The sequence below is a fragment of the Gordonia aichiensis NBRC 108223 genome (assembly GCF_000332975.1).
Lineage (GTDB): Bacteria > Actinomycetota > Actinomycetes > Mycobacteriales > Mycobacteriaceae > Gordonia > Gordonia aichiensis.
Genome location: NZ_BANR01000003.1, coordinates 631,529 through 685,173, shown reverse-complemented (window position 1 = coordinate 685,173; position 53,645 = coordinate 631,529). Strand labels below are relative to the sequence as shown.

52 protein-coding genes (1 of these 52 cut by a window edge) are annotated in these 53,645 nt (G+C 66.8%); 18 read left to right on the top strand and 34 right to left on the bottom strand.

Annotated features, from left to right (window positions below; genetic code table 11):
* Positions 1-829: DUF6924 domain-containing protein (locus GOACH_RS24200; RefSeq protein ID WP_005171291.1), on the bottom strand; the 829-nt coding region annotated here is incomplete at its 3' end.
* 27 nt (positions 830-856) lie between these two features.
* Positions 857-1,594 (bottom strand): early set domain-containing protein, encoded by a 738-nt coding sequence (locus GOACH_RS24195; protein ID WP_245551804.1) that lies wholly within the window; start codon positions 1,592-1,594, stop codon positions 857-859.
* 234 nt (positions 1,595-1,828) lie between these two features.
* Between GOACH_RS24195 and hpxO the strand changes: the two genes are divergently transcribed.
* On the top strand, positions 1,829-2,986 hold the full coding sequence (gene hpxO, locus GOACH_RS04625; RefSeq protein ID WP_005171284.1) for an FAD-dependent urate hydroxylase HpxO: 1,158 nt from the start codon (positions 1,829-1,831) through the stop codon (positions 2,984-2,986).
* Positions 2,987-3,000: 14 nt separating this feature from the next.
* Here hpxO and eccB read toward each other — a convergent pair whose 3' ends face one another.
* On the bottom strand, positions 3,001-4,536 hold the full coding sequence (gene eccB, locus GOACH_RS04620; RefSeq protein ID WP_005171283.1) for a type VII secretion protein EccB: 1,536 nt from the start codon (positions 4,534-4,536) through the stop codon (positions 3,001-3,003).
* 276 nt (positions 4,537-4,812) lie between these two features.
* On the opposite strand from eccB, the gene eccE reads away from it, so the two are divergent.
* The gene (eccE, locus tag GOACH_RS04615; protein WP_005171282.1) at positions 4,813-6,546 is read left to right on the top strand and encodes a type VII secretion protein EccE; all 1,734 of its coding nucleotides are present in this window, start codon (positions 4,813-4,815) and stop codon (positions 6,544-6,546) included.
* A 3-nt stretch (positions 6,547-6,549) separates the two neighbouring features.
* Here eccE and manA read toward each other — a convergent pair whose 3' ends face one another.
* The 3 genes from manA to GOACH_RS04600 all read right to left on the bottom strand — a co-directional run bounded on the left by manA (position 6,550) and on the right by GOACH_RS04600 (position 9,507).
* A complete protein-coding gene (gene manA, locus GOACH_RS04610) occupies positions 6,550-7,830 on the bottom strand; it encodes a mannose-6-phosphate isomerase, class I (protein ID WP_005171281.1) in 1,281 nt (426 codons plus the stop codon).
* Positions 7,827-8,951: a hypothetical protein gene (locus tag GOACH_RS04605; protein ID WP_005171280.1), complete on the bottom strand. Its 1,125-nt coding sequence runs from the start codon at positions 8,949-8,951 to the stop codon at positions 7,827-7,829. Before GOACH_RS04605 ends, manA begins: the two co-directional genes overlap by 4 nt.
* Positions 8,952-9,036: 85 nt before the next feature.
* Complete coding sequence (locus GOACH_RS04600) at positions 9,037-9,507, bottom strand: DUF3499 domain-containing protein (RefSeq protein WP_052003887.1); 471 nt, start codon at positions 9,505-9,507, stop codon at positions 9,037-9,039.
* A gap of 179 nt (positions 9,508-9,686) precedes the next feature.
* Here GOACH_RS04600 and GOACH_RS04595 point away from each other — a divergent pair, with 179 nt between their 5' ends.
* Positions 9,687-10,163, top strand: coding sequence for a metallopeptidase family protein (locus GOACH_RS04595; RefSeq protein ID WP_083859024.1), 477 nt, complete (start codon positions 9,687-9,689; stop codon positions 10,161-10,163).
* A gap of 32 nt (positions 10,164-10,195) precedes the next feature.
* On the opposite strand, the gene GOACH_RS23935 is transcribed toward GOACH_RS04595, so the two are convergent.
* Positions 10,196-10,453: a WhiB family transcriptional regulator gene (locus GOACH_RS23935; RefSeq protein ID WP_169330850.1), complete on the bottom strand. Its 258-nt coding sequence runs from the start codon at positions 10,451-10,453 to the stop codon at positions 10,196-10,198.
* Positions 10,454-11,047: 594 nt separating this feature from the next.
* Here GOACH_RS23935 and cofD point away from each other — a divergent pair.
* From cofD to GOACH_RS04575, 3 genes are read left to right on the top strand one after another with little or no spacing between them, the layout of a single operon-like run.
* Positions 11,048-12,091: a 2-phospho-L-lactate transferase gene (gene cofD, locus GOACH_RS04585; RefSeq protein ID WP_005171262.1), complete on the top strand. Its 1,044-nt coding sequence runs from the start codon at positions 11,048-11,050 to the stop codon at positions 12,089-12,091.
* Entirely contained in the window at positions 12,091-13,470 is a 1,380-nt protein-coding gene (locus tag GOACH_RS04580; RefSeq protein WP_005171253.1) for a coenzyme F420-0:L-glutamate ligase, read from the top strand. Before cofD ends, GOACH_RS04580 begins: the two co-directional genes overlap by 1 nt.
* The gene (locus GOACH_RS04575; RefSeq protein ID WP_005171246.1) at positions 13,467-14,045 is read left to right on the top strand and encodes an NUDIX hydrolase; all 579 of its coding nucleotides are present in this window, start codon (positions 13,467-13,469) and stop codon (positions 14,043-14,045) included. The genes GOACH_RS04580 and GOACH_RS04575 overlap by 4 nt, the downstream gene beginning before the upstream one ends.
* Before the next feature lie 61 nt (positions 14,046-14,106).
* Here the strand turns inward: GOACH_RS04575 and glgC are convergent, their stop codons facing one another.
* The gene (glgC, locus tag GOACH_RS04570) at positions 14,107-15,321 is read right to left on the bottom strand and encodes a glucose-1-phosphate adenylyltransferase (protein WP_005171240.1); all 1,215 of its coding nucleotides are present in this window, start codon (positions 15,319-15,321) and stop codon (positions 14,107-14,109) included.
* Between the two features lie 123 nt (positions 15,322-15,444).
* Here glgC and glgA point away from each other — a divergent pair, with 123 nt between their 5' ends.
* A complete protein-coding gene (gene glgA / locus GOACH_RS04565; RefSeq protein WP_217999510.1) occupies positions 15,445-16,611 on the top strand; it encodes a glycogen synthase in 1,167 nt (388 codons plus the stop codon).
* On the opposite strand, the gene GOACH_RS04560 is transcribed toward glgA, so the two are convergent.
* The 9 genes from GOACH_RS04560 to dapE form a co-directional block, all read right to left on the bottom strand.
* A complete protein-coding gene (locus tag GOACH_RS04560; protein ID WP_373279071.1) occupies positions 16,590-17,453 on the bottom strand; it encodes a putative RNA methyltransferase in 864 nt (287 codons plus the stop codon). The two genes, glgA and GOACH_RS04560, sit on opposite strands and share 22 nt — an antisense overlap.
* A gap of 41 nt (positions 17,454-17,494) precedes the next feature.
* A complete protein-coding gene (locus GOACH_RS23265) occupies positions 17,495-17,662 on the bottom strand; it encodes a DUF3117 domain-containing protein (protein ID WP_005171222.1) in 168 nt (55 codons plus the stop codon).
* A gap of 115 nt (positions 17,663-17,777) precedes the next feature.
* A complete protein-coding gene (locus tag GOACH_RS04550) occupies positions 17,778-18,149 on the bottom strand; it encodes a DivIVA domain-containing protein (protein WP_005171221.1) in 372 nt (123 codons plus the stop codon).
* Positions 18,150-18,185: 36 nt separating this feature from the next.
* A complete protein-coding gene (locus tag GOACH_RS04545; protein ID WP_005171219.1) occupies positions 18,186-19,229 on the bottom strand; it encodes a glucosyl-3-phosphoglycerate synthase in 1,044 nt (347 codons plus the stop codon).
* On the bottom strand, positions 19,226-20,101 hold the full coding sequence (folP, locus tag GOACH_RS04540) for a dihydropteroate synthase (RefSeq protein ID WP_005171217.1): 876 nt from the start codon (positions 20,099-20,101) through the stop codon (positions 19,226-19,228). The genes GOACH_RS04545 and folP overlap by 4 nt, the downstream gene beginning before the upstream one ends.
* Positions 20,102-20,177: 76 nt before the next feature.
* Positions 20,178-21,950 (bottom strand): long-chain-acyl-CoA synthetase, encoded by a 1,773-nt coding sequence (locus GOACH_RS04535; RefSeq protein ID WP_005171214.1) that lies wholly within the window; start codon positions 21,948-21,950, stop codon positions 20,178-20,180.
* 55 nt (positions 21,951-22,005) lie between these two features.
* The gene (locus GOACH_RS04530) at positions 22,006-22,542 is read right to left on the bottom strand and encodes an LOG family protein (RefSeq protein WP_005171212.1); all 537 of its coding nucleotides are present in this window, start codon (positions 22,540-22,542) and stop codon (positions 22,006-22,008) included.
* Positions 22,539-23,357, bottom strand: coding sequence for an LOG family protein (locus GOACH_RS04525; RefSeq protein WP_005171209.1), 819 nt, complete (start codon positions 23,355-23,357; stop codon positions 22,539-22,541). Before GOACH_RS04525 ends, GOACH_RS04530 begins: the two co-directional genes overlap by 4 nt.
* 78 nt (positions 23,358-23,435) lie before the next feature.
* Complete coding sequence (dapE, locus tag GOACH_RS04520; RefSeq protein WP_174320794.1) at positions 23,436-24,557, bottom strand: succinyl-diaminopimelate desuccinylase; 1,122 nt, start codon at positions 24,555-24,557, stop codon at positions 23,436-23,438.
* A gap of 62 nt (positions 24,558-24,619) precedes the next feature.
* Here dapE and GOACH_RS04515 point away from each other — a divergent pair, with 62 nt between their 5' ends.
* The 4 genes from GOACH_RS04515 to dapD all read left to right on the top strand — a co-directional run bounded on the left by GOACH_RS04515 (position 24,620) and on the right by dapD (position 27,634).
* Positions 24,620-25,636: a zinc-dependent alcohol dehydrogenase family protein gene (locus GOACH_RS04515; protein WP_005171190.1), complete on the top strand. Its 1,017-nt coding sequence runs from the start codon at positions 24,620-24,622 to the stop codon at positions 25,634-25,636.
* Between the two features lie 220 nt (positions 25,637-25,856).
* The gene (locus GOACH_RS04510; protein WP_005171189.1) at positions 25,857-26,147 is read left to right on the top strand and encodes a hypothetical protein; all 291 of its coding nucleotides are present in this window, start codon (positions 25,857-25,859) and stop codon (positions 26,145-26,147) included.
* A 170-nt stretch (positions 26,148-26,317) separates the two neighbouring features.
* Positions 26,318-26,605, top strand: a complete 288-nt coding sequence (locus GOACH_RS04505) for a hypothetical protein (RefSeq protein ID WP_005171188.1) — start codon at positions 26,318-26,320, stop codon at positions 26,603-26,605.
* A gap of 60 nt (positions 26,606-26,665) precedes the next feature.
* Complete coding sequence (dapD, locus tag GOACH_RS04500; RefSeq protein ID WP_083859015.1) at positions 26,666-27,634, top strand: 2,3,4,5-tetrahydropyridine-2,6-dicarboxylate N-succinyltransferase; 969 nt, start codon at positions 26,666-26,668, stop codon at positions 27,632-27,634.
* 81 nt (positions 27,635-27,715) lie between these two features.
* Here dapD and dapC read toward each other — a convergent pair whose 3' ends face one another.
* Positions 27,716-28,843 (bottom strand): succinyldiaminopimelate transaminase, encoded by a 1,128-nt coding sequence (gene dapC / locus GOACH_RS04495; RefSeq protein WP_005171184.1) that lies wholly within the window; start codon positions 28,841-28,843, stop codon positions 27,716-27,718.
* A gap of 1 nt (position 28,844) precedes the next feature.
* Positions 28,845-29,177 carry a ferredoxin gene (gene fdxA, locus GOACH_RS04490; RefSeq protein WP_040517748.1) on the bottom strand — a complete coding sequence of 111 codons (333 nt, stop codon included), beginning with the start codon at positions 29,175-29,177 and terminating at the stop codon, positions 28,845-28,847.
* Positions 29,178-29,640: 463 nt separating this feature from the next.
* Between fdxA and GOACH_RS04485 the strand changes: the two genes are divergently transcribed.
* Together GOACH_RS04485 and GOACH_RS04480 are read left to right on the top strand one after the other, a co-directional pair.
* On the top strand, positions 29,641-30,240 hold the full coding sequence (locus GOACH_RS04485) for a cupin domain-containing protein (RefSeq protein ID WP_005171179.1): 600 nt from the start codon (positions 29,641-29,643) through the stop codon (positions 30,238-30,240).
* A gap of 24 nt (positions 30,241-30,264) precedes the next feature.
* Complete coding sequence (locus GOACH_RS04480; RefSeq protein WP_005171177.1) at positions 30,265-30,633, top strand: rhodanese-like domain-containing protein; 369 nt, start codon at positions 30,265-30,267, stop codon at positions 30,631-30,633.
* 23 nt (positions 30,634-30,656) lie between these two features.
* Here GOACH_RS04480 and cofG read toward each other — a convergent pair whose 3' ends face one another.
* The 13 genes from cofG to GOACH_RS04415 all read right to left on the bottom strand — a co-directional run bounded on the left by cofG (position 30,657) and on the right by GOACH_RS04415 (position 46,759).
* Positions 30,657-31,889 carry a 7,8-didemethyl-8-hydroxy-5-deazariboflavin synthase CofG gene (gene cofG, locus GOACH_RS04475; protein ID WP_085950582.1) on the bottom strand — a complete coding sequence of 411 codons (1,233 nt, stop codon included), beginning with the start codon at positions 31,887-31,889 and terminating at the stop codon, positions 30,657-30,659.
* 8 nt (positions 31,890-31,897) lie between these two features.
* Positions 31,898-33,418, bottom strand: a complete 1,521-nt coding sequence (locus GOACH_RS04470; protein ID WP_005171174.1) for a flavin-containing monooxygenase — start codon at positions 33,416-33,418, stop codon at positions 31,898-31,900.
* Positions 33,415-34,599, bottom strand: a complete 1,185-nt coding sequence (locus tag GOACH_RS04465) for a hypothetical protein (RefSeq protein WP_005171170.1) — start codon at positions 34,597-34,599, stop codon at positions 33,415-33,417. Before GOACH_RS04465 ends, GOACH_RS04470 begins: the two co-directional genes overlap by 4 nt.
* A gap of 77 nt (positions 34,600-34,676) precedes the next feature.
* The gene (locus GOACH_RS04460; RefSeq protein ID WP_005171168.1) at positions 34,677-35,048 is read right to left on the bottom strand and encodes a hypothetical protein; all 372 of its coding nucleotides are present in this window, start codon (positions 35,046-35,048) and stop codon (positions 34,677-34,679) included.
* Complete coding sequence (gene mshB / locus GOACH_RS04455) at positions 35,048-35,908, bottom strand: N-acetyl-1-D-myo-inositol-2-amino-2-deoxy-alpha-D-glucopyranoside deacetylase (protein WP_005171165.1); 861 nt, start codon at positions 35,906-35,908, stop codon at positions 35,048-35,050. The genes GOACH_RS04460 and mshB overlap by 1 nt, the downstream gene beginning before the upstream one ends.
* A gap of 23 nt (positions 35,909-35,931) precedes the next feature.
* Positions 35,932-37,857, bottom strand: a complete 1,926-nt coding sequence (locus tag GOACH_RS04450) for an ABC transporter family substrate-binding protein (protein ID WP_052003886.1) — start codon at positions 37,855-37,857, stop codon at positions 35,932-35,934.
* 84 nt (positions 37,858-37,941) lie between these two features.
* Positions 37,942-39,852, bottom strand: coding sequence for a translational GTPase TypA (gene typA / locus GOACH_RS04445; RefSeq protein WP_040517599.1), 1,911 nt, complete (start codon positions 39,850-39,852; stop codon positions 37,942-37,944).
* Between the two features lie 180 nt (positions 39,853-40,032).
* Positions 40,033-40,824: an EamA family transporter gene (locus GOACH_RS04440; RefSeq protein WP_083859022.1), complete on the bottom strand. Its 792-nt coding sequence runs from the start codon at positions 40,822-40,824 to the stop codon at positions 40,033-40,035.
* Positions 40,825-40,996: 172 nt separating this feature from the next.
* Positions 40,997-42,334 carry a lipase family protein gene (locus tag GOACH_RS04435; protein WP_245551803.1) on the bottom strand — a complete coding sequence of 446 codons (1,338 nt, stop codon included), beginning with the start codon at positions 42,332-42,334 and terminating at the stop codon, positions 40,997-40,999.
* Positions 42,335-42,598: 264 nt separating this feature from the next.
* Positions 42,599-43,012 (bottom strand): (deoxy)nucleoside triphosphate pyrophosphohydrolase, encoded by a 414-nt coding sequence (locus GOACH_RS04430; protein ID WP_005171144.1) that lies wholly within the window; start codon positions 43,010-43,012, stop codon positions 42,599-42,601.
* Entirely contained in the window at positions 43,009-44,058 is a 1,050-nt protein-coding gene (locus GOACH_RS04425; protein WP_005171141.1) for an ABC transporter ATP-binding protein, read from the bottom strand. The genes GOACH_RS04430 and GOACH_RS04425 overlap by 4 nt, the downstream gene beginning before the upstream one ends.
* On the bottom strand, positions 44,058-45,701 hold the full coding sequence (locus GOACH_RS04420; RefSeq protein WP_005171138.1) for an ABC transporter permease: 1,644 nt from the start codon (positions 45,699-45,701) through the stop codon (positions 44,058-44,060). Before GOACH_RS04420 ends, GOACH_RS04425 begins: the two co-directional genes overlap by 1 nt.
* The gene (locus GOACH_RS04415; protein ID WP_005171135.1) at positions 45,677-46,759 is read right to left on the bottom strand and encodes a thiamine ABC transporter substrate-binding protein; all 1,083 of its coding nucleotides are present in this window, start codon (positions 46,757-46,759) and stop codon (positions 45,677-45,679) included. Before GOACH_RS04415 ends, GOACH_RS04420 begins: the two co-directional genes overlap by 25 nt.
* Positions 46,760-47,055: 296 nt before the next feature.
* Here GOACH_RS04415 and GOACH_RS04410 point away from each other — a divergent pair, with 296 nt between their 5' ends.
* From GOACH_RS04410 to GOACH_RS04395, 4 genes are all read left to right on the top strand, one after another.
* Positions 47,056-47,886, top strand: a complete 831-nt coding sequence (locus tag GOACH_RS04410) for an Rv1157c family protein (RefSeq protein WP_005171132.1) — start codon at positions 47,056-47,058, stop codon at positions 47,884-47,886.
* A 288-nt stretch (positions 47,887-48,174) separates the two neighbouring features.
* Entirely contained in the window at positions 48,175-49,098 is a 924-nt protein-coding gene (locus tag GOACH_RS04405; RefSeq protein WP_005171119.1) for a hypothetical protein, read from the top strand.
* A gap of 50 nt (positions 49,099-49,148) precedes the next feature.
* A complete protein-coding gene (locus GOACH_RS04400) occupies positions 49,149-50,339 on the top strand; it encodes an alpha/beta hydrolase family protein (RefSeq protein WP_052003885.1) in 1,191 nt (396 codons plus the stop codon).
* Positions 50,336-51,064, top strand: coding sequence for a lysoplasmalogenase family protein (locus GOACH_RS04395; protein ID WP_005171112.1), 729 nt, complete (start codon positions 50,336-50,338; stop codon positions 51,062-51,064). Before GOACH_RS04400 ends, GOACH_RS04395 begins: the two co-directional genes overlap by 4 nt.
* Positions 51,065-51,079: 15 nt before the next feature.
* On the opposite strand, the gene GOACH_RS04390 is transcribed toward GOACH_RS04395, so the two are convergent.
* Entirely contained in the window at positions 51,080-52,606 is a 1,527-nt protein-coding gene (locus GOACH_RS04390) for a sugar porter family MFS transporter (RefSeq protein WP_005171104.1), read from the bottom strand.
* A gap of 178 nt (positions 52,607-52,784) precedes the next feature.
* Positions 52,785-53,255 carry a hypothetical protein gene (locus tag GOACH_RS04385; RefSeq protein WP_005171102.1) on the bottom strand — a complete coding sequence of 157 codons (471 nt, stop codon included), beginning with the start codon at positions 53,253-53,255 and terminating at the stop codon, positions 52,785-52,787.
* 128 nt (positions 53,256-53,383) lie between these two features.
* On the opposite strand from GOACH_RS04385, the gene GOACH_RS04380 reads away from it, so the two are divergent.
* Positions 53,384-53,645: the start of an HhH-GPD-type base excision DNA repair protein gene (locus tag GOACH_RS04380; protein ID WP_005171100.1), read on the top strand. 326 nt of this gene lie beyond the right edge of the window; 262 of the gene's 588 nt are visible here — the first part of the coding sequence; it begins with the start codon at positions 53,384-53,386; its stop codon lies beyond the right edge, outside the window.

Genomic DNA, 53,645 nt, shown 5'->3' with positions numbered 1-53,645 from the left:
GAGCCAGATAATCCTCGACGCCGACGCGGATCTCCGTCGATTCTGGGTCGAGAGCGATGGTGAAGTCGTACAACGTGGCGCGTGGCGTCTCGTAGAGGACCAACGAGGGGTTGTCCAGGTCAGGTAGTTCCTCGGCGAAACGGGCTAGCGTCGGGGTCGACTGGTTGGTGGTACTCAGAGCGATGAGTTCATCGCGATGCAGGATCGCGACGTGCTGCGGGGCTGGAGGGAAGCCGCGGAAGACACCGTCGTCATCGACGGCGTCGGCGAAACTACGGAAGTCCATATTCGCGATCGACAGGTTGTTCTCAACCGCATGCATCTGTCCGGGAATGACGCGAAAGGTGCGGCCGGGTTCGTGCCCGAACTCAGTGCGGCCGCAATCGATCGCCAGGATCGCCATCTCGGGGTGGCTCATGGTGATCGCGTCCGCGACGAACGCATAGTAGGGCGGATCCTCCTCCCCGATACGAGCGACCAGAGCATCGACGGTCAACCCATCGTTACCGCGATGGTCGACGCAGGTAAGTCCTGCCTGGAATGTGGGAAACTCGTCCATACCGCTGGGGACAGGCTCCATGGCTGCCAGCGCGACCTCCCGCCAACGCTCATCGCTGTTGAAATCTGTGCGTACCAGCAACGACGCGCCCCCTCGAGGATTGTGCAGATAGTCATCGAGGTTGCGGCCAGTACCCAAGACAGCGACTATTTCGGCTTCGGCGGCCGCCTCATGACGCGATGTCGTGGCCTCACGAATGTCAGCGACATCTCCAGGCGGATCTGGTAGAGCCACCTCAGCGAGGACGCGTTCGGCGTCGTCGGCAGACATCTCAGTGTAGGACCGCAGCTCCAGCGTTTATGGCCCGATCGTGGTGCGTGCTCGCGGCGAGTAGAACTCCATCGAGAACCCAACCTCGGGCTCGCCAACCTCGGTCAACCAGCGGCGAAGCCCGAACTGGGGTGAACTCGCCGTCACCGTCACATCCAGGGCACCCGACAACGGGTCGCCCTCTGTCGGCGAGACGCTGATCTCCATTGGCACCCAACCGAGGCGGGTCGGTGGCATGTCCGCCAGCTCCTGCATCCGCTGCTCGTGTCCAAGCTGCTCGCGAGACTCGAGGTGCTCCTCGAACTCGACCGTCGCACCGTCCCACGTAAACAGGGCGGGGTCAAAATCGTCGTCGAGTACCGGTGACTCCATCTGCATCCACTGCTCGCCTTGCATCCAGGAGAGGGTGACTCCGAGTTCAGCGTCGATCACTACACCGACCGTCGGACCACCGTAGAGATCGTCGAACTCCATGTGCCAACCCCACCGACCCCGAACCTCGGTCTCGGCGACCTGCCGGGGTTCACCGAACCGCGAGCGTCCTGTAATCTCCGCGGGGGCCCACATCTGGTAAGCGGTGAACAACGCCGTCGGGGACATACCCGTGACTGCGACAAACCGATTCGGAGACTTGGACGTGTGCACAGCGACGCCGTCCTCACCGAATCGGTACTCATCGGTCGCATTCTCGATATAGCAGGGTGAACCGTCCGCGTTCTCGATTCGCCACGACGTGGGCGGGGCGAACCACACGTAGTTGGTCACCCCATCACTCGAATACACCGTGGCCCGCACCGTTCGACCCATTGTGCTGAAAGACAACCCCCGGATCCGCGGCCACGACATCATGCCCACCAACCTAACCGCCCACGCCGATCGCCCGCGGGCGAACTCCAACCCTTCCCCCCGTCGTTCGGTTTGCGTTCGCACAATCGACCTCGCCGCGCGCTACGTGACGATCGGCCCTAGCCTGTTGTCATCGTGGGAAGGGAAAAGAACGTGAAGGCTGTCATCATCGGTGCGGGCATGGGCGGCATGAGTGCCGCTATCGCCCTGAAACAACTCGGGTTCGATGTCGAGGTCTACGAGCAGGTGACCGAGAACAAGCCTGTCGGCGCGGCGATCTCGGTGTGGTCCAACGGTGTCAAGTGCCTCAATCACCTCGGGCTCGAGAAAGAGACCGCGGAGCTCGGCGGCATCGTCGACACCATGAGCTACGTCGACGGCCACACCGGCGAGACCATGTGCCGATTCAGCATGCAGCCGCTCATCGACGAGGTCGGCCAGCGCCCGTATCCCATTGCGAGGGCCGAGCTGCAGCTGATGCTCATGAACGCCTATGGGTTCGACGACATCAATTTCGGCATGAAGATGGTCTCGGTCGAGGACGGGGCCGACGTTGCCACAGTCCATTTCGCCGACGGCACGAGCGTCAGCGGCGACATCGTCATCGGAGCCGACGGCGCGAAATCACTGACCCGGGAGTACGTTCTCGGCGGACCGGTGACCCGCCGCTACGCGGGGTACGTGAACTTCAACGGCCTCGTCAGCACCGACCCGGCGATCGGCCCGTCGACCGAATGGACGACCTACGTCGGTGACGGGAAAAGGGTGTCGGTGATGCCCGTCGCGGGTGACCGCTTCTACTTCTTCTTCGACGTTCCGATGCCCGAGGGACAGCCCTTCGAGCGGGGCACCGCCCGCGAGGTGCTCACCCAGGAATTCGACGGCTGGGCAGCCGGCGTCCAGACGCTCATCGAGAAGCTCGATCCCGCAACGACCAATCGCGTCGAGATCCTCGACCTGGACCCGTTCGACACCTGGGTCAAGGGCCGTGTCGCCGTGCTCGGCGACGCCGCGCACAACACCACGCCCGATATCGGGCAGGGCGGGTGCTCGGCGATGGAGGACGCGATCGCGCTGCAGTTCGCGTTCCGTGACAACCCCGACGACGTGTACGCGGCACTCGACGCCTACCAGTCCGCACGCACCGAGCGTGCGGGCGACCTCGTCCTCCGCGCCCGCAAACGGTGCGACGTGACGCACGCGAAGGACCCGGAGAAGACGGCGGAGTGGTACTCCGAACTCCGAGATGAGGACGGCACCAACATCATTCGGGGCATCGTCGGCAACATCGTCGGCGGGCCGGTCACCTAGATCCCCACTCCGGTCTACCCGCCTTCGGGTTGAGAACTGTCCGGCGGGCTGACAGCAACGCCTGCGGGGTCGGCGCCCACACCGTCGTGCGCGATGAGCGCATTCTCGCGCGAGAGCGTCGGCCCGGCGACGAGTAGCGAGATCACATCCCACGGGGCGCGGCTCGGCGATGTGCCGAGCCGAAGGACCGACCCTGTCGCGGCGTCCGAGACTCCGTAGCGCACACCGGTATCGGCAACGTAGAACCTCGATTCCGCACGCGCACTGTCGGATTCATTTCCCGTCACCTGGACGTAGGCACCCGAGCCCGGCCGAACGTAGACCATGTCGACTCCCGGGCCGGGGCCGTCGGTACTCGCGACCCGCACAGGTGTTGCGTCTTCGGGCAGCGGCAGCGCGTCACCGACGAGAAGGGACGTCCGGGCCGCATCGGCATCCCGCTCCCAGACACGGCACATGGTGCTCTCGGTGTGGGCGACGAGACGTGGTGTCACCGTCGGGAAGTCGGCGATCGGCAGCCGAGCCCGTATCGGTGTGGACGCGACGACGCCGGGAGCAACCACAGCCACGGGCGTGGCGTCGTCGCGCTCGGCAAGGCGCAGAATTTGCGCCGCTGCGACGCTGATGGGCTGAACACCGTCGCGCAGCACCACGTAATAACCCACGGCGCCATCGGCTCCGGTCGTCTTGATGACCGAACCGACTCGCGCGCTCGCACCGGCAAGCAGACCCGGCCCGCCTGCACCCGGTACGTCCGGAAGCGTCAACGGATCGACCTCGGGAAAGGTATTGAGCAATCCGCGGCTGATCGGGCGCGGCGTCTGGTCCTCGAGTCCGAGCGCCCGCACCACCGGGACACTGTCGGTATCCACCTGTGCTCGAACGGGTATGGTGTGGCCGTCGCGATCGAGCTGGTAGATCAAGAACGCCGCCGAACCATCGGTCACGTACAGCGCCTCGTCGGGGCGGGCGGAGCGGATGTCGGCTCCGAGCTGCGGTTGGCCCGCGACAACCGACAATGATCCGACGCTCACCGGTCTCGTCGTCACGTCCACCGACGACGCATCGGGCTCGGTACTCGCGCCATCGATACTCGCGTCGTCGGTGTCGCACACCGTCCAGGTCGACACGCGCGACACCGGTAGCGCCGACGGTGCGCCCGGGATGCCGAGCAACGGACCGCGAGGGTACCGAGCGAGTGAGCCCTCCGACACCGAGGCGGGCTTCTCGTCGCTCCCTGAGATCAGACGCGCCGAGGCCAGGTTCAACACGGGGTGCACGGTGCCGTCGATGACGACGTAGGTGCCGCCTGTTTTTGCAGCGATGATCGTCGCCTTGCCCACCGAGCCCTGCGGGCTGACAAGTCCCCACACGGCGAAGCCCGCGAGGACGAGCACACCCAGCACCGCTCCTACCCCAAGTGCGCGACCCTGCGACCGCATGGGGTCGTGGAGCATGCGCACATCTCGGCGTGTCAGCGCGTGGTCGAGACGGCGCAGCAGAAATCTGTACCCGTTGACCTGAGCCCTGGTGGTCAGCTGGCGCGCCACCGCATCCCCTCCCCTTCGTGGATCCGCGACCGGCGTGATCGGGTGCCCGTGCCCCGCGAACAGTCGATCGTGCAATGCCGCGACGCGTCGGCGGCGCGGTAGTAGCCTAACCGAACCAGACCCGCACAAAACCGGCAATCGGGCATTGCGTCGTCGGCTGTGGACAACACCCGATTCGACATGCAATGACCTGGAAAACGCTGTACTACCGAGTGATACGTGTGCGGGGGACACACGATCGGCTACGACGTACGGGGTCGGGAGGGAGGAACGGCGATGGCGTTCGGCACCAGATCGTCCACGGGCTCACGGCTACCGGCTTTCACGACGCTGGTCTGGATCGAGGCGCTGCTGGCCACCGGACTCGTCGGCTGGTGGATCGCAGGGGGCCGGTCGGGGGTCGCCGCGCTCGGTGTCGCGGCCCTTGCGGCAGTGACACTCGTACCGATGTCCGGCGGGGCCTCTCTCGCGACCACCGTGCTCCGACGACTCGGCTTTCACTGGTTCCGACTCCGGCGCAATCCCGGCGAGCTCGCTCCCCCGCCGTTCGACGTCCCGACAGCCAGCCATCGACAGCGACAGTCCTCCTCGCGCGCTCGCGCCGAGGACAGTCCCATCGGCGTGCGCTGGGCGGGCACAACGATGATCACAATGCTGCGAATCGGCCCCGGTATCGGTGCCCCGACCTTCCTCTCCCCCTTCGGTTCCGAGACGGCCGAGCCGCATGTGCCGCTCACGACGCTCGCCGACTGCATCGATTCCTTCGACATCCCGCTCTCGTCGATCGACGTGATCAGCCACGGTGTCCGGGTGGGCGGTGCCGGAGAGACTGCGGCCATCTACGAGCGCACCCTCGGGCCGCTCCCCGCGACGACGCACCGCAGCACCTACGTCGTCCTGCGACTCGACCCGGCCGCCTGCCCGACCGCGGTCAGCCGTCGTGGGGGCGGTGCCACCGGGGCACTGCGCACCGCGACCATCACGACCCGGCGCATCGCCCGGCGCCTCCGCGAGTGCGGACTCGTCGCCACGCCACTCGGCGCCACCGAGATCGATTCGGTCACAAAGCAATTGACCCATGGCGCAGAGTTGGGATCGATGCACGAAGAATGGGCCCAGGTCAATGTCGGCCCGATCCGGTCACGGAGCGCGGCCATCGATCCGCACCAACTACAGCGGGTTCTGCGTACACCGCAGCCGGCCGCACTCGCTGCGACGGTGACACTCACGCTCTCCCGAGGACACGACCGCGAACTGCTGGTACGCGCACTGCTGCGGGTCGACGACGCCCCCGACGCGGGTCGAACGGTCCGCGCGTGGCCCGCTGGCGTCACCCCGCTCGATGGCCTCCACTTCGACGCCCTTGCGGTATCGCTCCCCTGCGCGACCGCGCACCGGGTGCGCCGCGGGCTGCACGCGACGTCGGACACAGAGGCGGATGCGCTACTCGACGCACTTCAGATGGAGGTCAGTGGATGCGGCCAGTTGATCGGTGCCGATCACGCCGGCCGCGCCGTCACGGCACGTCTCTTCGGCCCGGGTGTATCCGAGGTCTCCGTGCGCGGTGACGCGCGCCTGGCCGCGCAGATTGTGCTGCGAGTCGTCGCTACCGGAGGCACCGTCGCAGTGCACACTTCGCGTCCGGAGCGGTGGCAGCACCTCGTCGCCCGTGTCGGCGACTCTCGTCTGCTGTCGTTTGCCGATCCGACCGGTGGCAGTGATGCCGATAGGCGGATTCACCTCTTCGACGGCGTCAGCCCTCGTGTCGTCACTCCTGGAGCGACCCGAATCGTCGTGGCCGACCTCCGTCAGACGACCAACGACCTCCCCGCTGCCACAATCGAATTGACGCAGAACCTCACCCAACCGGATCGGGTGGTACTGCGCACACCAGTCACTTCGGTGTGTGTCACGACGGTCGCGACCCCCGAGGAAGCACGATTCAGCGACCCGCCGGTGCAGCGGACACGCGTCTTTCCCGACACGACGGGTGTTCCCCAGCCTGTCTGAGGCCTACCGGCCGAGAATCTGCCGGTCCGACGCCCGACCGGCCACGTCGTCGACGGGAACCCTGGCGCGGAAGAACAGCGCACGACTCGACGACGCACGCACGACGACATCCGGGTCATCGTCGGGGATCCAGACCGCACGGCCACACGCGACCGACAACGGTACGTCGCCCGACAGTCGCGCCTCGATGGTTCCGCCGAGGGTCGCGAGGATCTGCGGACCCGGCATGTCGAAGCAGATCGACGACGGCTGATGCAACCCGGTGCCCTCGAGCTCGACGCGCGAGAGCCGGAACTCGGGAGCAGGGGTGAGGTAGATCCGTTCTGCTCCCACCGTCTGAACTCTCGGCCTGAGGTCGTCGACGTCGACCGGCGTGAAGTCGAGGACCCGCAACAGCTCGGGCACGTCGATGTGCTTGGGGGTCAGCCCGCCGCGCAGCACGTTGTCGGAGTTGGCCATGATCTCCACGCCGGTGCCGCTCAGATAGGCGTGCAGTACGCCTGCCGGTAGATAGAGCCCCTCGGTCGGCGACAGGTGTATCCGGTTGAGCAGCAACGACGCCAATACCCCTGGGTCATTCGGATAGAGCTCGCCGAGTTCGAGTGCTGTCCGCAGTTCCTGGCCGAACCGCGATCCAGCGTTGAGCGCGTCGACTGCGGCGGAGAGCACGGCGGGAACGACGGCCCGCAATCTCGACTCGGGCAGCGTCAGCCAGGTGGTGAACACCGCGCGGAGCCCTTCGGCGTCGGGCTGCCCGGCCAGCAGCCCCAGATACGGATCCAGTTCGCTGACCTGCAATTCCCGCAACAGCTCGATCGTCCGTGCCGGATCACGGAAGCCGGCCAGTGCATCGAACTCGGAGATCGCGACGATCAACTCCGGCTTGTGGGAGGCATCCTTGTAATTGCGCGTCGGTGAATCGATCGGAATCCCCGCGGCCTCCTCGCGTGCGAATCCCTCCCGTGCCTGTTCTGCACTGGGATGTGCCTGCAGCGACAGCGGTTCATCGGCTGCGAGCACCTTGAGCAGGAATGGCAATCGGCCGCCGAACCGATCGGTCGTCGCAGCGCCGAGTGCCCGCGCCGGGTCGTCGTCGATCGCGTCGAGAAGGTTTCCCTCCGACTCGCCGTCGGGACCGAGAACCGTTGCCGGGCCCTCGGTGTGCGCACCGAACCAGAGTTCTGCTTCCGGGTGCGGCGAGGGAACCGGCTTCTGACGCAGCGCAGCGATCGCAGTTCGAGACCCCCAGGCGTAGGGCCGAACCACTCCGTCAAGCAGTCTCATCGGTCTCCGATTCCGGTCAGGTGTAGATACACCGCAGCAATGTCGACGCGCAGAGCGAGAAGCATATAGCCCGCCAGGTCAGCCGGACCATCCGCGAGGTCGTCGGAGCCCGGGGCAGCTACAGGATGCGTCGCGGCGTCGTCCCTATCGGGGTCACCGATCACGGTGTCCGCGTCGGGAATGCCTGCGATCCGGCGCTGCGTGTACCACTGCCTCGTCGCGGTCGTCACCGCCATCACCCGTGGCGGTTCGTCGGTCAGGGGACCGTCGATCTGCGGGTCGTGGAAGATCGAATCCACTGCAGACGGGCCGCCGGCGGCCCACGACTGCAGCGACATACGCGCGACGTCGTCGATATCGGCCGCGCCACAGATCTTTCCGGACAGTGCGAGCACAGATGTGGCGTTCCGGGCTGCGACCACCGATGCAGCAGGACTGTCACCTGTCCACACCACTCGACGATCCGCCAATCCCGCTGCCAACAACTTGGCGCGGTTGTGGAACGTCTCGCGCGCCGGATGGTCTGTCGCGGCCTCGTCGTCGAGTGCATCGGCGATGTCGGTGACCAGCGGCACAGTACCGGTGAACCGTACGTCCGACAGCGACGTGAACACCGCCAACAACGTCGCAACGTAGCCGATGAAACGGAATCGCGGATCGACCTGCACACGCGGTGACATATCGATTCCGCCACCGCCCAGGGCATCTCGCAACGGCCCCTCGAGTGGCGCTGCGACGACGACCTCGGCACGTCGCCGCTGAGCTCGTGCTGCGGCGTCGGCCAGTGCCATATCGCCCGCGTCATCACCGGCCACGACCACGACATCGAGCGGGCCGACCCATCCCGGCAGGCCGGGGGCGGAGACGATCGGGACGTCGACGCGACTCGCCAGGCACGCAACGATGAGCGCGACGGCGTCGCGAGCGACACCGGAGTCCCCGTGCACGACGACCACGCTTCGCGGCCGCAGCGTGGCCAGCGGTCCGAGAACGCCCTCGCGAATGGCTTCGGCGACCGCGCGCACCTGCGCACCCGCCAATGCCGCCGCCTGCAGCAGACCGTCGCTGTCCCCCGCGATCAGATCATCGACATCATCGAGGTCGGCGGCACCCGTACGCATGGAATCAGCCTAGCTGCAATACCTGGCGAGGCGCGGGGCCGCCGCCACATACCGGCACATTCCCACAGTCGACCCGCGGATGTCTTCAGTCGACCGGGTCGGGAAGCACTCGCAGATGCCCCCGGCGGCCGGGACGCGGCTTGACAGCCCCACTTCGACGTGGGGATTCCGGCCCCGAACGAGCGTCCGACGTCGGTGCTCCCGCGCGATGACGGCCCGCGCGCACCTCGTCGAATGCCTCCTGGTCGAACCCAGGCGCGCGGCCGACTGCTCCCGCGATCCCGCGCGCACCGACCTCTCGCACGGCTTCGGCCAACGCTGTCAGCTCGTAATCTTCGGCGACGGGCGCCGAGAAGGCCCGCTCGCTGCGCAACATCTCCCACCCGCGCGGAACCGTGATCCGGCGCGCATGCTCCTCACACAGATCCCACGAATGCGGCTCATCCGACGTCGCGAGGGGACCGATGACCGCCGTCGATTCGGCGTAGACAAAGGTCAAGGTCGCGACCGCCGACCGGGAGCAAGCCGGGCGGCAGCATTGTCGGGGAAGCTTCACAGCAAAAAGATTAGACCCACGCTCAGGTGAACGGAGAGGCGACACGCGGCGCGAGGCGTCAGAGGCGACACCGTTGCATGGAGACTTACAATCTCGGCATGCGTATCGAGCGGCGCCGCACCACGCGGGACAGGGGCCAGGGCGCCCCGATGCGCGCTACGGAGAACCGGGTGTCCGATATGCGGCTGTCCGTCGCCCGTGCTGCCGCACGCGCGCGGCGCGACCGGCGGGGCCGAGGCCTACGCTCACCACTGCTGCCGCAGGGAGTGCCCGCGTGGCGCAGCAAGTCCGACGAGTTCGACGCCGTCGCGCTCGAGGCATTCGCGGAGATCGACGCTCATTGGCATGATCAACTCTCGGGGCTCGACGTCGCCGTCGACGAGATCCCCCGCCTTCTCCCCCGCGACCCCGAGACCGTCCAATGGCCCGACGAGGTCACCGCAGACGGAGCCGTCCCCCTCGCACGGCTGATGCCCGCCGGGGTCGACGTCCACGGAGCTCCGACCAGGGCGCAGATCATCCTCTTTCGCCGACCACTGGAGAGCAGGGCCAAGAAGGGTGAGGATCTGCTCGACCTCGTGCATGAGGTCCTGGTGCAGCAGGTGGCAACCCACCTCGGTCTCGACGAGGACATCATCGACCGCGGACCCGAATAAATGGAGTCGACCGGGCGGCAGCGCGCCGCCGTTCAGACGATGCCGCGCTTGAGGCGACGACGCTCGCGCTCGGAGAGTCCGCCCCAGATGCCGAAACGCTCGTCGTTGTGCAAGGCGTACTCAAGGCACTCGGCCTTCACCTCGCACCCCTGGCAGATGCGCTTGGCCTCACGGGTGGAGCCACCTTTTTCCGGGAAGAAGGCCTCCGGGTCGGTCTGCGCACAGAGGGCGCGGTCCTGCCACTGATCCTCGATCGCGTCGAACAGGCCCTCGAAATCGTCGGGCACCAACGAGAGATGACGCCGCTGCGCGGCCTCGTCGACATCGGAGGCCACATCAGGCGTCCCGATCATCGAATCATCAACGGGCCCAAGGGTTGTGTAATTCGGGTCCTCGACCGACGGGGACGCGATCTCGGAATGTCCGCGTGGCTCAAGGGGATTGCCGATCGCGTTGTCGAATGCCATCGTCGGCGCCTCCTGTTTGGGAAGTCGTTGTTCTCTGTCGTCACGGCAGCGCGGCATCGGTGCCACACCACCACTCATACCCGTACATTCTCGATCTTCACCAAGTGTCTGGCGCAATCTGGCACCACCACGGTGTCGGACCAACCTTCCCGAATTCGAACAGGTGATCGAACTTCGTTGCGATGCACCGATTCTCGATCTCGAACCAGAAATGACACTGATGTGATTAGACACGCCAGAGACCTGTCCGGTCAAGTTGAATGAAAATATTCCTTAATACCATCGACCGACGACAAGTCCTCGCAGGACACGAGTTGTGTTGCATGGACACATCAATGTCACATCGGATGCGAAAGACGGGCAGAGCGTCGTGGTCCATGATATCGACTCGATCGACACTCACTAGAGTGGGTCGTTGTGAAGGTGACCGTACTCGTCGGCGGTGTCGGCGGCGCACGCTTTTTGTCCGGGGTCCGCGCACTGCTCGGTCCGACGCCGTTTCCACCTGCCGTGAGCGGAACCGAGCCGAGTGGCGAGCACGAGATCACCGCGGTGGTCAACGTCGGCGACGACGCGTGGATGCACGGCGTGCGCATCTGCCCGGATCTCGACACCTGCATGTACACGCTCGGCGGCGGCATCGACCCCGAACGCAGTTGGGGCCGGGCCGACGAATCGTGGCACGCCAAGGAGGAACTGGCCGCATACGGCGCCGACCCGGATTGGTTCGGTCTCGGTGATCGTGACCTCGCCACCCATCTGATCCGCACACAGATGCTCGACGCGGGATACCGCCTGTCGGACGTCACCGCCGCGCTGTGCAGGCGATGGCAGCCCGGTGTGCGACTCCTGCCCGCAACCGACGAACGCCACGAAACACACGTCGTCGTCGCCGCACCCGACGGGCGCGACGGCGAACGCGTCGCGATTCACTTCCAGGAGTGGTGGGTACGGCATCGCGCACAGATCCCGACCTTCGGGTTCGCGCAGGTCGGCTCGGACGACACGGCTCCGGCACCCGGCGTCGCCGAGGCCATCGCGGAGGCCGACGTGGTCCTGCTCGCGCCGAGTAATCCGGTTGTCAGCATCGGGGCGATCGTCAGTGTCCCCGGCGTCCGGAGCGCACTGCGCACCACGGCCGCTCCGGTGGTGGGTATCTCCCCTGTGATAGACAATCGCCCGCTGCGGGGCATGGCGGACGAGTGCCTGTCGGTGATCGGGGTCGAGTCGTCCGCGGAGGCGATCGCCGCACACTACGGCGCCCGCAGCGGCAACGGCATCCTCGACGGCTGGCTGATCGCCGACGGCGACTCCGCACACGTCGAGGGCATCGCGATCGGTTCGGCACCGCTGCTGATGACCGATCCGCAGACCACCGCGGCGATGGTGCGGGATGCCTGCGCCCTCGTCGGCGTCGACACTCCGAGAATCGCCTACGAGCACTCGGCCGGTGACGCGTAATGACGCTGGAGAACCCCGCTGCCGACACCGAGCGACAGCGTAGCGATCACGGCGCGCCTGCGGCACTGGAGATCATGCCGGTCGCCGGTCTGCCCGAGTTCGACACCACGATCGACCTCGCCTCGGAGATCACGCGCTGCGCCCCGTGGTTGCGCGACGGCGATGTCCTCGTCGTCACCAGCAAGGTCTTCTCGAAGACCGAGGGCCGGATGATCCCTGCCCCCACCGATCCCGACGAACGTGATGCCCTGCGACGCAAGCTCGTCGACAGCGAGTCGGTACGTGTGCTCGCCCGCAAGAACCGCACACTCATCACCGAGAACAAGCTGGGTCTCGTGCAGGCGGCCGCAGGCGTCGACGGCTCCAATGTGCCAATTGACCAGATCGCACTGCTCCCGGAGGACCCGGACGGGAGCGCGCAGCAGTTGCGAGCGCAACTCGCCCGCCTCACGGGCCGACAGGTCGCGGTCATTGTCACCGACACGATGGGGCGCGCATGGCGAACGGGCCAGACCGACGTCGCCATCGGCGCGTCCGGAATCGCGGTGACCCATCCCTACGAGGGCGGCGAGGACTCGTACGGCAACCCGCTGGTCGTGACCGACATCGCCGTTGCCGACGAGATCGCCTCTGCCGCAGACCTGGTGAAGGGGAAGCTGGGCGGTGTTCCGGTGGCGGTGGTCCGGGGGCTACGGGTGCACGACGACGGCTCGTCTGCCGCGCAACTCGTCCGCCCCGCCGACGAGGACCTGTTTCGACTCGGCACAGCCGAAGCGATCGCCCAGGGCAGGCTCGAGGCGGTCCGCACCAGACGTTCGATCCGGGAGTTCTCGACGGAATCGGTTGCCCCAGAAGATCTCCGAGGCGCTCTCGCCGACGCGTTGACCGCGCCTGCACCTCACCACACCCATCCGGTCCGCTTCGTCTGGGTGCGCTCACCCGAGCGGCGGCGTCGCCTGCTCGATGCGATGGGACAGGCCTGGCGGGCCGATCTCGCCTCGGACGAGAAGTCGCCGGAGTCGATCGCCAAGCGAGTGCGTCGTGGCCGGATTCTCTACGACGCACCGGAGCTGGTGATCCCGATCCTCACCGGCGACGGCAGACACACCTACCCCGATGAACGTCGGAACACCGCAGAACACACAATGTTCACCGTGGCGGCAGGCGGCGCGGTCGCGAGCCTGCTCATCGCGCTGTCGGCGCGTGGACTCGGTAGTTGCTGGGTCGGATCGACAATCTTCGCACCCGACGTCGTGTGCCGCGAACTGGACCTCGACCCGTTGTCAGAACCGTTGGGCGCCATCGCGATCGGGCATCCCGCGCAACCGCAGACAGTGCGTGACCCTGCACCGACAGAAGAATGGGTGATAGAACGATGAGCTCGCAGTCGGTGCACTCCTCGGCCGTCGAACTCCTCGGTTCCTGGAATGCCGCCGGGCCGGAACAGGATTCGCTGCGCCACACCTATCTCGCATTCCTCGACGCCCAGCCTGATGCGTGTCTCCGACGCAACGTCGCGGGGCATCTGACCGCGTCGACGATCGTCTTCGACGCCGAGCACACTCACGTGCTGCTCACGCTGCACCCGCGGGTGGGCAAATGGATTCAGCTCGGTGGACACTGCGAGGAGTCCGACGAGTCGATCGCCGACGCCGCACTGCGTGAGGCGCGCGAGGAATCGGGAATCGACGAGCTGCGGCTGGGCGCGCTGGCCCAACTCCATACCCACCCCATCACATGCTCGCTCGGTGTGCCGACCCGACATCTCGACGTCCGCTTCGCCGCCGTCGCGCCCGCGCAGCCGGGTGGCGAGCTCCCCCGGTTCGACATCAGCTCGGAATCCGACGACCTACGGTGGTGGCCCGTGGACGATTTACCTGCCGACGACGGCACCGAGATCGCCACGCTGGTCGCCGCCGCGTTGACGCAGGTCTCCCCCGGATCGCCGAGCTGACAGTACCCGCGACTCGGGTGCCGGGTAGGACTCGGGTGCCGGGTAGGACCCGGGTCTCGGGTCAGATGCGAATACCCTTGCCGACGGTGACCACCTCGCCGGTGCTGACGGCGAACCGGTCGCGGTCTGCAGCGAGGTCGACGCCGACCTGCTCGCCGTCGGAGACGACGACGTTCTTGTCGAGAATCGCGTGCCGCACCACAGCGCCCTTGCCGATCCGCACACCGGGCATCAGCACACTGCCCTCCACGATCGCCCCGTCTTCGATGTGCACGTTCGCCGAGATCACCGACTGCGACACCGTCCCACCGGAGATGATGCTGCCGCCGCCCACCACGGAATCCTGCGCCGAACCCCCCTGCACGAACTTGGCGGGTGGCACATTGAGCGACTCGGCGCGTATCGGCCAGTTGCGGTTGTAGAGGTTGAAGACCGGATGCACCGACACGAGATCCATATGCGCGTCGTAGAACGCGTCGAGGGTACCGACATCGCGCCAGTACCCCTTGTCACGCTCAGTGGCACCCGGAACCTCGTTGTCCTTGAAATCGTAGACGTAGGCGGTCTTGCGGTCGACGAAACTCGGGATGATGTCGCCGCCCATGTCGTGGTCGGAGTCGGCGTCGGCGGCGTCCTTGATGATCGCCTCGACGAGGGCGTCGGTGGTGAACACATAGTTTCCCATCGATGCGAACGTCACGTCCGGATCGTCCGGCGTCCCAGGCGGATTGCTCGGCTTCTCGAGGAAGCGCGTGATATTGCCCGAGTCGTCGGCATCGATGACGCCGAAAGCCGAGGCATCTGCGCGCGGCACGCGGATGCCGGCCACTGTCACCTCTGCACCAGCGGCGATATGTGCCTCGACCATCTGCGACGGATCCATCCGGTACACGTGATCGGCGCCGAACACCACGATGTACTCGGGCTGTTCGTCGAAGATGAGGTTCAGGGATTGGTAGATCGCGTCGGCGCTGCCCGTGTACCACCTCGGACCGAGGCGCTGCTGCGCCGGAACGGGCGTGATGTACTCCCCGTGGAATCCCGATGTCCACCAGGTTTGCGAGATGTGACGGTCGAGCGAATGGGATTTGTACTGGGTGAGCACGCAGATGCGCTCGTAACCCGCGTTGACCAGATTCGACAGCACGAAGTCGATCAGCCGGTAGGCGCCACCGAACGGAACGGCCGGTTTGGCGCGGTCCTTGGTCAACGGGTACAGGCGTTTTCCCTCGCCACCGGCGAGGACGATTCCGAGAACGTGCGGCTGCGATCTCACACTCCCCAACTTAACCGTCAACCACCAGCAGGGCCATACGAATCGCGGGTCCGTCTTCGCCGAGTGCCGGTGTGCACGGCTGTGTATGGCGAAGTCCGACTCATGGCGCTAGCGTCGTGAACCATGAGGGTGGCGATGATGACACGGGAGTATCCACCCGAGGTCTACGGCGGCGCGGGGGTTCACGTCACCGAACTGGTCCGGCATCTGCGCCGTCTCGTCACCGTCGACGTCCACTGCATGGGCGTACCGCGCGACGATGCCTTCGTCTACTCCCCCGACCCTGCGCTGGCCGACGCCAATCCGGCGTTGTCGATGCTGTCCACCGATCTGCGTATGACGCGCGGAGCGGCTGACGCCGACATCGCGCACTCGCACACCTGGTACACCGGCACCGCGGGGCATCTCGCCGCGCAGTTGTACGGGATTCCACACATCTTGACCGCCCACTCGCTCGAGCCGCTACGCCCATGGAAGGCCGAACAACTCGGTGGCGGATACCAGGTCTCGAGCTGGTCGGAACGCAACGCCGTCGAGTATGCCGACGCCGTCATCGCGGTCAGCTCGGGAATGCGCGCCGACGTGGTCAACGCGTATCCGCGAGTGAACCCGGAGCGGGTTCACGTCGTGCGCAACGGAATAGACACCACCGTCTGGCATCCTGTCGACGACCCGTACAACGGCGAGTCGACGCTGGTTCGTCTGGGCGTCGACCCCTCGCGGCCCGTGGTCGCGTTCGTCGGTCGCATCACGCACCAGAAGGGCGTCGGGCATCTCATCGCTGCCGCACACGCCTTCGATCCCGCAATCCAACTCGTCCTGTGTGCCGGCGCGCCCGACACACCCGAGATCGCCGCCCAGACCGAGACCGCCGTCGCCGAGTTGTCTGCTGCGCGCAACGGCGTGCACTGGGTCCGCGAGATGCTCCCGCTTCCCCGAATCCGCGAGATCCTCACCGCTGCCGATGTTTTCGTGTGTCCGTCGGTCTACGAGCCACTCGGCATCGTGAACCTCGAGGCCATGGCGTGCCAGACCGCCGTGGTCGCGTCGGCAGTCGGGGGCATTCCCGAGGTGGTGCGCGACAACGTCACCGGACGACTTGTGCCCTACGAACCCACCGACGCTGCGGGTTTCGAGCACGGACTCGCAGAAGCGGTGAACGACGTCGTCGGGGATCCGGCGACCGCCACCGCGATGGGGTTGGCCGGACGCGAACGCGCCGAATCCGAGTTCTCCTGGGAGACCATCGCCGAACAGACGCTCGACGTCTACCGGTCGACGCTCGCCTGACAGACGGTGACGGTCACAGCGACCGTCACCGGGACCGTTGCGGAGCCCGGTGCGAACGCCTGTGCCGCGCGCTCGATCTCATCCGGGCTGCGATGGAACGCGGTGGGGCCCATGGCGACGAGGTCGGCAATCGTCGAGGCCGACACACGACGGGATTCGCGGATCGGCGTGTGCTCGATGATGTCGAAGCGTCGCGCGACCGCGGTGGAGACCGCGTCGGTCTTGTCGGCAGCCACCGACAACATCGCCATCGGCTCGATCAGTTCGCCGAGATGATCCGGCTGCGGTGTGACGATCACCCACCGGCCCCCCGGGGCCAGAATCCTGGCCGTCTCATCGACGTTGCGCGGCGCGAAGACCGACAACACCACGTCGGCAGAATTGTCGGCGAGCGGAAGATCTCGCCAGACGTCGGCGACAATGGCGCCGGCTCGGGCAACCCGTCGGGTCAGCGCACGAGCGCAGTACTTGGAGAGATCGAGACCTACACCGCGAGCACCGTCGACGCCGCCGAGCGCGGCGTCGAGGTAGTGTCCCGGACCCGAACCGAGGTCGATGATCGACGGTGCACTGCTGTGCACTGAGCGCGTCTCAGTCGGGTGGCCTGCCGCAGCGGCGACCGCAATGACAACAGGATCGAGGACACCTGCGTCGTGAACACGCAGACGCGCGGCGACCATGTCTGCGGTGTCTGAACTCAGCGCTCCCGACCGACCGTCGAGCAGCGAGACATACCCCTGTTTGGCGATGTCGAACGAGTGCCGACGCGGACAATGCACACGGCGAGCCCCATGGTCGACCGCCAGACCGTCACCACAGACCGGGCAACGGAGGAGGTCGATGAGGTCGGCGAAGCGGCTGTCCGATCGCCCGGCCTCCTGGTTCAGCCGGCGACTCCGCGCAGTTCCTCGCCGAGAGCCGCTGCCTCGTCCGCAGTCAGTTCGACGACAAGACGACCGCCACCCTCGATAGGAATGCGGACAACGATCCCACGCCCCTCCTTGGCTGCTTCCAGCGGGCCATCCCCAGTACGTGGCTTCATCGCCGCCATGTCCACAACTCCCTTCAGAGTTCTCCTCGCCGTGATGGATCCGACGACAGCACACGGCTGCCGCATCAATGATACGTGTTCACCGAATCGCGCCGACCGACGGACATCGAAACCCCTAGTCGCGGCCATTCTCGGCAGGAAAGTCGGATTCGGTCGAGTCGTAAACCACCCTGCCCTCCGCCGGGACGGGTTCTGCCCCGTCGCGCGCCTGCAGGGTGAGCACAACCGTGCGCAACTCGTCGATCTCGGCGGCGAGCCGTTCCAGCGCCCAGTCCACCTCGCGCGGCTTGTAACCGCGCACGGTCTGTGCGAACACGAGCGCCCGCACGTCGTCTCCGGCGATGCCCGCGGCCGGCAGGCGGGTCAGGGTGGTCTCGTCGTCGATCGGCGGCAATTGTTCACCCCGACCGAAAGCGAACCACACGACAGCGAACACGGCGGCCACGACCACCACCATGATCAGCAGGTAGAGCAACAGCGTCTGCATGGAGAGCAGTCTATGACCGCCGTGGTGACCCTCAGGTCAGCTGGCCATCTCCTCGGCCGTCGCGTCGTTGCCGCGAACGGAGTTCATGGGTGGACGATCCTCGAGGTAGAGGTCGGTGGTGTGCGGGGTGAAGGTGCCATCGGGTTCCGCGGTGAACTGTGTGAGCCCGGCTCCTGAGTCCTCGATGCCGCAGCGTCGCATCAGGGTGCCGACGATCTGCCTGCTCATCACCCCCAGCTCGATCAACGGGCGGTTGCGGTGGGTGCGCACACCCAGATTCACCTGGCCGATCCCGTGCAAACCGTAGCGGTCGTAGGTGTCGATGAGCAGACCGATCTCGACGCCGTAGCCGGGTGCGAACGGCACGGCCGAGAGCAACTCCCGGGTGCCGGCGTACTCGCCCCCGAGCGGCTGGAGGACTGCGGTCAACTCCGGCTTCTGCGACGCGAGCAGGGGACGTGCAACGAGTTCGGTGACCCGGCCGCCACCATTGGCGTCCTGGGTGTCCCCGGTCCGCAGCGGTCGGCGGTAGTAGCCCTTGACCAGGTGAATCTGCGGGTTGACGAGAAGCGGACCGAGCATCTTGGGCACGAACATCGGATCGGGATCAATGAGGTCGGAGTCGACGAAGGCGATGAGGTCGCCACTGACTGCGGCGATCGACCGCCACAGCACCTCCCCCTTGCCCTTCACCGGTTCGAGCTCCGGCACGGCTTCTTCCCGGCTGATGACACGCGCTCCCGCGGCTGTGGCGCGCTCAGCGGTGGCGTCGGTCGACCCGGAGTCGAGCACGACGAGTTCGTCGACCAGCGTTCCGACGAGGGGGCGGATCGTCGCGATCACATCCGCGACGGTCTCCTCCTCGTTGAGAGCGGGAAGCACGACGGACACCGTGCGTCCCTGCTTGGCTGCCACCAGTTCGTCGATGGTCCAGTCCGGCTGTTCCCACGTGTGCGTACTCGACCATGTCTGTTCCTCACCGATCGCATCGGCGGGGGCCGGCCACATGGCGGTGCGGTCGCGGTTGTTCGAAGCGGTTGCCCTGTGGCGAGCTTGGGTTCGTCGTACCTGTTCGGTCATGCGAGTCCCCTGACTGTTCGGGCGGGTGGCCGTGTTCCCGCTATTGCAGCGACCATGTCGACCACACGACGCGTGGCGGCGACTTCGTGGACGCGAAAGATCCGAGCTCCCGATGCGGCGCTCAACGCTGTCGCGGCCAGTGTCCCCTCCACTCGGTCGTCGAGGTCCACCCCCAGAGTCTCCCCCACAAAATCCTTGTTGCTCAGCGCCATCAGCACCGGCCAGCCTGTATTAACAAGATCTTTTACGTGGCGTAACAGGAGCAGCCCGTGGTGAGTGTTTTTGCCGAAGTCGTGTGTCGGGTCGATAACGATCGAGTCGCGGGCCACCCCCTCGGCTTCGGCGGCCGCGGCGGCGCGCGTCACGTCGGCGATCACCGCGGCCACCACGTCTTCGGGATTCTCGCCGTACGCGACGCGGTGCGGGCGGGTGCGGACCTCCATCCCGCCCGTGTGCGAACACACGATTCCGGCACGTCGGGCCGCGGCGACCTTCACCAGGTCGGGATCGGCACCAGCCCAGGTGTCGTTGATGAGGTCGGCGCCCACGGCACACGCCCGGTCGGCGACCTCGGCTCGCCAGGTGTCGACGCTGATCAGGAGGTCCGGGTACTCATGGCGAATCCATTCGACCATCGGGACCACCCGCTCGGTCTCGGTGGCGGCATCGACCTCTTCTCCGGGTCCTGCCTTCACGCCGCCGATGTCGACGATGTCGGCGCCCTCGGCGACGGCCCGGCGGATACGAGCTTTCGCGGCGTCGTCGGAGAACGAGGACCCGCGATCGTAGAACGAGTCGGGGGTGCGATTGACGATGGCCATCACCAGGGCCCGATCGGCGGGCACCGGCCTACCGCACAGGGTCGCGTTCATGGAAGCCAGCGTAACGACCGGTCGTCGCCGGATTGTCCGGGCGATCGTGCGTCGAGCCGGTCGGTTCTCCGCAACCTCAGTTCTTGGGCACCTTGGCGTTCGCGACCTCGTCGGCGTAACCGTCGTAGTACTCGACGTAGCCCTCCGAGCGACCCTTGAGTACGTAGAGCGGGTCCTCGCCGGTGTCGGCGTAACCCTCGTCGCGCAGTTCGACCTTGCGGTTCTTGAACGTCGACGTCGCCTCGAGGTGGTCGACGACACGGACGAACAGCGGAATCGCGTAGTTCGGCAGCACGTCGTAGAGGTGGGCTGCGAGCTTCGTGCCGTCGAGTTCGCCCTCACGCAGGGTGACCGCCGCCATGCCTGCCTTGCCGTCGGTTCCGGGGACCTCGACACCGAATACCACTGACTGGCTGATCTGCCCGAAACCGTCGAGTCCGGCCTCTACCTCGGTGGTTGCCACATTCTCGCCCTTCCAGCGGAAGGTGTCGCCGAGGCGATCGACGAACGCGATGTGGAAGAAGCCCTGGTCGCGGACGAGGTCACCTGAGTTGAACCACTCGTCGCCGTCCTTGAACGCGCCGCGGATGATCTTCTTCTCGGTCTCTGCCGGGTCGGTGTATCCATCGATCGGCACGCGATCGTTGATTCCCGAGATCAGCAAGCCGATCCCGCCGCGCTTGACCTTGGTCAGTCGACCGTCGGCGTTGCGCTTGGGCTTCCCCTCGCTGTCGTAGTCGACGATCGCGTAGGGCAGCGGGCAGAAGCCTGCGGTGCGTTCGACGCTGAAGGCGTTGACGAACACCAGGTTGAGTTCGCTCGCGCCGTAGAACTCGACGATGCGCTCGATGCCGAAGCGACGCTGGAACTCGTCCCAGATGTCCGGCCGCATCCCATTACCGACGATCAGGCGGACGTCGTGCGCACGGTCGGTGGGCTTCTCGGGCTGCGCCAGCAGGTATCGGCACAACTCGCCGATGTAGCAGAACGCGGTCGCCCGGTTGCGGATCACATCGTCCCAGAACTTCGATGCGGAGAAGTGCTTGCCGATGGCGATGCAGGCACCGGCGGAGAGGACCGAGGAGAGCGAGACACTCAGCGCGTTGTTGTGGTACAGCGGCAACGGAACGTACATGGTGTCGTTGTGCTTGAGACGCACGGCGAGACCACCGATCCCGGAAAGACTTGCGAGCCAACGGTTGTGGCTCATCACGCTGGCCTTGGGCATACCCGTCGTGCCAGAGGTGAAGATGTAGAAGGCCTCGGTGGAGGCGGGTAGCTCCGCCGTGACCGACGGGTTGCTCTCCGGCTTCCCGTCCGCCTCCTTCTCGAACTGTTCGAAGTCGTAGACGTGGGCGGGAAGGGCCGAGGAATCGATCGATTCGAGCGCTTCTGAGCAGTCGGGGTCGAAGACCAGCACACGGGCGCCGAGCAACTTCACACTGTGCTCGAGCACGGCGCCACGCTGGTTGTAGTTCAGCATTCCGGCGATCGCACCGAGCTTGACGGTGGCGAGCATGAGCATGAGGTCGGTGGGGCAGTTCTTCGACAGGATCGCGACGACGTCACCCTTGCGCACACCATCTTCTGTGAGGACTGCGGCGAATCGGTTCACATGACGGTTGGCCTCGCCGTAGGTGATGGTCTTGCCCTCGAAGCGGATGAACGGGCGCTCGGGGTGATCGGCAGCGCGCTTGGCGAAAATCGACCCGATGGTGCGCTTGGCATCGGGCGGACGCCGTATCAGCCCCGGCGCGTTCTTGATCATGCCGACGGCGTCGGGAGCCATCTTGACGACGCCCTTCAACACGTCCGTGAGTCCGACGACCTTGGTGGCGTCACCTGACATCTACTTCTGCCCTCCCGCTACGTTGCCAACACGCGTCGACGTGTTCTTCGACACCTTACCGCCCAGTAGCAAGCGCGAGAGCGGCCGGCACCGTGTCCGTCACTCGAAGTCCTGAGAGTGACCGCTCCGACACGAATCCCTGGCCCTGCAAGTCTCGCAGCCACCCGAGCAACGGCGCATAGAAACCGAAGGGATCGCAGATGATCACCGGTTTGGCGTGCATACCGAGGTACCCGCCTGTCCAGGTCTCGAAGAGTTCTTCGAGGGTGCCGATCCCTCCGGGCAAGGTGATGAACGCGTCGGCCCTCTCGTCCATCAGCTGTTTGCGCTGTCGCATGGTCTCCGTGACCACCAGCTCATCGGCGTCGAGGTCGGCGACCTCGCGTTCCATCAGTGCCCGCGGAATGATCCCGATCGTCGCACCCCCCGCTGCACGCGTCGCCGATGCGACAGCACCCATCATCGAGACGTTGCCACCGCCGGAGACCAGCGTGTGTCCAGCGGCGCCGATCGCTGTGCCGAGTTCGGCGGCGAGGTCGAGGTAGCGCTGCTCGACCGGACCGGAGGCGCAATACACACAGATCGCGGTCATCGGGTCGGGGTGGCGTCGGCGATGATCGCCACCGCCTCTTCGGGTGTGTCGACGACGTGGAAGAGGTCGAGGTCGTCGGAGGAGATCATTCCGCCCGCCAGGAGCCGGTCGCGCATCCAGTCGACCAGACCCGCCCAGTGCTCACGTCCGAGCAGCACGATCGGAAAACGCACCACCTTCTTCGTCTGCACGAGCGTGAGCGCCTCGAAGAGTTCGTCGAGTGTGCCGAATCCACCGGGGAGACACACGAAGGCCTGCGCGTACTTGACGAACATCGTCTTACGCACGAAGAAGTAGCGGAAGTTCATACCGAGATCCACCCAGGGATTGAGGTGCTGCTCGAACGGTAGCTCGATATTCAGTCCGATAGAACGTGAATCAGTATGCGCCGCACCGCGATTGGCGGCTTCCATGACACCCGGACCCCCTCCGGTGATGACCGCGTAACCCGCCTCCCCCAGTGCCTTCCCCAGGCGGACCCCCAGGTCGTACTCGGGCGTTCCCTCCGGGATACGGGCCGACCCGAACACCGTCACGGCCTCGGCGACGTCGTTCATGGCGTCGAACCCGGCAACGAACTCGGACTGAATACGCAGCACCCGCCACGAATCGCGCATCGTGCGCTCGGCGCGCAGCGTCCGGTCGCGCGGATCGACCCATTGCAGGAGGCGACGATCGGTGGTCTCGGGTCGCTGCAGATCTCTGCGGATGCGCATCGGACCCACGTAACAGGCAGCGGTGTCGTCGACGATCTCCTCGTCGTATCGCGGGGAGGCGACATCGGAATCGCGCGGATTCTCAGGGGTTGCGGACATGCAGGTCACGCTAGCAAGCCGGCGGCGCCCGACGGTCGATGCGCGAGCGGACACGGCGGTGGTCGGGACCGGAGATGCTCAGGACAGATACGTCCGCAGCAACTCGGTCACCTCGATGATCTGCTTAACGGGCACGCGCTCGTCGACCCGATGGGCGAGATTGGGGTCGCCGGGCCCGAGGTTGACCGCGGGGATGCCGAGCGCGGAGAACCGAGAGACATCGGTCCATCCGTACTTGGCGCGGAACCGACCCTGCGCGGCGTCGACCAGCGCAGCAGCGGCGGGGTGGCTCAGCCCTGGCAACGCCCCGGGCGCGGCGTCGGTGAGTTCGAGGGTGATCATGCCCGTGTCGAGGTCGTAGGCGAACACGTCGCGGACGTGGTCGAGGGCGTCGTCGACACTGCGATCGGGCGCGAAGCGAAAGTTGATGGTGACCCAGGCGTGATCCGGGACGACGTTGCCCGCGACGCCGCCTCCGATACCGACGGCAGACAGGCCCTCGCGGTACTCGCAGCCGTCGATGTCGACGTTGCGGGGCCGGTAGTTCGCGAGCGTGGTGAGCACACCTGCGAATTTGTGAATCGCGTTGTCGCCCATCCAGGATCGCGCCGAGTGAGCCCGTGTCCCGGCGGCCGTGAGCCGCACCCGCAGCGTCCCCTGGCACCCCGCCTCGATCTGGCCGGCAGTCGGCTCGCCGAGGATGGCGACGTCGCCCGAAAGCCATTCGGGCAGTTCACGTTCGAGGAACCCCAGACCGTTGTACTCGGCAGCGATCTCCTCGCAGTCGTAAAAGATCAGCGTGAGGTCGTGGGCGGGATCGTCCATCGTGGCCGCCAGATGGAGGAACACCGCGTCGCCCGACTTCATGTCGACGGTGCCGCAGCCGTGCAGCACATCACCCTCGACGTCGTCGACGGTGCGTCGACTCGGCAGGTTGTCGGCGACCGGGACGGTGTCGAGGTGACCGGCGAGGATGACCCGGCTGGTTTTGCCGCTGTCGGTGCGCGCCAACACACGGTTGCCGTGTCGGAGCACCTCGAACCCGATCGTCTGCTCGCGCAAGGCCTTTTCCACGGCGTCGGCGATCGCGGACTCGTTGTGCGACTCGCTCTCGATGTCGACGAGGGCCGCGGTCAACTCGACCGGGTCGGCACGAAGATCGAGATGTGCGACCGGTGTTCGGGGTGTACTCACGACCACCAACTTATCGCTGCGCCCCCGTCGTTGCGATGCCGACCGTGGACGATGGCAGACTGAGCTGTATGCACGGCACCGTCATTCGCGCGCCCTTCGACGTCCGGTTCGAGGAGGTCGAACGTCCGCAGATCGACGAACCGACCGATGCCATCGTGCGACTCACCGCGACATGCGTGTGCGGTTCGGATCTGTGGACCTACCGCGGGATCAACGCGATCGACCCGCCAGTGCACATGGGACACGAGTATGTCGGGATCGTCGAGGGGGTCGGGTCCGCGGTGCGCACCGTCGCTCCGGGACAGTTCGTCATCGGCTCGTTCTTCGCCTCCGACAACACCTGCGAGATCTGCCTGGCCGGATACCAGACCGGATGCGTACATCGGGCCCCGGTGCGCGGCGCACAGGCCGAATACCTGCGGGTTCCGCTCGCCGACGGCACTCTGGTGGCCACACCGGAGGTGCCCGACGACGAGATCGTGCCGGATCTGCTCACGGCATCCGACGTCCTCGGGACCGGTTGGTTCGGTGCGTCGGCCGCAGAGGCAGGCCCGGGCAAGACCGTCGTCGTGGTCGGCGACGGCGCGGTCGGCCTGTTGGCGGTGCTTGCCTCCGCGCAGTTGGGTGCCGAACGGATCATCGTGATGAGTCGCCACGAGCAGCGGCAGAAGCTCGCGGTGGAATTCGGCGCCACCGACATCGTGTCCGAGCGCGGCGACGACGGAGTGGCGGCCGTCAAGGAACTCACACGGGGACTCGGTGCGCACTCGGTGATCGAGGCCGTGGGCACCCAGGAGTCGATGACGCAGGCGATCGATTCGACGCGGCCCGGCGATCACGTCGGATTCGTCGGAGTGGCGCACGGCGTCGAGATCCCCGGCGACCAGTTGTTCTACAAGCTCGTGCATCTGCACGGCGGACCGGCACCGGTACGACGCTTCCTGCCGGAACTCATCACGCGCATCACGAACCGGGAGATCAACCCCGGCAAGGTTTTCGACCTCGAACTCCCGCTCAGCGAGGTTGCGCAGGGCTACGCGGCGATGGATGAACGCCGGGCGATCAAGACGCTGCTGCGGCCCTGACTCCCCAGGGGTGTCGACCGCCCCGAACCGTCAGCCACCACCTGTCGCCGATCGGTATGACAGACGCCCCACATTCGCGGGCCGCTCGTCATACTGATCGGGCCGCATCTCGCAAGGCTGCCGAAGGCCCACCGGGGACGGGACGAAAGACCCTCTCCCCCAGCGCAACCGGGGTCGAGCATGGACGTGTAGACCACATTCGTCGAGGAGATGATGTTCGATGTCCATCCAGCGCACGCACACCGACAACCCGCAGCACCCCGCAGCCATCGCCGGCTTCGCGATCTTCTTGGTCGGCTTCGGCGCCGCGCCACTCGCGCTCACCGCGCTCGCGTTCGGGAACGGGGCAGCCGCACTCACCGCGGCGATCGTCGCGGTGATCGCCATGTCGGTCGGCATCGGCATCGTCTCGGTCATGACGCGGCGCCTGAACCACAGCGCACTGCTGCCCGACGCGACGTCGCGCGAAGAGCAGCACTACCTGGAGGTCTATCGACACCAGGCCGCGTGACACGCGGTGCGATTGTCCCACCCACCGAGGTCGGGGTCCCGAGTTGGGCGGGGCCCCGACCTCGGCGATCGGGGCGCGGTTGACTGTCGAATCTTACCCGCTTCAACCGCCGAAATGTGACCTCGGTAACACTAGGGTGAGGGGCGTCGTCGATTCGAGGAGATGGCGCCATGACCACTTTCCACAGGTCACATGTCTCGCACGGCAACCATCCGATGGGTGTCGTCGCATTCGTCCTTGTACTGGTCGGATTCTTGTCGCTGGCGGTCTCGCTGACCATGTTCGCCACTCACGAGCCCACCGCAGGAATCGTGTGGGCTCTGGTGATGGTGGCCGCATTCGTCGGGAGCGCGGCGGTGTTGATCACGTTGAGTCACCGGATGCACCACAGCGCGTTCTTTCCGGTGAACAGCGATCACGACCGCGCCGAGTACGACCTCATGTATCACCAGCACTGAGCAAGTGACTACCGGCGACCTCCCCTCCTGCGGAACAAGGTCGCCGGTAAACTCCTGCCCGTGACGACGAATGGCGCTTACGCAACAGGCATCGCAACGGTGACCAACGGGGGGTCGGCGGATCCCGGCGTTGTTCTCGACGTCTGGTATCCGGACCCCGAACTCGCGACGCCGGATCTGGCCGACACCAAGATCCTCGAGGGCGACGACATCCCCACCGACCTCAATGACCTGGTCGGGCCTGACGAGGCGCGCGGGGTCAAGATCGTCGCGATCCGCACCTCGATTGCCGATCTGTCGGCGGCACCGACCGATGCCTACGACGTCTACCTGCGACTACACCTGTTGTCGCATCGACTCATCGCGCCGCACCAGGCGAACCTCGAGGGTATCTTCGGCCTGCTGTCGAACGTCGTGTGGACCAATTTCGGCCCGTGTCCGGTGGAGGGCTTCGAGAAGGTTCGACGACGCCTGCGCGCCCGCGGCCACGTAATGGTGCTCAGCATCGACAAGTTTCCCCGCATGGTCGACTACGTCGCCCCGGGCGGGGTACGGATCGGCGACGCCGACCGCGTACGCCTCGGCGCGCACCTCGCGCCGGGCACCACCGTGATGCACGAGGGGTTCGTCAACTACAACGCGGGCACGCTCGGCTCGTCGATGGTCGAAGGCCGCATCTCGGCCGGGGTCGTCGTCGGCGACGGCTCGGATATCGGTGGCGGGGCGTCGACGATGGGCACGCTGTCGGGCGGCGGCAAGGAGATCATCTCGCTGGGTAAGCGGTGCCTGCTCGGGGCGAACTCCGGGTGCGGCATCCCGCTCGGCGACGACTGCGTCATCGAGGCGGGACTGTACGTGACCGCGGGCACCAAGGTCACCGGACCCGACGGAGCGTCGATCAAGGCGCGTGAGCTCTCGGGTCAGTCGAACCTGCTGTTCCGCCGCAACAGCCTGACCGGCGCCGTCGAAGTGGTGCCGTGGAAGGGCGACGGCATCGCGCTCAACGAGGCGCTGCACAAGAACAACTGAGATCCGGCGCCCTGAACACGCGCTTCTGACGTCCGCGAGCGAAGCATCGCGTGCTGATGTCGGAAGCGCGTGTTTGTGTGTTCAGGCGACCGTCAGCCGCTCCACCGCGGCGTCGATGCGTTCGTCGGTGGCGGTGAGTGCGAACCGCACGTGGTTGCCCCCGAGCGGACCGTAGAAGTCGCCGGGTGCCACCAGGATTCCCCGCTCGGCAAGCCACGCCACGGTGTCGCGGCAGCCTTCGCCCCTGGTTGCCCACAGATAGAGACCGGCCTCCGAGTCGTCGACGCGGAAACCCGCCTCGCGTACGGCGGGCAGCAGTCGCGAGCGACGCAACTGGTAGCGGGCACGCTGCGCCTCGACGTGAGTGTCGTCGGAGAGCGCAGCGGTCATGGCCGCCTGAATGGGAAATGGCACGATCATGCCCGAATGTTTGCGCACGGCAAGGAGTTCGGCGATCAGATCGCTGTCGCCGGCGAAGAAGCCCGCGCGATACGACGCCAGGTTGGAGATCTTCGACAGTGAATGAATCGCCAACAGTCCCGTGTGATCGCCGTCGCTGACCCGCGGGTCGAGGATCGAGACGGCCTCGGTGTCCCACGACAGTCCCAGGTAGCACTCGTCGGACGCGAGGATCGTTCCGTGCTCACGGCACCACGACACCACCTTGCGGAGGTGATCGACGCCCAGCACGCGCCCCGTCGGGTTCGACGGCGAGTTGATGAACATGAGCGACGGCGCTGAGCTGCCCATGACCGGGCCGATCTGCAGCGTCGAATCGGCGCGCGTCACCGAAGCGCCCGCGAGCAGCGCACTCACCTCATAGGTCGGGTAGGCGACCTCGGGGATCACGACGTTGTCGCCGGGGCCGATGCCGAGTGCAGCAGACAACCCCGCGATGGCCTCTTTGGTCCCGATCACCGGGAGGATCGACGAGTCGTCGAGCCCGGTCGCGCCGTAGCGCCGAGCCAACGCCGCAGCAGCTGCCGCGCGAAGGTCCGCCGTGCCAACAGTCGCCGGGTAACCGGGGAAATCCGACGCCGCCGCCAGCGCCTCACGGATGAGGGTGTCGACCGGGTCGACGGGCGTGCCGACCGAGAGATCGACGATCCCGCCCTCGTGTGCTGCCGCCGTCGCCTTGGCCTCCGCGAGCGAATCCCAGGGAAAATCGGGAAGGGCCTCGCTCACACGTGCCCGACGGGCCGTGTGCAAGTCAGTCCTCGCCCTCGTTCATCGGCGGGAGCGCTTTGATGAACGGCGGATCGTAGTCGGTCTTGCCGACCTTGCTCGCGCCGCCGGGCGAACCGAGGTCGTCGAAGAAGTCGGCATTGGCGCTGACGTAGGGCTCCCACTCGTCGGGGACGTCGTCCTCGTAGAAGATCGCTTCCACCGGACACACCGGCTCGCAGGCACCACAGTCCACGCACTCATCCGGCTGGATGTACAGACTGCGGCCACCCTCGTAGATGCAATCGACAGGGCACTCCTCGACGCAGGCCCTATCCATCACATCCACGCAGGGTTCCGCGATGATGTACGTCACCACATACTCCTTCTTCGCACTGAAAACGCTTGTGTCCGCGTTGGCCTGCGTGTGCGACACGGCAGCGGACCTGGCGCGAGGGCTGATCGCGCCGCACGCGCACACCCCCTCGACCTCCCCCGAGACAGCCGCAGACCGCACACGCGTCCTCAAGCTTATCTGTCCGGCACCCCCAGGGCACACATCGCCCCGCACCGGCACACACATCTGCCCCGGTCAGACAACTCGGCACGACGAAGATCACAGTTTTCGACGGGCGTCCGGACCGCTGCCCAGCACGGAACGGCTTTGTGTTCAGCGTGACGCCAACCCTCGCGCCGCGTGCCTGCCCGGCGCATCCTGACCGGGTGAGTCTGATCATCGTCCGGAGCGGGGTCCAGCACATCAGCGTGGGACTGGCAATCGCGCATTGTCGACGCCGCTGATCCCCCGGCCCCGCCCTCACCACCTTTCGTCCGGAGTGCTCATGACCTCGACTCTTGATCCCGTGCACCGCGCCGCGACACGACCGACTAGTGCCACCCTTCCCACCCGACTTCGACCCGCCGACCTGCTACGCATCACCGACCAAGGCGTCGCCGACGTACTCGACGGTCGGTACAACCACCTGCTTCCCCCGAGCTGGGATCCCGTCGAACGCTGGTCCACGCGACTGGAATCCGACGACGATCTCGACCTCTGGTTGATCAGCTGGACACCTGACCGGTCGACAGACCTGCACGACCACGCCGGTTCGCTCGGCGCACTGACGGTGCTGTCAGGCGCGTTGCGCGAGTACCGCTGGACGGGCAATGATCTCGCGCTCCGCATCCTGTCCGCGGGTGACCAGGCATCGTTCCCGCTCGGGTGGGTGCACGACGTCCAGCATCATGCCAGCGCCCCTCCGCTGCGCGGACTCAACCAGTCCCACGCCACGTCGCACCGGCTCGGTTCGCTCCACGAGCCGGGCCCGACGCTCAGCGTGCACGCCTACTCGCCGCCGCTGACCGCGATGTCGTTCTACGAGGTCACCGACACCGGTCGGCTGCGGCGCACGCGCACCGAACTCACCGACGAACCCGAATGACCTCGATAACCTTGCGTGGTGCCCATGACGATCAATGACCTTCTGCTCAACGCACGCGAGAACCTCGAGCGAGTCGACGCCGCGGACCTTCCGGCAGAGCTCGCGAACGGCGGCCTCCTCGTCGACATCCGACCGACAGCGCAACGCGCTACCGAAGGCGAGTATCCGGGCGCGCTCGTGCTCGAACGCAACGTGCTCGAATGGCGGCTCGACCCGGCCAGTGATGCCCGCATCCCCGAGGCCGTCGACCACGACGTGCGGTGGATCGTGCTGTGCTCGGAGGGCTACAGCTCGTCGCTGGCCGCGGCGACTCTGCAGCAACTCGGTTTGCACCGCGCCACCGACGTGATCGGTGGCTACCAGGCGATTCTCGCCGCGCAGTCAGTCGGCTGAGCGTCGCTGTCCCGCAGGGTTCCTCACGCGACGGCAGGCCAGGGTCGGCCCGACGGACGAGCGTCTGCCGCCAATCCGGTGATCGGGTCTGCGAGCGCCGCCACGTGCGGCCTCAGCGCGGCGTCGATCCAGTTGTCTGCGTCGAGGACGTAGGGCGGCTGAGCCGTGATCCGCTCGGCGAGAACGTATCCCGACTCCGCAGTGATCTCTGCAAGTGTGGTCAGATTGGGCCATGGGCGCTCGGGGTTGACGTGATCGGGCGTCAGAGGCGACACCCCGCCCCAGTCGTCGATACCCGAAGCGATCAACGCAGCGCACTCTTCGCGCGAGACCAGATTCGGCGGCGCCTGGACCCGCATCCGCGATCCCAGCACGATGCGCGCCGTCGCCACTGCCGCGAGGAACTCCGTCATTTCCGCGTCCGGTGTGCCGCGCATCGCGGTGTCGGGTTTGGCGCGGAAGTTCTGCACGATCACTTCCTGAATGTGGCCGGCGCGCGCGACGTCGGCAAGTGCGAGAAGCGATTCGGCACGCTCGGTCACGGTCTCGCCGATACCGACGAGAATGCCCGTGGTGAATGGAATCCGCAGATCACCCGCATCGCGGAGCACCTGCAACCGCACCAGCGGGTCCTTGTCGGGACTGCCGTAGTGCGGTTGCCCCTTCTCGGTGAACAATCGACGCGACGTCGTCTCGAGCATCATTCCCATCGACGGCGCGACCGGTCGTAACACCGACATCTCGTCCGCGCTCATCACGCCAGGATTGAGATGCGGCAGCAGACCGGTGTCTTCGAGGACGGCGACCGCCGCGGCGCGCACGTAGTCGAGGGTCGACGAATAACCGCGCGCCGCAAGCCATTCGCCCGCCTGGGGCCAGCGATCCTCGGGCCTGTCGCCGAGTGTGAACAGCGCCTCCTTGCAGCCGAGGGCAGCGCCCTGACGTGCAATCGCGAGTACCTGCTCGATCTCGAGGAACATGCCCTCGCCCGCCCTGGCCAGTTTTCCCGGCACCGTGACAAAGGTGCAGTAGTGGCAGCGGTCGCGGCACAGTCGGGTCAGCGGCACGAATACCTTGCGCGAGTAGGTGATCTGGCGGTCGCGGCCCGCTGCGGCCAGCCCTTCGTCACGCACCGCGGACGCGACCGCCGCCACATCGGTCAGGTCATCGCCGGCCGCCGACAACAGTGCCGTCACCTCGGCGAGTCCGACATCGCCACCGGCGCTCACCACGTCGAGCGCTTCACGTGCAGTCATCACCGTTGTCATCCGCACACCCCCTCGCGGGTCTCGACGTCGTACGGCTCCACATCGAATGTACCGTTTCGCTCACGAAATGAGACAGCCGTACCAGGCCACAGCAGAGTGAGCCTGCCGCTCCCGGGGTCGACATACCAACTGTTGCACCCGGTCAGCCACACCGTCGACGACGCGCGTTCGTCGATCTCCGCGGTATAGGCCGCTTCTGCCTCGGCGGTGACCTCCAGCGATCGGATGCCCTCGGCACCCAATACGTCGAGCGCGCCCAGTACATAGGCGAGCTGGGTCTCGATCATGTAGATCGCCGAGTTGTGTCCGAGGGCGGCGTTCGGACCGTCGAGCACGAACATGTTGGGAAAGCCGTGCACGGTGGTGGATGCGTACGATGTCATCCCGTCGGACCAGTGGGCATCGAGCCGCTCGTCCCGCGCGCCGGTGATGCGGGTGGCCACCGGAGGACGCGCTGCCTCGAAACCTGTTGCCATCACGAGCAGATCGAGATCGTGACACCGCCCGCTGGCCGCGCGCGCCTTCGACTCGCGCACGGTATCCAGCGCGCTCGGCTCGACGATCACGTTGTCGCGCATCAGTGTCGGATAGAAGTCGTCGCTCAGCAGTATCCGCTTGCACCCGATCTCGTAGTCGGGGGTCAGCGCCGAGCGAAGTTCCGGGTCGCTGATCTGATCGTGCAGGTGAGTGCTGGCTCGCGCACGGATCTCGTCGATGTCTGGGCGCAGCGCCAGCCGCTGTCGGAACGCCGCGTCGGCATCACGCAGTAGTTGATCGCGCACGTCGTCGGCGACTGCGGGATCGAGATAGGCGGCACGCTCCTCGACCGAGTACGCCCGGTCGTCACGGGGCACGACATACGGTGGCGTCCTGCAGAAGACGACGAGTTCTTCGGCCTTCTCGGCGAGGTGCGGCGCGATCTGCACTGCTGACGCGCCCGTGCCGACCAGCCCGATGCGTGCACCGTCAAGGGCCAGGTCGTCGCGCCAGGCAGCAGTGTGCACCACCTCGCCGGTGAAGGTATCGAGACCCCCGATGTCGGGGATGCGCGGCTCCGACAGTCGACCTACCGCGAGAACCAGTGCGCGACAGGATATCTCGCCGTCAGATGTCGTGATCGTCCAGCGCGCGGAGTCCGGGTCCCATGCGGCGTCGAGCAGCTCGCAGTCGAGTCGGAGTCGGTCGGCGAACCCCTCGTCGACGACGGTCCGCTCGAGGTACTCGCGAATCTCGGCGCCGCTCGGATACACCGACGACCAATCGGCTGGTGGGCGGAAGGAGAACGAGTAGAGGTGAGCCGGAATGTCGCAGGCGATACCGGGATAGGTGTTGTCGCGCCATGTTCCTCCGACAGCTCCCGCCCGCTCGAGAACCACGAACGACTCGCGGCGGCGTCGGGCGAGCCTGGTGGCCATGCCTATTCCGGCGAATCCGGCGCCGACGATCACGACGTCGACATCCGGCTCGGCAGCGCCCCGACCGACGGGGTTATCCACTCCCGTGGGATCCTCGCTCACCGGCAGGCCCGCACATTCTCGCCCAGGGTACTCGTACCCAGCGCATTGATCCTCTGCGGCAACACGATTCGACGCCCCTCGGGTGGTGGGCCGTAGTCGGTTCGTCGTTGCCGGGGGGCCCGGCCCACCGCAGCCGCGATGTCGACGACGTCGTCGACGGTCAGGGTGGCGCCCGCTTCCTGGCCGGACTCGGGCGAGAGCTCGCCGTCGAGCAGGAGTCCGCCGATGTCGTCGGCTCCTCCCGCCAGGACGTCGAGGACGACGTCGCGATCGAGTTTGGTCCAGGCGACCTGGAGGTGGTCGATGTGGCCGACGGTCATCAGGCGGGCAACGGCGTGGACGGCGCGGGACTCGCGCGGGCTGACCATGCGGGTCGCCACGTCGACGAGGTGTGGCGGCGCGTTCTGCGGGAGAAGAGGCATCACGATCAGTTCGCGGAAGCCATGGGTCTCGTCGGCGATGCGGTTGAGCAGACGTAGGTGTGCCACCACATGCTCGGCGGTCTCGACGTGTCCGTACAACAGAGTCGCGGTCGAGAACAGACCTGCCTGATGGGCGGCGCGGATCGTGTCGACCCACTCGGACACGGGCGCGGGCTGCCCTGCCGGGTGCAGGGCGGCGCGCACGTCGTCGTCGAGGATCTGGGCCGCGGTTCCGGGTACCGACCCGAGTCCCGCATCGGATGCCAGGCGGAGGAAATCGGGCACGCCGAGCCCCATGCGCGCGGCGCCGTCGCGGATCTCGGGCGGCCGGAACGCATGCAGGTGGATTCCCGGCGCAGCGGTGTGGATACGTTCGATGATCCGGAGGTACCCGTCATCAGACCCGACAGAACCGCCGCCCGGAACGGGCAGCGCTCCCTGCATGCAGATCTCGGTGGCTCCCAGCTCCCACGCCTCGGCGACGAGCGCGTCGATCGGGACGGCCGGATGCGCGACGCCGACCACCGCGGTGTCGAGGTTGCGGTTCACCACGAAGGTCATGACGTCGGCGTCGGTGACCTCGGTGCGCGCGGCGTCGGCGAGCGCACACAACTCGGCGAGTTCGTCGCCGTCGGCGCCGAGCAGCGCCACCCACTCGGCGTCGGTCACCGACGTCGGATCGGCGCGCAGAACGGCCAACGCCGACCGCACCGCTCCGACCGGGGCGGGGCGATCGGACGCCCACGCACGCAACACCATGCAAAACACTCTAACGACCGCGTGGGTCGGCGCCGCGGCGACTGCCGCTCACATCCCCGCGGCCACCGCGCAGATCGTCATGCCTCGGCCTCGGGTAGACGCCTCGACCAGGCCAGCGCGACGGGCGCGCCGAGCCCGATGATCACCAGCAGCAGGGTCGCGAGCGTCGTGCTTCCCTGCAGCGCGAGCATGACGTCGCCGCCGGGCCCGCCCATTCCCGCCACCGCGAGCACCAACAGCCACGCGACAAGCGGCCCGTACCGAAGCGGCCCGTCGGTGTACTTCGCTGCCAACCACAGCAGTACGCAGTTGAGCAGACCTGCGATGACCGCGGCGATCGGAACCGCAGCTCCCCCCACCCGCAGGTAGACGAAACCAACGGAGAGTAGCCCGACGATCAGACCGTCGACGATCAGGAATCCGAGAAGTACACGGTCGATGACACGCATCACGCGTCTCCGTCTGGCGCGAAGAGGTCGGTCGTACGACGGCCGGATCCGCTGCGGCGCCTGCCCGAACCGAGCACGAAGTGCTCGGTTCGCATGATCGGCTGCAGGATGTTGTTGCTGAGTGCGTACTCGGTGCCCGACGGGGCGACGGTCACCTGGGTCGCGTGGGCGCGTAGCCCCTCGACCTTGCGCTCGTAGACCGCGCTGACGTCGATCGCCGCATCGATCTCGTCGTCGGCGTAGCTGGGCAACTCGCCCGGGTTCGGCATGCGCCATCCGTCCGGGACGATGCGCGCGGTCGCGAGTCCGTTCTGCAGGGCGCTGCGTTCGGTGACCGATTCCCAGACGATCAGGTCGCGTCCGGTCCTGGCCTCCACCAACGGGATCGCTGCCATCGACGCGGTGTGGACCATCTTGTGGTCGGGATGGCCGTAGGTCCCGGCAGTGTCGTAGGTGACGAGTACCTGCGGATCGACGTCGGCGATCACGTTCGCGAGGGTCGCGACGACATCGTCGAAGTGTGCCTGCGCGAGTGCGCGGGGATGCTCGGCCGACGGCGATCCCGCCATTCCCGAGTCCCGCCAGTGCCCGGCGCCGCCGAGGAATCGGGGCCGCAGCGGTGCGGCGTCCTCCGGTGAGAGTGCCGCCAGCGCGTCGGTCAGCTCACGGATGCGGTAGCCGCCGAGTTGGTCGGCACCCCCGTCGGCGACCAACTGCGCCCATTCGTCGCCGATCACCTCCCCTTCCTCGCCGAGCGTGAACGTCAGCACGCGCACGTCGACGCCTTCGGCGAGATACCGCGCGATGGTGCCGCCGGTCATGATCGTCTCGTCGTCGGGGTGCGCGTGCAGCAGCAGCATTCGACGGTCGCTCTGCTCCCGGCTCACGAGAGATTCCATCTGCTCGCCGAGCCGAAGATCGAGACCTGGATCGGTCCCGACAGCGGAACGTCGGCCACCTTGCGAGTCACGCCCACCATCATGCTGTCCTGGTAGAGCGGGAGATAGATCGACTGCGCGGCGAGCAGCGGCTCGGCTTCGGTCAACTGCGGCAGCGGATCGTCCGACGACAACGCGTCACGAGCCAACCCGATGAGCACCGGATCACAGACACCAGACGGGTTGGACGCGTAGACATCCTGGGTCGAGGTCTCCTGCTGATCCGGTGCGTCGCTGGTGGGTGTCGGCGGCGTCGACAAGCTCGGCGCGGTGCCCGGCTTGGGCTGGTCGCAGTCCACCTGCGAGGCCAACGCCGCAGCGGGCGGTACGCCGAGGCCGGTCCAGCCCACGGCCATGTCGACGCGTGAATCCGTCAGCGCCACCCCGTACAGCTCGTTGTTGGGCAGCGAGACCACCGCAGCGCGCACACCGGCATTGCGTAGCTGGTCGACGATGTTCGCGGCCGCCGCGGTCGACCTGGGATCTCCGCTGATCGCACCGACACGCACGGCCAGGTCATGCCCGTCCTTCTCGAAGCCCGCGACGCCGTCAGGGACCGGTGACATGGTCGAGGCGGGGTCCTCCGTCGCAGGTGCCGATGAGGACACGCCCGACGAGGGGCCGGTCGATGCACGCGGTGCTGCCGACCCCGACGCACCCGAGCTCGGTGCCGACGACGGGACAGAGGACGACGAGGCCGCTGCACCTGCGGCGCCTCGCCGGTAGCCGGCGGACGCGAGGAGTTCGTCGATCTGGTCGGCACCCGGGCGCTGCCGGTCGACCGGGAAGTACCCCGCATCCGATGGCGCAAGGATCGTGTTCGCGAACGGCGTGACGACGGTGTCGCCTGCCCCCGCGTAGGTGACGACGGCCGGGTCGATCATGCCCAGAATCGCGCGCCGAACCGATACCGAACTCATCACGGGAGTGCGCGCGTTGACGCTGATGCCCAGCGCCCGTGACGTCGCGGAACGTTGCGTCTCGATGCCGGGGACCGCAGCGAGTTCGGCGCTGCTGGCCGGTCCGGTGCCCAGCGTGGCAATCGACGAGTCGCCCGTACGTACCGACTCGACCATCTGCGACGCCGTTCCCGCGCGGCGCAGGACCACCTGGTCGAGGACCGACGGCTTCACCCAGTAGCGATCGTTGCGGATCAGACGCACCTCGTCGCGGGTGGTGTCGATCGAGAAGACCGAGAACGGCCCCGCCGACACCGGTTTACCGCTGTCCATACCGGTCTGGAAGCCCGCGGGCGCGCCCTTGAGGACGTGGCTGGGCAGCAGCCAGGTGAACATCTCGCGCCATGCCGGATAGGCGCGGGCGAACTTGACGGTCACCACCTTGCCGCCGTTGCTCGACTCGACGGAGTCGATCAGTCGGTAGCCGGCGGGCGCGACGACGTTGGGCTGTCGCGACATCTGCTGCCACAGGTAGCTGAAATCGTCTCCGGTGACCGGGAGCCCGTCGGACCACTGGGCGTTCGTGTGGATCTTGTAGGTGACGGTGAACGGCTGCTGCGACGTCACCTCCGCTGAGGTCAGCAACGAATCCGACCGCTGCCAGACGACGCCGTTGGGTGTCTGCACGGGTTCGAACGCACTCGGCAACGTCATCGCGGCGATCGCCGTGGTGACCGGACTCTGATCGGCGGCCAGATGGGGATTGAACCCCTGGCCGACGGAGTCGGTCGCGACGTAGATCGTTTTCTCCGTCGGGTACTCGGCGGGAGTCTGGGGCGGCGCCTGGGTCTCGCGGACGGGCGGCGGAGGGTCCGACATGCAGCCGGCCATCGTCGCCACCACGAGGACGCTGAGCACCGCAACCAGGAGGTGCCTGCGTTGTCCGCAGCGCTCAGCCGCTCGCACCTGCATCGGCCTCCTGCCGGTCACCCACTCACCCCCACCATCGCGTACCGACGCCTACGCCGGCATCAACCCCGACACCCACGAGGTCGACTAGCCGGCCGCCTGATCGCGCGACTTGGCACGCGAACGCTCACGGGCGCGCGTCGACGAATCGAGATGCACCTTACGCACCCGAACGACCTCCGGGGTCGCCTCGACACACTCGTCGACGGCGCAGAATTCCATCGCGCCCTCGAGTTCGAGGTGCATCGGCTTGGCCAGGGTCTCCATCACGTCGGCCGACGACTGACGCATGTTGGTCAGCTTCTTCTCACGGGTCACGTTGATGTCGAGGTCCTCGGCGCGCGGATTGATGCCGACCACGTGGCCCTCGTAGGTGTCGTCACCCGGGTTGACGAAGAACGTGCCGCGGTCGGCGAGCTGGATCATCGCGAACGGCGTCACCGTGCCCGCACGGTCGCTCACCAGCGAACCGGTGTGCCGTGCGCGGATCTCACCCGCCCAGGCGTCGTAGCCGTCGAACACCGCGTTGGCGATACCGGTGCCGCGGGTCTCGGTGAGGAAGTCGGTACGGAAACCGATCAGTCCGCGCGACGGAACGCGGAACTCCATGCGGACCCACCCGGACCCGTGGTTGTTCATCTGGTCCATACGGCCCTTACGCGCCGCGAGCAACTGGGTCACCGCGCCGAGGTACTCCTCCGGGACATCGATGGTCAGGTGCTCGAACGGCTCGTGCACCTTGCCGTCGACCTTGCGCGTGACCACCTGCGGCTTGCCGACGGTCAGCTCGAACCCCTCGCGACGCATCTGCTCGACGAGGATCGCCAGCGCGAGCTCACCGCGGCCCTGCACCTCCCAGGCATCGGGACGATTGATGTCGACGACGCGCAGCGACACGTTGCCGATGAGCTCGGTGTCGAGGCGGTCCTTGACCATGCGCGCGGTGAGCTTGTGCCCCTTCACCCGGCCCGCGAGCGGGGAGGTGTTGGTGCCGATGATGACCGAGATGGCAGGCTCGTCGACCGTGATACGCGGTAGCGCGACCGGATTCTCTGCGTCGGCGAGGGTGTCGCCGATCATGATCTCGGGAATGCCTGCGATCGCCACGATGTCGCCTGCGACCGCGGACTCCGCGGGGCTGCGCTCCACGCCGACGGTAGCGAGGAGTTCGGTGATCTTGGCGCGCTCGGTGACGGGCTCACCGTCAACCTCACGCATCCAGGAGACGGTCTGGCCCTTCTTGAGGGTGCCGTTGTGGATGCGGACCAGCCCGAGGCGCCCGAGGAAGGGCGAGGCGTCGAGGTTGGTGACGTGTGCCTGAAGCGGCGCCTCGGCGTCGCCCTTGGGCGCGGGAACGTGCTCCATCAGGACGTCGAAGAACGGGTCGAGGTTCTCTCCCTCGGGGACCTCTCCGTTGGCGGGTTCGACGGTGCTGGCGATACCCGCACGGCCGGATGCATAGAGCACCGGGAGGTCGAGGACCTGCTCGGCGGCTGCGGCCGCCTCGTCGTCGAGGTCGGAGGCAAGGTCGAGCAACAGGTCGTGGGTCTCGGACACGACCTCCGAGATGCGCGCGTCGGGGCGGTCGGTCTTGTTGACCAGGAGAATCACCGGCAACGACGCACTCAACGCCTTGCGCAGCACGAAGCGCGTCTGCGGGAGCGGGCCCTCGGAGGCGTCGACGAGGAGTACGACGCCGTCGACCATCGACAGACCGCGCTCGACCTCGCCGCCGAAGTCGGCGTGACCGGGCGTGTCGATGACATTGATGACCACCTCGGTGCCGTCCGGCTGACGACGATGCACCGCGGTGTTCTTCGCGAGAATGGTGATGCCCTTCTCGCGTTCGAGGTCACCGGAGTCCATCACGCGATCGACGAGCTCGGCGCGCTCACCGAACACTCCGGACTGGCGGAGCATCGCGTCGACCAGCGTGGTCTTGCCGTGGTCGACGTGCGCGACGATCGCGACGTTGCGGAAGTTGGGGGCAGCGCTCACTGAGCTCTCTTTCATCTTTTTCGACGTCCCGAAGGCATGCGCGGGCCGTCGGCGATCCGGTTTCGGGCACCGGATGTGGACTCTACGACGCTCAACAGGGTATCTGCTCGGAGGATGAGAGCGCGATCACACGGCAACAAGCGGGTCCGACGTGCGTCGACACCACCCATCGGTGCCGTCTCACCGCGACCTGCCGCTCGCCTGCACCACGATCGCCCCGGCGACGGCGAGGATGCCGATCACCTCGGTGACCGCGGGCACCTGACGTAGCGCAACGACACCGACCACAGCGGCGGTCACCGGCAGTAGCGCCAACAGCACGGCAAACCTCGCAGGCCCCACCGAGCGAAGGATCACCTGGTCGAGCGCGTACGGAACAGCAGTCGAGAGCACGCCGAGCCCGAGGCCGAGTCCGATGAGCGACCACAGACCCTCTCCCGCGTGGACGGCCGTGCCGATGGTCAGCGCCAACGGCGACGTCACAATCGCGGCGACGACGAAACCCGTTGTCAGATCCTCGATCCCGGCTCCGCGCACGGCTACCCGACGCCCCAGCAGGATGTAGCCCGCCCAGCATGCCGCCGCGGTGAGGGCGAGGACGACGCCGATCACGCTGCCCGCCCAGTGCACGTCGACGATGAGTACGACGCCGACCACGGCTGCCAGCAACGCCACCACGTCGCGCCCGGTGCGTGAACCGACGGCGGCGACGACGATCGGCCCGAGGAACTCCAGCGCGACGGTCGTACCGAGGGGCAGGTGGTCGAGCGCGAGGTAGAAGGCGATGTTCATGGCCGCGGTCATCAGACCGAACAGCCCGGCCAGGCGCAGCCGGTGCCACCGCCAGGCGTCGCGACCGGGCCGCACCACCACCGCGAGCACGAGTCCGGCACCGGCGATTCGCAACCACGCGACGCCGGCGGGCGATACCGCATCGAAGAGATCGATCGCGATCGCCGCGCCGAGATACATCGACGTGCCGCCGACGAGCATCAGCGCGGGAGCCAGCCAGCGCGCGTCACGCGTGGAGGTGGCCCGATCTGCCCCGCTCTGTTCTTGGCGTCGCCGTGCTGTCACAGCCGCCGAACCTACTCCGCACCGTGTCGCGATCGCGCGAACATTTTCGCGGGCCCGTCCGGCGTTGTCAGGATGACCCGGACGAACCCGCAGATCCCGTCGTCAGTCCGTTCGACTGGGCCTTCCTGACACATCCACTCGCGGGGGCCTTGCCCGCGAACCTGTCCGCCAGCCAGTCGTAGGCCTCGTTGTATCCGGCGACACCGCCCGCGATATGACCCATGGCTGTTCCACCGAGCACCGGGAAGGTGATCGTGCGGTACTCGAGCGACCTCGGCTGTTTGCCGCACCACTCGGCGAACAGGTTCTGGCCCTGCGAGATGGGTACCGTCGGGTCAACAGGGTTGCTGGACAGCAGAATCGGGATGTCGGTCGGCTTGCTCATGCCGACCTTCTGTTCGTTGACGCGTTCGGCCAGCGCTGGGGTGGAGTCGATGATCTCGCCAATCGTCTTGCCACTGACCGTCCAGGTGCTCGACTTCGGGGAACCGAGTGCGGTTGTCGCCAGGATACATTGGCCGCGAACAAGATTCGCGATTCGCTTACCCTCCGGGTTGAGTAGCGGCGGAATCTTTTGCGCCATATCGGGATACAACGCCATCGCACCGTCGATCGCCCACCCGATCGTACCGCCGAGGCGCTGGCCGTCGAGATGATTGAGCAGGCTGCGCAGATCCGTCGGCGCGCCGCCCGCGTAGATCCCGACAACCTGCCTGGCGAGCTCGGGAGCGTAGCGGTCGATCAGTTCCGCAGCGGCGGCGGTCGCAGCGCCACCCTGTGAGTACCCGGCGAGCGCGACCTTCGTGTGCGGGTTCACGCCCGGCAACTGCAGTGCAGCGCGCGCTGCGTCGATCACCGCGTCGCCCTGGTCCACGCGCATCGCGAAGGTGTGATCACCCGGTGTGCCGAGTCCGATGTAGTCCGTACTCACCACGCCGTATCCCCGCGAGAGCAGGTTGTAGGTGATCAGCGCTTCGATCTCGGCCATCGGACCGCCGGGGAACGCCAGATTCGGTGCGGAGACGAGCCGCGAGGGCGCACACTGGTCCCCCATCCCGTGCGCACCCGGCCCGTAGGAGACCAGTGGCCGCGAGCCCGGCCCTGTCCAGGGCCGCGACGGCTGGAGGTAGTAGCCACTGACGGCAACCTTCTTGCCGAGACCGTTGGTCGACACGTACATGATCTTGGTCGCCGACGCCGGGATCCTCCCGGCTCGATTGGGGACGGTGACGAACGTCGACATCGACTGCGTACGTAACAGTGTCCCTGCATCGGGCAGCGGGCCGGCGGGCGGTCGATAGAAGGTGTCGGTGCCGTCCGACGATCCGGTCGAACCACTGCCCGACGACCCGAGCGGGGCCGCTGCAGCACGTCCGGCATCGACGACGCCTCCTGTTCCGAACACCCCTGCCACCCCGATCGCCACGACGCAACCGACGGTCGCAATGGCCCGCCGCCTCCCGCCACCACCGGAACGAAACACACGCCAGTACGACACAGCTCCCCCTCAATTCCTCTGCCACAACCGATTTGGTTCATGTCGCCCAGCGCGACCGGGCACTCACCATCACCGCCCCCGTTGTTCGGTGTACGACTGTAAACCGCCGGGCGGCGGGTTGCACGGGTTGATGACCGAACTGTGATCAAACGTCGTGCGCGCTTGAGCGGATCAGTGTGCTCCGCCCGAGATCCTCAGCGACAGTTCCGGCAGCCACACCGTGTCGGCGGGCACGATCGCGCCCGACGCGGCCATCTCGTCGAGTTCGTCGACGGTGACCCAGCGCAGACGGGAGTGTTCGACGGCTCGTGGCTCCCCGCCGACGATTCGTGCCCACAGCGCGACGAGGGTCAGGTCGTGCGCGAGTTCGACCGAGCGCTCCAGGCGTGTACCGACCTCGACATCGACGTCGAGTTCTTCACGTAGCTCACGCCGCAGGGCTTGAGCCGGGTCCTCGCCCTCTTCGACCTTGCCGCCCGGAAGTTCCCACAGTCCCGCGACCTCGGGTGGGTACCGCCGCTGTGCCAGCAGGAGTCGGCCGTCGGCCGAGGTGACGGCGCCTGCGACGACCATTCGCCCGCTCACGGACCGACCACTGCGATGTGCTCGGGACGCAACCGCAGCACGACGGTGTCGCCGACTCGCACGTCCCCCTCGGACACCGCGTCGATCTCCCCCACCGGCGTCGAAACCCGGACACGCTGACCGGCCGGGAGGTCGGCGACGGCCACAACCTCTCCCTCTGCAGCAGGCCGGTCACGTGCCCGATACTCCGCGGCTGCAATCGGTTTCGCATAGACCGATTCTGCGCGCAGGCCGAGTTCGCGTGGCTCGCGGTCATCCCCGACGCCGAGAGCACCGGCGTCCACGACGCCGAGCGGAGTGGTGACGACACCGTCGTCACGCTGAGCCGACAGCACCGTCGTACAGCCGAGGAACCGGGCGGTCCATTCGTCGACCGGCCGTTTCCACAGGCGCGCGGGGGAACTCGTCTGGACGATGTCGCCCGACCTCATCACCGAGATGGCGTCGGCGACGAGTGCCGCCTCGGTGTGGTCGTGCGTGACGAGGATCGTCGGCGTGTCGGTCGCGCGCACTGCGCGTCCGATGTCCAGTGCGAGTTCGTCGCGCAATCTGCGGTCCAGCGATGCAAGCGGTTCGTCGAGCAGCAGTAGACGCGGGTGTGGCGCCAGCGCGCGTGCCAGCGCCACACGTTGCGCCTGCCCGCCGGAGAGCTCGTCGACCGGACGTCGCTCGAATCCCGGCAACTGCACGAGTTCGAGCATCTCGGTCACACGCTCGGCGATCCGCGCCTTGCGCATGCGCCTGGCCTTGAGGCCGTATGCGACGTTCGCGCCGACGCTTCGGCCGCCGAACAGCTGACCGTCCTGGAATACGACGCCGAAGTCCCTCCGGTGGGCGGGCACAGCCACCAGATCGTTCCCGTCGAGGCGGATGCTGCCGCGCTCGACGTCTTCGAGTCCTGCGATGGCGCGGATCAGCGTCGACTTTCCACAGCCCGACGGTCCCAGCAGCGCGGTCACGAGTCCGTCGGCCCCGACGCTCCAGTCGAGGTCGTCGACGACCGTGTGCGACCCGTACGAAATGCGCACTCCCTCGAGTTCGAGCATCAGCCGAGCACCTCCGATCGTGGACGCAGCACTTCCACGAGGAGCATCGCGACCGCCGTCACGACAACCAGCACCATCGACGCAGCCATCGCCGTCGCCAATTGTGTTGCGCCGGGCCGGTTCAACGCGGAGCCGATCAGCACGGGCAACGTCGTGGTGTCGGCGCGCGCAAGAAAGCTCGTCGCGCCGAACTCGCCGAGCGCCATCACGAACGCGAAGCCACCTGCCGCAGCCAACGATCGACCGACCGCGGGGAGGTCGATCGTCCATAGCACCCGCACCGGCCCCGCTCCCAGCGTTGCTGCGGCGGCACGCGCACGGTCGGGAACGGCGTCGAGCGCGGGGACGACGATCCCGATCACGACCGGGATGGCGATCAGCGCTTGCACGCAGGGAATGATCAGCGGCGACGACGAGACGCGCGCCGGGAGTCCGGACAGCACGATGAGATACCCGAAACCCAGTGTCACAGCACTGATCCCGAGCGGCACGAGCGCGAGCACCGCTCCGCCTGTCCGCGCCACGCCCCGCGCGGTGTGCACTGCGATCGCCGCCATCACGCCGACCACGACCGCGATCACCATCGCGATGAGCGCGGAGACAAACGAATAGCGCAGCGTCGCAAGCGGTGTCACACCATTGACGGGTTCGGTCAGCGCTCGGTAACCGGCAAGCGTCCATGCGCCGTCGCGGCCGGGGCGAACCGACCGTACGGCCAGCACGGCGATCGGAACGACCAGTATCGCGATCGTCCAGATCCATGCGAGAGCGGCCCACAGTCGCGCACCTCCGCGGAGCCGTCGGCGCCGGGGTGACCGTGTTCGGGTCGCACTCGTCCGCGAGTGCGCCGTGACGACCCGTGTCAGCACGAGCGCGACCACCACGACCACGATCTGCAGCAGTGACAACGCCACCGCCTCCGGGATCCGGAAGTACCCGATGGCCTGTTGGTAGATCTCGGTTTCCAGTGTCTGCAGCGTGCCACCTCCCAGGATGATGATCACGCCGAAACTCGTCGAACAGAACAAGAAGATCAGCATTGCGGCAGCACCGACAGCCGGCAGCAGCGCGGGCGCGATCACGCTCCGCCACGCCCGAAACCGACCGGCGCCCAACGTGCGTGCCGCGTCGAGCACCCTGGTGTCGAGGCCCCGCCACGCGGCCCCGACGACACGTACCACCACTGCGACGTTGAGAAACACGTGTGCGGCCAGCACCGCCCACCATCCGGAACCGATGCGCGCGAACGCGAGCGGACCGTCGAACAGCGCTCTGAACGCGACGCCGACAACCACCGTGGGAAGGACGAAGGGGACGGTGACGACGGCATTCAGGATCATCGCCGACGCCCCGTGCAGTCGGGACGACAGCCAGACGATCGGTGCGGCCACCACCAGCGCCAACGCTGTCGACGCGGCCGCCTGGGCGATGGTGGTCCCGAGCAGGTGAGCCGCGTGGGTCCGGGTGAACAATTCTCCCAGGGACGCCGATCCCGTTGGCGCGTCGCCGGTGTGCGCCACGGCGCGCCAGACGAGTGCGGCCACCGGCCACACGAACAGCACGCCGAGGAACACCACCGGCACCGCCGCGGTGAGCCAACCCCCTAGGCGGTTGCTGGTCAGCGCCCTACTGCGCTGCGCCATTGCTGGAGCCACGTCTCCCGATTCTGCGCGATGTATGCGGGCGGCAGGTTCACCGTCGACTGAGGGATCGGCGCTCGTTGCGCCCACCCGTCGGGCAGCGGCGTGTCCTTCTGCACCGGGTACACGTACATGGCGGACGGAAGCGCCTTCTGCACCGTGGGACTCAGCATGAAGTCGACGAGCTTGCGCGCCCCCGCGGTGTTCGCAGCCCCCTTGAGCACGCCAACGTACTCGACCTGCCGGAAGCAACTGTCGAGCAGCGCGCTCGTGCCAGGAGTCGCCGCGGGCGACGACGCGTACGACAACACGATCGGTTTGGCGCCCTTGCCCTCCCCCGCCGTGAACAGCTGGTTGTAGGCGATCTCCCAACCAGACACGATCGTCGCGCCCGCGGCGGAGACCTGCCGCCAATAGTCCTGCCAGTTGTCGCCGAGGACTCCGACGGTACTGAGTAGGTACGCCATGCCCGGCGACGACGTGCCCGGATCGATGAGCGCCGCCTGCTTGGCGTAGGTGGGATCGGTCAGGTCGCGCAGGCTCTTCGGCGGCGTCTGGCCCTCGCGCCGGTACCACTCGTCGTCGACGTTGAGGCAGACATCGCCGCGATCGACCGCGGTCAACTCGTTGTGGGACTCCGGCACCGCGTACTGGTCTGCTCCACCTGCCAAGGCAGGCGAGGAGTAGGACTCGAGCGCGCCTGCGTCGATCGGCCGGGTGGCGAAGGTGTTGTCGATCCCGAAGACGGCATCGCCCTTGGGTGAACCGGGCGTCAGCGACACCGTCGAGGCAAGCTGCCCCGCGTCCCCGTTCTTGACCACCTTGAGTGTCAGGCCGGTTTCTTTCGTGAACGCATCGGACACCGATTGAGGGAGGTCGAACGAATCGTGGGTCAACAGTGTGACCTCAGAACTCGACGACGTGTCGTCGCCACACGCGGTCAACATCGACGCCCCGACCGCCAGCACGGTCACCGCCACTGCACTCGTGCGCATCAGCGCTCGCCTGCCGCTACCGCGACGTTCACGGTCACGCCTGGACTGTGCGGTCTGGTCTGTCACCAGCGCTCCTCATCTCCGGGAGAATCGACGTGGATCGAACTGTTGTCGATCTAACCAGGTGCGCAGCACCTGGTCGTCGGACCAGTGTCGGATGATTGGTCGCACGTCACATTCGTAACAATTACATCACCTGCACCAGGAGTTGCTCGACTTCGGCGTTAGGCTCCCTGGACATCGCCCCATCGTCGGGGCTTAGAATGACGCGCCGGCGTTTCCGAGCGGTGACACCCGGGTAGGGTCCCGGGTGTCCGAGACAAAACCGATACATACACCGACAACCGACAGGACACCGACAAGTGCGTCTATCAGCACTGACCAGCCGCGCCCGCATCGCAGTGGCCGCAGCAACGGTCGCCGTCGCAGCCTCGCTCGCCGCCCCGAGCATCGCGCACGCGGCGCCAGCGCCTACCGAAGCAACTCCGCCTGCGCCCACCAAGACCACGAAGGTCGACCAACGCACGCTGGACTCCCTCGGAGCTTTCGCGCCCGCGATCATCGGCTCGGTCACCACCCCAGGACCCGACGGCAAGGTGAATGCAGAACTGCTGCAGCAGGCCCGCGCCATGGCCGATCAGCCGGGACTCCCCCCGCAGGTCGCAGGCACCTGGCAGAAAATCATCGACTTCCTCGGCGAGCCGGGACGCCGGCAGGTAGCCCGGATCGAGGCAGCGAAACCCGGAGAACCGGAGATCCCACAGGGTCCCAATGCTCCGAAGATCCAGGAGTTCCTCTACCCGACGCTCGGCTTCGGTTGCATGCCCGGTGGCGGTAATTCGCTCGGCCGCGCCCTGGTGACGGCAGGCCCGCAAAAGGCGCCCGCCCCCGGACCCAAGCGAGGCCAGGCCGGTTACGTGTACACCAGCCTCGGCACCGGCCCCGCGATCAACAACCAGGCTCGCAAACTGCTTGTCAGTTGGGTCAACATCGACAACGGCCGCACCGGGCAGCTTCAGCTCAAGCGCAATGCGTTGATCAACGCCACCAACGGCCCGGGCACGTTCACCGGGATCGCTTCCACCGGCAAGGGACGCGTGATCTCGACCATCTACGGCGACGTCACCACCAAGACCAAGGGCAAGGTGCTCAACTGCACCATCATCCCGACGATCGGACTCGCGATCGTGTGATCGGACGCGGTACCCACCCGTGCGGCGAAGCCGGGGAGCTCACAGGCTCCCCGGCTTCGCCGTTTCCAGCGCCTGACCGGCAGATGACCGCGCGCCGGGACCACGCACATGCATCCTCACAACGTCGCACCACCGACGGATCGCGTGCTGATCGCGCATACGTCACAGCTCGGACTCACAACTTGCAGCGCGTGCCCTGGCCGTGATCTCTTGTAACTCTAGAAACATCTGTCACACCAGTACCACGCGTTTCAGCGTGGTCTGGCTGTCGTGTCGAGGAGAACCATGATGATGTCCGCGCGCCGCACCATGACCGGGGACCGCGAGCACAGTCGCCGACGAGTCCGCACGGGCATCGCGGGCGCAACGATTGCCGCAGCGATGGTGTTTGTTCCCGCGACCGCATCGGCGGCACCCGACCTGCCGACCGCGCCGACAACCCTCGCGCCCGATCCTCAGGCGCTCGGCAGCGTCCCCCTCGACCACGAACTCGCCGAGGCGGTCAAGGCACTCAAAGCAGCCGGCGTCGACCAGTTGGCCCTCAAGGCCGCCGAGGCCGTGAAGTCGTCGCTGGGACAACTCTCGACCGCCGACATCGAGAGCAAACTCAACACGTTGTCGGTTGCTCTCGGCGGCTCGTCGGCCTCACGCGAGGTCAGCGCCACAGCAACTCCGGCTGCGGGATCCGACATCGAGTCGGTGCTCAAGACTCTCGGAATCCAACCGTTCTCACCGGCCATCGCCCCCTTCTGCGCCACGCCGACCGACGACAACCCGCTCGGGATCGTCACCGCAGCCGCGGGAGCGGCCCCCGGACCATGGCCCATCCGGAGCGAGCAGATGAAGGCCGTCGAGCCCCTCGCGCCGCTGCTCACACTGATTCCGGGCATCACGCTGCCCAAGAAGCTCAATCTGGTCGACAAGGGCGAGACCGCGTTCGCGTTCGTACCCACGACGGTCGGGACCGCAACCACAGACGACGGGCAGATGCAGGTTGCGTGGTTCAACGCCTCAACGCTGCAGGGCGGCTTCGAAAAGCTTACGGCTGTAGATCCGCGCACGAAGGCCTTGCTGCCGCTGCTCTCCGGTGTGCGGCTCGCGCCCGTCAAGACCGGCAGCGGCACCATCCTCGCTGCGATCTACGGCACGTCGAGCAATGCGGGCCACTCGTGCTTCTTCCTCCCCGCCGTCGGCGTGGTGAACGCCAAGTGACCACTTCATCTCGGAGCCGGAGATCCCGCAGACGGCCGTCGCACAGATCGATGCGGTCTGCGGCGTGCGCGGTGCTGCTCTGCGCGGGGCTCGCGATACCGTCCGTCGCCTCAGCAGCCCCCACCCAACCATCGGCCGGTGATCGCACCGGACAATCGACGTCCGACGCCACCACCGCCTCGGACGCCGTGAGCACCGCGTCGGCCACGGGGGGCACCGTGTACTCGCGCCGCGCGATCCCCCGCTCGGACCTCGTACCCGGCGCCGCGAGCGGCACGGTGTTCACCTACGCGACCACGGGCGCAGACCACAAGCCGCAGCGGTCGAGCGGCGTCCTGCTGACTCCGTTCGGCGCAGTACCGGAAGGCGGATTCCCGGTCATCGCCTGGGCGCACGGCTCCCGCGGGCTGGCCGACGGGTGCGCCCCGTCCGTCCGGCCGGCCGTCGCCGATCTCGATCAGGCCCGCGCGTGGCTCTCGCGCGGATACGCGGTGGTCACCACCGACTACGCAGGCCTCGGAACCTCCGGGACGCCACAGTATTTCGACACCGACGCGACGGCTCGCAACATCGTCGACGCCGTGCGTGCCTCTCGATCCATGCGCAACGACGTGGCGCGACGCTGGGCTGTCGTCGGCCAGGGGCAGGGCGCAGCGGCCGCGGTCACCCTCGCACGTATCGGCACCACCCTCGGGGGATCGGCGCTGGACTTCCGCGGCGCTGCCGCATCGTCGATACCCGCCGACTTCTCGGCTCTGCTCACCAAACTCGGTCCGGGTACGGTCACCCTCCCTGCCGGTCTGACCGCCGACGCCCTGTACACGCTCAGCGCGATCAGCAGCGCACGCCCGTCGGTCGACGTCGTCGACTACCTCACCGAAAGCGGCAGAAGCTGGTTGAACCGAGCCGCACAACTGTGCGTCACAGACCTGACGCGTGAGGTCGACGGTGTGTCGCTGGGATCGCTGTTCTCCAAGCCACTCGCGGGTAACCGCGAACTCGCCGGTGTGCTCGAGGCCGCGTCGACGCTGCCCGTCCGTGGTTTCGCCCGGCCGGTCATGATGACCCAGGGACTCATCGATCCGTCGGTCATCGTTCCGCTGACGCTGAAGTACATCAACGACGCACGGTTGGCCGATCGGCAGGTCTCGCCACGCCCCTATCTGACGTTGTCCGAGGATGGCGCGCGCCGGATGGCAGACAACGACATCCGCTCATTTGTCGCGAACGTGATGCGTTGACGTCCGGGCGGCAGCGCTCGGCCACGGCACGCTTCGGCGGCGTGTACGCCCTGGCCGCGACGGCGGCGAGTGTCGCGGGCGCATTCGGGCCACGGCGTGCCGCAGCCATCACCAAACCGATCCCACTCATCATGCTCGCCGGACGCGCGGTGCGACGTCGACAACACTGCCACGCTCGACCGGGGATCGACGATGCGCTACTCGTCGGCGCCATCGCGTTCTCGGCGGCAGGCGACCGCGCCATGCTGCTCGAAGAGTTCTCGCCGTCCGACACCGAGGCCGAGCGTCTGCTCAAGGATCGTCGACTATCAACCGGTGCAGCGCTTTTCGGTGTCGCGCAGCTGTGCTATTGCTCTGTGTTCTGGCGCCGCGGCGCTCGGCCGACCGTGCGCGCCTTCGCACCGAGAATGGCGGTGCTCGGCGAATCGGCCGCCGTTCTCGCCGCCCACCGACCGCGCCCCCTGGCTGTGCTCGGTCCATACGGGACCACATTGGCGACGATGTCGACGCTCGCGGGCTCCCTCGACTCACCGCAACCGTCTGCCCGAATCGGCGGACTGCTCTTTCTGGCCTCGGACGTCACGATCCTCAACCGGAGGCATCTGATTTCCGGTTCCGTTGCCCGCGCGTTGAGCGAACTCTGGGTTCTCGGAGGCTATTTCGCTGCGCAGTACCTGCTCACCGACGCAGCCGACGCGACACACCCGCGACAGTCCCGCGACTAGAGCCCCTCTCGTTTCTCACGCGGAGCCCGACTTGGCTCGTTTGGTGGCCTCGACGCGGGAGAGGTCGTCTGCGGCAACGGCATCCATGTCCTCGAGTTCGAGTCCCTTGGTCTCGCGCACCTTCGCCTTGACGAAGAAATACGACGCCGCGGCACAGAATGCGAAGAAGCCGTAGACCCAGCCGAGTCCGAGTGACGCGCTCGCCTCCGGGAACAGCATCGAGATGGTGAAGTTGGCCAGCCAGTTGAATGCGGTACACACACCGAGTGCGACACCACGGATGCGGTTGGGGAACATCTCGCTGAGCATGACCCACATGACCGGACCCCAGGTCGCGGCGAACGCGATCACGAAGAGGTTGGCTCCGATCAGCGCGACAACACCCCAGTGGCCGTTGAGTGTCAGGCAATCGGAATTCGTGTTGCCCGGCGTGCACTGGGTGTCGCCGACGGAGCCGGACTCCTTGTAGTGCGACTGCGTGAATGCCACGCACGCCATGATGAGTCCGATGAACATGCCGACCGAACCCCACAGCAGCAGGACACGTCGACCGATTCTATCGACGAACAGGATCGCCACGAACGTCATCACCACGTTGATCGCCGAGGTGATCACCGACGTCGTGAATGCCGAGTCAGTGCTGAAGCCGACGGATGTCCACAGGCTCGTCGAGTAGTAGAAGATGGCGTTGATACCGACGAACTGCTGGAAGATCGCCAGCCAGATGCCCACCCAGACAAGGGGATGCAGGCCGAACGACGGCCCGCGGAGATCCGACAGCTTGGCCGAGGACTCGCGCTTGACGGTCAACTTGATCTCTTTGACGCGATCAAGCGGATTCTCCTCGCCGGTGACCTCCTCGAGGATGCGGGCGGCCTCCTTGTCGCGATTGTGTCCGACGAGATAGCGCGGCGACTCCGGGATCAACAGCGCGAGAACCCCATACACCACTGCCGGCACGACGCCGACGAGGAACATCCATCGCCACGCCTCGAGCCCCCACCACAGTGTGTTCATCGGTTCGCCACCGGGAGCCGCCTGCTGGAAGAGCTTGTCGGACAACAACGCGGCAAAAATGCCGAGCGTGATGGCCAACTGCTGCATCGAGGCGAGCGCCCCGCGGTAGCGAGCGGGTGCGATCTCCGCAATGTAGGCGGGTGCGATCACCGACGCGATACCGATGCCGAGGCCACCGATCACACGCCAGATGAGCAGGTCCCAGACGGTTTGCGTGTATGCGGTTCCGATGGCCGACACGGCGAACATGACGGCGCCGAGAACCATGACGCGTTTGCGGCCCCAGATGTCGGCGAGTCGACCGGCGAACCACGCACCCACGACGCAACCGAGCAGTGCGATGGCGACGGCGAAGCCCTTGAACAGGTCACCGAGGCCGAATGTCTGCTGGATGGAGTCGACGGCGCCGTTGACCACCGAGCTGTCGAAGCCGAAGAGAAAGCCACCGACGGCTGCTGCGACGCTGACGCCGATGACCCGCGCTGTGTGTTGTTCGGATGAAGGAGCAGAACGTGCTTGTGACATTGCCTGACCTCGCCTCGATACTCGGCTTGAGGGGACACCCGGCCTTCAGGTACGCAGCGGCCCCGACGTGATTTTCACGTTACCCAATGTTGTTCAGCGTGAATGCCTTTTGCGCCGTGCCACGCCTGAAACCGTGACAGCGCGGCGAGATCGAGTTCAGATCGTGACAGTCCGGCGTTCAGGCGGTTGCAGTTCCGCGGCACGTCGAGAACTGCGGATTGACCATCGGTACGAACGCGATCGCTCCGATCTTCTGACGAATGACGAACGCGACAGGCCCTGAACCCGGGTGGATGTCGATCTGCCAGGAGATGTTTCTCGCCCGGCTCGGTGCACTCACCACGCCGGTACGACCGGTGGCCAGGTTCCGCCACGACACCGTGACCTCCATGGAGTAGTCGACGAGTCCCGGCTTAGCCCTGTCGGTGCCGACGAGTTCGATGACCGGCGGCGGCAGACCGTCGGAGGGATACCGGATGCCCGTGAAGACGTCGACGTGGATACGGAGCGGGCCCAGCGGCCAGGGGTTGGCGCTATCGCACCTCAACGAGGTCGCGAGGTCGGGAGCGGGGTACTCCGGGATCGCCTGGGCGCGCCCGACGCCGATCGTCGACAGGACCGTCAGCGCGATGACCGCTGCCGCGATCATCGCTGCCCTACGCCGCACCATGATCGTCACGGCCCTACACCGCACTGTGATCATCGCGGCCGTACGCCGCACGACCACTCGTACCCGTCTGCGCATGGCGTCAGTGTAGGAGTCCTTAGGATGAGGCCATGGCAAAACTGCAGATTGCCCAGGACCCCGCGGCGGACGAGCTGTTGTCGACCGACCCCTTTGCTCTGTTGACCGGGATGCTGCTCGACCAACAGTTCCCCATGGAGCGGGCGTTCGCCGGTCCGGCGAAGATCCGCGACAGGTTCGGTTCGCTCGACCCGGTTGCCATCGCCGACGCCGAGCCCGATGCCTTCGCCGACCTCTGCGCGACACCGCCGGCGATCCATCGCTACGGCCGCTCCATGGCCGCACGGGTGCAGG

What these genes read in the sequence shown, in the direction of transcription:
- eccE (WP_005171282.1), top strand. Translation starts at nt 4,813, where the DNA reads ATGGCGTTCGGCACCAGATCGTCCACGGGCTCACGGCTACCGGCTTTC.
- manA (WP_005171281.1), bottom strand. Translation starts at nt 7,830, where the DNA reads ATGAGACTGCTTGACGGAGTGGTTCGGCCCTACGCCTGGGGGTCTCGA.
- GOACH_RS04605 (WP_005171280.1), bottom strand. Translation starts at nt 8,951, where the DNA reads ATGCGTACGGGTGCCGCCGACCTCGATGATGTCGATGATCTGATCGCG.
- GOACH_RS04595 (WP_083859024.1), top strand. Translation starts at nt 9,687, where the DNA reads ATGCGGCTGTCCGTCGCCCGTGCTGCCGCACGCGCGCGGCGCGACCGG.
- GOACH_RS04580 (WP_005171253.1), top strand. Translation starts at nt 12,091, where the DNA reads ATGACGCTGGAGAACCCCGCTGCCGACACCGAGCGACAGCGTAGCGAT.
- GOACH_RS04575 (WP_005171246.1), top strand. Translation starts at nt 13,467, where the DNA reads ATGAGCTCGCAGTCGGTGCACTCCTCGGCCGTCGAACTCCTCGGTTCC.
- glgA (WP_217999510.1), top strand. Translation starts at nt 15,445, where the DNA reads ATGAGGGTGGCGATGATGACACGGGAGTATCCACCCGAGGTCTACGGC.
- GOACH_RS23265 (WP_005171222.1), bottom strand. Translation starts at nt 17,662, where the DNA reads ATGGCGGCGATGAAGCCACGTACTGGGGATGGCCCGCTGGAAGCAGCC.
- GOACH_RS04550 (WP_005171221.1), bottom strand. Translation starts at nt 18,149, where the DNA reads ATGCAGACGCTGTTGCTCTACCTGCTGATCATGGTGGTGGTCGTGGCC.
- GOACH_RS04545 (WP_005171219.1), bottom strand. Translation starts at nt 19,229, where the DNA reads ATGACCGAACAGGTACGACGAACCCAAGCTCGCCACAGGGCAACCGCT.
- folP (WP_005171217.1), bottom strand. Translation starts at nt 20,101, where the DNA reads ATGAACGCGACCCTGTGCGGTAGGCCGGTGCCCGCCGATCGGGCCCTG.
- GOACH_RS04535 (WP_005171214.1), bottom strand. Translation starts at nt 21,950, where the DNA reads ATGTCAGGTGACGCCACCAAGGTCGTCGGACTCACGGACGTGTTGAAG.
- GOACH_RS04530 (WP_005171212.1), bottom strand. Translation starts at nt 22,542, where the DNA reads ATGACCGCGATCTGTGTGTATTGCGCCTCCGGTCCGGTCGAGCAGCGC.
- GOACH_RS04525 (WP_005171209.1), bottom strand. Translation starts at nt 23,357, where the DNA reads ATGTCCGCAACCCCTGAGAATCCGCGCGATTCCGATGTCGCCTCCCCG.
- GOACH_RS04515 (WP_005171190.1), top strand. Translation starts at nt 24,620, where the DNA reads ATGCACGGCACCGTCATTCGCGCGCCCTTCGACGTCCGGTTCGAGGAG.
- GOACH_RS04510 (WP_005171189.1), top strand. Translation starts at nt 25,857, where the DNA reads ATGTCCATCCAGCGCACGCACACCGACAACCCGCAGCACCCCGCAGCC.
- GOACH_RS04505 (WP_005171188.1), top strand. Translation starts at nt 26,318, where the DNA reads ATGACCACTTTCCACAGGTCACATGTCTCGCACGGCAACCATCCGATG.
- GOACH_RS04485 (WP_005171179.1), top strand. Translation starts at nt 29,641, where the DNA reads ATGACCTCGACTCTTGATCCCGTGCACCGCGCCGCGACACGACCGACT.
- GOACH_RS04480 (WP_005171177.1), top strand. Translation starts at nt 30,265, where the DNA reads ATGACGATCAATGACCTTCTGCTCAACGCACGCGAGAACCTCGAGCGA.
- cofG (WP_085950582.1), bottom strand. Translation starts at nt 31,889, where the DNA reads ATGACTGCACGTGAAGCGCTCGACGTGGTGAGCGCCGGTGGCGATGTC.
- GOACH_RS04465 (WP_005171170.1), bottom strand. Translation starts at nt 34,599, where the DNA reads ATGGTGTTGCGTGCGTGGGCGTCCGATCGCCCCGCCCCGGTCGGAGCG.
- GOACH_RS04460 (WP_005171168.1), bottom strand. Translation starts at nt 35,048, where the DNA reads ATGCGTGTCATCGACCGTGTACTTCTCGGATTCCTGATCGTCGACGGT.
- mshB (WP_005171165.1), bottom strand. Translation starts at nt 35,908, where the DNA reads ATGCTGCTGCTGCACGCGCACCCCGACGACGAGACGATCATGACCGGC.
- GOACH_RS04450 (WP_052003886.1), bottom strand. Translation starts at nt 37,857, where the DNA reads ATGCAGGTGCGAGCGGCTGAGCGCTGCGGACAACGCAGGCACCTCCTG.
- GOACH_RS04440 (WP_083859022.1), bottom strand. Translation starts at nt 40,824, where the DNA reads ATGTATCTCGGCGCGGCGATCGCGATCGATCTCTTCGATGCGGTATCG.
- GOACH_RS04425 (WP_005171141.1), bottom strand. Translation starts at nt 44,058, where the DNA reads ATGCTCGAACTCGAGGGAGTGCGCATTTCGTACGGGTCGCACACGGTC.
- GOACH_RS04420 (WP_005171138.1), bottom strand. Translation starts at nt 45,701, where the DNA reads ATGGCGCAGCGCAGTAGGGCGCTGACCAGCAACCGCCTAGGGGGTTGG.
- GOACH_RS04405 (WP_005171119.1), top strand. Translation starts at nt 48,175, where the DNA reads ATGATGTCCGCGCGCCGCACCATGACCGGGGACCGCGAGCACAGTCGC.
- GOACH_RS04400 (WP_052003885.1), top strand. Translation starts at nt 49,149, where the DNA reads ATGCGGTCTGCGGCGTGCGCGGTGCTGCTCTGCGCGGGGCTCGCGATA.
- GOACH_RS04390 (WP_005171104.1), bottom strand. Translation starts at nt 52,606, where the DNA reads ATGTCACAAGCACGTTCTGCTCCTTCATCCGAACAACACACAGCGCGG.
- GOACH_RS04385 (WP_005171102.1), bottom strand. Translation starts at nt 53,255, where the DNA reads ATGATCGCGGCAGCGGTCATCGCGCTGACGGTCCTGTCGACGATCGGC.